The sequence below is a fragment of the Mesorhizobium sp. M1142 genome, assembly GCF_040318565.1.
Classification (GTDB): Bacteria; Pseudomonadota; Alphaproteobacteria; order Rhizobiales; family Rhizobiaceae; genus Mesorhizobium.
The window spans coordinates 283,054-340,724 of sequence record NZ_JAMYMK010000004.1; the positions used below are offsets into that span (position 1 = coordinate 283,054).

49 protein-coding genes (2 of these 49 only partly in view) are annotated in these 57,671 nt (G+C 60.5%); 20 read left to right on the plus strand and 29 right to left on the minus strand.

The features are described 5' to 3' along the window. The 6 genes from NKH42_RS09810 to NKH42_RS09835 form a co-directional block, all read right to left on the minus strand. On the minus strand, positions 1 to 1,970 hold the 5' portion of the coding sequence (locus NKH42_RS09810; RefSeq protein WP_352754317.1) for a mechanosensitive ion channel family protein. 256 nt of this gene lie to the left of the window's left edge; only the first 1,970 of its 2,226 coding nucleotides appear in the window; the start codon lies at positions 1,968 to 1,970; the stop codon falls past the left edge of the window. Positions 1,971 to 2,407: 437 nt separating this feature from the next. After that, positions 2,408 to 3,478, minus strand: coding sequence for an adenylate/guanylate cyclase domain-containing protein (locus NKH42_RS09815; RefSeq protein WP_254818890.1), 1,071 nt, complete (start codon positions 3,476 to 3,478; stop codon positions 2,408 to 2,410). 3 nt (positions 3,479 to 3,481) lie between these two features. After that, the gene (locus NKH42_RS09820) at positions 3,482 to 3,973 is read right to left on the minus strand and encodes a Rab family GTPase (protein ID WP_254818889.1); all 492 of its coding nucleotides are present in this window, start codon (positions 3,971 to 3,973) and stop codon (positions 3,482 to 3,484) included. 15 nt (positions 3,974 to 3,988) lie between these two features. Beyond that, the gene (locus tag NKH42_RS09825; RefSeq protein WP_352506857.1) at positions 3,989 to 6,559 is read right to left on the minus strand and encodes an OmpA family protein; all 2,571 of its coding nucleotides are present in this window, start codon (positions 6,557 to 6,559) and stop codon (positions 3,989 to 3,991) included. A 94-nt stretch (positions 6,560 to 6,653) separates the two neighbouring features. Continuing rightward, positions 6,654 to 7,319: a DUF3450 domain-containing protein gene (locus tag NKH42_RS09830; protein ID WP_352506856.1), complete on the minus strand. Its 666-nt coding sequence runs from the start codon at positions 7,317 to 7,319 to the stop codon at positions 6,654 to 6,656. A gap of 37 nt (positions 7,320 to 7,356) precedes the next feature. Then, positions 7,357 to 7,548, minus strand: coding sequence for a hypothetical protein (locus tag NKH42_RS09835; RefSeq protein WP_352506855.1), 192 nt, complete (start codon positions 7,546 to 7,548; stop codon positions 7,357 to 7,359). Positions 7,549 to 7,935: 387 nt separating this feature from the next. On the opposite strand from NKH42_RS09835, the gene NKH42_RS09840 reads away from it, so the two are divergent. Then, complete coding sequence (locus tag NKH42_RS09840; protein WP_352752078.1) at positions 7,936 to 10,791, plus strand: trifunctional glycosyltransferase/class I SAM-dependent methyltransferase/polysaccharide deacetylase; 2,856 nt, start codon at positions 7,936 to 7,938, stop codon at positions 10,789 to 10,791. Between the two features lie 86 nt (positions 10,792 to 10,877). Here the strand turns inward: NKH42_RS09840 and NKH42_RS09845 are convergent, their stop codons facing one another. The 5 genes from NKH42_RS09845 to NKH42_RS09865 all read right to left on the minus strand — a co-directional run bounded on the left by NKH42_RS09845 (position 10,878) and on the right by NKH42_RS09865 (position 18,019). After that, positions 10,878 to 11,558 carry a redoxin domain-containing protein gene (locus tag NKH42_RS09845; protein WP_254818884.1) on the minus strand — a complete coding sequence of 227 codons (681 nt, stop codon included), beginning with the start codon at positions 11,556 to 11,558 and terminating at the stop codon, positions 10,878 to 10,880. 19 nt (positions 11,559 to 11,577) lie between these two features. Continuing rightward, positions 11,578 to 14,877 (minus strand): ATP-binding protein, encoded by a 3,300-nt coding sequence (locus NKH42_RS09850; RefSeq protein ID WP_352506853.1) that lies wholly within the window; start codon positions 14,875 to 14,877, stop codon positions 11,578 to 11,580. Between the two features lie 210 nt (positions 14,878 to 15,087). After that, entirely contained in the window at positions 15,088 to 16,473 is a 1,386-nt protein-coding gene (locus NKH42_RS09855) for a hypothetical protein (RefSeq protein ID WP_352506852.1), read from the minus strand. A gap of 123 nt (positions 16,474 to 16,596) precedes the next feature. Next, positions 16,597 to 17,121 (minus strand): GNAT family N-acetyltransferase, encoded by a 525-nt coding sequence (locus NKH42_RS09860; protein ID WP_302895874.1) that lies wholly within the window; start codon positions 17,119 to 17,121, stop codon positions 16,597 to 16,599. Between the two features lie 73 nt (positions 17,122 to 17,194). Beyond that, on the minus strand, positions 17,195 to 18,019 hold the full coding sequence (locus tag NKH42_RS09865; RefSeq protein ID WP_352752080.1) for a hypothetical protein: 825 nt from the start codon (positions 18,017 to 18,019) through the stop codon (positions 17,195 to 17,197). 198 nt (positions 18,020 to 18,217) lie between these two features. On the opposite strand from NKH42_RS09865, the gene NKH42_RS09870 reads away from it, so the two are divergent. Continuing rightward, entirely contained in the window at positions 18,218 to 19,633 is a 1,416-nt protein-coding gene (locus tag NKH42_RS09870) for an adenylate/guanylate cyclase domain-containing protein (protein ID WP_352506850.1), read from the plus strand. Positions 19,634 to 19,669: 36 nt separating this feature from the next. Here the strand turns inward: NKH42_RS09870 and NKH42_RS09875 are convergent, their stop codons facing one another. The 8 genes from NKH42_RS09875 to NKH42_RS09910 form a co-directional block, all read right to left on the minus strand. After that, a complete protein-coding gene (locus NKH42_RS09875) occupies positions 19,670 to 20,149 on the minus strand; it encodes a class I SAM-dependent methyltransferase (protein WP_352506849.1) in 480 nt (159 codons plus the stop codon). Between the two features lie 208 nt (positions 20,150 to 20,357). Beyond that, on the minus strand, positions 20,358 to 21,539 hold the full coding sequence (locus NKH42_RS09880) for an ABC transporter permease (protein WP_254818876.1): 1,182 nt from the start codon (positions 21,537 to 21,539) through the stop codon (positions 20,358 to 20,360). Beyond that, positions 21,536 to 22,534, minus strand: a complete 999-nt coding sequence (locus NKH42_RS09885) for an ABC transporter permease (RefSeq protein ID WP_254818875.1) — start codon at positions 22,532 to 22,534, stop codon at positions 21,536 to 21,538. Before NKH42_RS09885 ends, NKH42_RS09880 begins: the two co-directional genes overlap by 4 nt. 2 nt (positions 22,535 to 22,536) lie before the next feature. Next, a complete protein-coding gene (locus NKH42_RS09890; RefSeq protein ID WP_352506848.1) occupies positions 22,537 to 24,435 on the minus strand; it encodes an ABC transporter substrate-binding protein in 1,899 nt (632 codons plus the stop codon). Next, positions 24,432 to 26,327 carry an ABC transporter ATP-binding protein gene (locus NKH42_RS09895; protein WP_352475783.1) on the minus strand — a complete coding sequence of 632 codons (1,896 nt, stop codon included), beginning with the start codon at positions 26,325 to 26,327 and terminating at the stop codon, positions 24,432 to 24,434. The genes NKH42_RS09890 and NKH42_RS09895 overlap by 4 nt, the downstream gene beginning before the upstream one ends. A 150-nt stretch (positions 26,328 to 26,477) precedes the next feature. Then, positions 26,478 to 27,818, minus strand: coding sequence for an adenylate/guanylate cyclase domain-containing protein (locus tag NKH42_RS09900; protein ID WP_352752083.1), 1,341 nt, complete (start codon positions 27,816 to 27,818; stop codon positions 26,478 to 26,480). A gap of 51 nt (positions 27,819 to 27,869) precedes the next feature. After that, positions 27,870 to 29,255: a nucleotide sugar dehydrogenase gene (locus NKH42_RS09905; RefSeq protein WP_352974056.1), complete on the minus strand. Its 1,386-nt coding sequence runs from the start codon at positions 29,253 to 29,255 to the stop codon at positions 27,870 to 27,872. 55 nt (positions 29,256 to 29,310) lie between these two features. Beyond that, entirely contained in the window at positions 29,311 to 30,489 is a 1,179-nt protein-coding gene (locus tag NKH42_RS09910; protein ID WP_352752086.1) for a DUF3095 domain-containing protein, read from the minus strand. Positions 30,490 to 30,563: 74 nt separating this feature from the next. On the opposite strand from NKH42_RS09910, the gene NKH42_RS09915 reads away from it, so the two are divergent. Both NKH42_RS09915 and NKH42_RS09920 read left to right on the plus strand, forming a co-directional pair. Then, complete coding sequence (locus NKH42_RS09915) at positions 30,564 to 31,652, plus strand: glycosyltransferase family 4 protein (protein ID WP_352506844.1); 1,089 nt, start codon at positions 30,564 to 30,566, stop codon at positions 31,650 to 31,652. Then, the gene (locus NKH42_RS09920) at positions 31,649 to 32,425 is read left to right on the plus strand and encodes a polysaccharide deacetylase family protein (RefSeq protein WP_352752088.1); all 777 of its coding nucleotides are present in this window, start codon (positions 31,649 to 31,651) and stop codon (positions 32,423 to 32,425) included. Before NKH42_RS09915 ends, NKH42_RS09920 begins: the two co-directional genes overlap by 4 nt. 51 nt (positions 32,426 to 32,476) lie before the next feature. Here the strand turns inward: NKH42_RS09920 and NKH42_RS09925 are convergent, their stop codons facing one another. The 3 genes from NKH42_RS09925 to NKH42_RS09935 form a co-directional block, all read right to left on the minus strand. Next, complete coding sequence (locus NKH42_RS09925; RefSeq protein ID WP_352701987.1) at positions 32,477 to 33,331, minus strand: MBL fold metallo-hydrolase; 855 nt, start codon at positions 33,329 to 33,331, stop codon at positions 32,477 to 32,479. A gap of 122 nt (positions 33,332 to 33,453) precedes the next feature. Then, positions 33,454 to 33,903, minus strand: coding sequence for a cyclic nucleotide-binding domain-containing protein (locus NKH42_RS09930; protein ID WP_023675957.1), 450 nt, complete (start codon positions 33,901 to 33,903; stop codon positions 33,454 to 33,456). 157 nt (positions 33,904 to 34,060) lie between these two features. Next, a complete protein-coding gene (locus NKH42_RS09935; RefSeq protein WP_352645137.1) occupies positions 34,061 to 36,775 on the minus strand; it encodes an ABC transporter transmembrane domain-containing protein in 2,715 nt (904 codons plus the stop codon). 336 nt (positions 36,776 to 37,111) lie between these two features. Between NKH42_RS09935 and NKH42_RS09940 the strand changes: the two genes are divergently transcribed. Next, a complete protein-coding gene (locus NKH42_RS09940) occupies positions 37,112 to 37,780 on the plus strand; it encodes a class I SAM-dependent methyltransferase (RefSeq protein WP_352702090.1) in 669 nt (222 codons plus the stop codon). A gap of 98 nt (positions 37,781 to 37,878) precedes the next feature. Here NKH42_RS09940 and NKH42_RS09945 read toward each other — a convergent pair whose 3' ends face one another. The 4 genes from NKH42_RS09945 to NKH42_RS09960 all read right to left on the minus strand — a co-directional run bounded on the left by NKH42_RS09945 (position 37,879) and on the right by NKH42_RS09960 (position 44,732). After that, entirely contained in the window at positions 37,879 to 39,075 is a 1,197-nt protein-coding gene (locus tag NKH42_RS09945) for a glycosyltransferase family protein (RefSeq protein WP_352701985.1), read from the minus strand. Then, positions 39,072 to 40,316 carry a glycosyltransferase gene (locus tag NKH42_RS09950; RefSeq protein ID WP_352701983.1) on the minus strand — a complete coding sequence of 415 codons (1,245 nt, stop codon included), beginning with the start codon at positions 40,314 to 40,316 and terminating at the stop codon, positions 39,072 to 39,074. Before NKH42_RS09950 ends, NKH42_RS09945 begins: the two co-directional genes overlap by 4 nt. A 1-nt stretch (position 40,317) precedes the next feature. Continuing rightward, positions 40,318 to 41,532: a glycosyltransferase family protein gene (locus tag NKH42_RS09955; RefSeq protein WP_352752089.1), complete on the minus strand. Its 1,215-nt coding sequence runs from the start codon at positions 41,530 to 41,532 to the stop codon at positions 40,318 to 40,320. 1,139 nt (positions 41,533 to 42,671) lie between these two features. Beyond that, on the minus strand, positions 42,672 to 44,732 hold the full coding sequence (locus tag NKH42_RS09960; protein WP_352506837.1) for a N,N-dimethylformamidase beta subunit family domain-containing protein: 2,061 nt from the start codon (positions 44,730 to 44,732) through the stop codon (positions 42,672 to 42,674). 198 nt (positions 44,733 to 44,930) lie between these two features. Here NKH42_RS09960 and NKH42_RS09965 point away from each other — a divergent pair, with 198 nt between their 5' ends. The 9 genes from NKH42_RS09965 (at position 44,931) to NKH42_RS10005 (ending at position 53,830) form a co-directional block, all read left to right on the plus strand. Beyond that, positions 44,931 to 45,704: an SDR family NAD(P)-dependent oxidoreductase gene (locus NKH42_RS09965; protein WP_352506836.1), complete on the plus strand. Its 774-nt coding sequence runs from the start codon at positions 44,931 to 44,933 to the stop codon at positions 45,702 to 45,704. An 80-nt stretch (positions 45,705 to 45,784) separates the two neighbouring features. Beyond that, positions 45,785 to 47,107 carry a histidinol dehydrogenase gene (gene hisD, locus NKH42_RS09970; RefSeq protein ID WP_352506835.1) on the plus strand — a complete coding sequence of 441 codons (1,323 nt, stop codon included), beginning with the start codon at positions 45,785 to 45,787 and terminating at the stop codon, positions 47,105 to 47,107. Positions 47,108 to 47,122: 15 nt separating this feature from the next. Next, positions 47,123 to 48,145, plus strand: a complete 1,023-nt coding sequence (locus NKH42_RS09975; RefSeq protein WP_352506834.1) for a zinc-dependent alcohol dehydrogenase — start codon at positions 47,123 to 47,125, stop codon at positions 48,143 to 48,145. A 30-nt stretch (positions 48,146 to 48,175) separates the two neighbouring features. Further along, the gene (gene hutC, locus NKH42_RS09980) at positions 48,176 to 48,907 is read left to right on the plus strand and encodes a histidine utilization transcriptional repressor HutC (protein WP_352506833.1); all 732 of its coding nucleotides are present in this window, start codon (positions 48,176 to 48,178) and stop codon (positions 48,905 to 48,907) included. A 224-nt stretch (positions 48,908 to 49,131) separates the two neighbouring features. Then, positions 49,132 to 50,133: an ABC transporter substrate-binding protein gene (locus NKH42_RS09985; protein ID WP_502895563.1), complete on the plus strand. Its 1,002-nt coding sequence runs from the start codon at positions 49,132 to 49,134 to the stop codon at positions 50,131 to 50,133. A 97-nt stretch (positions 50,134 to 50,230) separates the two neighbouring features. Next, positions 50,231 to 51,028, plus strand: coding sequence for an ABC transporter permease (locus tag NKH42_RS09990; protein ID WP_254818910.1), 798 nt, complete (start codon positions 50,231 to 50,233; stop codon positions 51,026 to 51,028). A 10-nt stretch (positions 51,029 to 51,038) separates the two neighbouring features. Further along, positions 51,039 to 51,821: an ABC transporter ATP-binding protein gene (locus NKH42_RS09995; RefSeq protein WP_352506832.1), complete on the plus strand. Its 783-nt coding sequence runs from the start codon at positions 51,039 to 51,041 to the stop codon at positions 51,819 to 51,821. A gap of 265 nt (positions 51,822 to 52,086) precedes the next feature. Further along, positions 52,087 to 52,488, plus strand: coding sequence for a YciI family protein (locus NKH42_RS10000; protein ID WP_352475767.1), 402 nt, complete (start codon positions 52,087 to 52,089; stop codon positions 52,486 to 52,488). Between the two features lie 85 nt (positions 52,489 to 52,573). Further along, a complete protein-coding gene (locus tag NKH42_RS10005) occupies positions 52,574 to 53,830 on the plus strand; it encodes an RNA polymerase sigma factor (RefSeq protein ID WP_352506831.1) in 1,257 nt (418 codons plus the stop codon). Between the two features lie 138 nt (positions 53,831 to 53,968). On the opposite strand, the gene NKH42_RS10010 is transcribed toward NKH42_RS10005, so the two are convergent. Both NKH42_RS10010 and NKH42_RS10015 read right to left on the minus strand, forming a co-directional pair. Next, positions 53,969 to 54,394, minus strand: coding sequence for a type II toxin-antitoxin system VapC family toxin (locus tag NKH42_RS10010; protein ID WP_352506830.1), 426 nt, complete (start codon positions 54,392 to 54,394; stop codon positions 53,969 to 53,971). After that, the gene (locus tag NKH42_RS10015; protein WP_352475764.1) at positions 54,394 to 54,636 is read right to left on the minus strand and encodes a type II toxin-antitoxin system Phd/YefM family antitoxin; all 243 of its coding nucleotides are present in this window, start codon (positions 54,634 to 54,636) and stop codon (positions 54,394 to 54,396) included. The genes NKH42_RS10010 and NKH42_RS10015 overlap by 1 nt, the downstream gene beginning before the upstream one ends. Before the next feature lie 193 nt (positions 54,637 to 54,829). On the opposite strand from NKH42_RS10015, the gene NKH42_RS10020 reads away from it, so the two are divergent. The 6 genes from NKH42_RS10020 to NKH42_RS10045 all read left to right on the plus strand — a co-directional run bounded on the left by NKH42_RS10020 (position 54,830) and on the right by NKH42_RS10045 (position 57,308). Further along, positions 54,830 to 55,102, plus strand: coding sequence for an ArsR/SmtB family transcription factor (locus tag NKH42_RS10020; RefSeq protein WP_352506829.1), 273 nt, complete (start codon positions 54,830 to 54,832; stop codon positions 55,100 to 55,102). A 47-nt stretch (positions 55,103 to 55,149) separates the two neighbouring features. Next, entirely contained in the window at positions 55,150 to 55,560 is a 411-nt protein-coding gene (locus NKH42_RS10025; protein WP_352506828.1) for an SRPBCC family protein, read from the plus strand. Positions 55,561 to 55,634: 74 nt separating this feature from the next. After that, positions 55,635 to 56,027: a VOC family protein gene (locus NKH42_RS10030; RefSeq protein ID WP_352506827.1), complete on the plus strand. Its 393-nt coding sequence runs from the start codon at positions 55,635 to 55,637 to the stop codon at positions 56,025 to 56,027. A gap of 86 nt (positions 56,028 to 56,113) precedes the next feature. Beyond that, positions 56,114 to 56,344: a hypothetical protein gene (locus tag NKH42_RS10035; protein WP_352506826.1), complete on the plus strand. Its 231-nt coding sequence runs from the start codon at positions 56,114 to 56,116 to the stop codon at positions 56,342 to 56,344. Positions 56,345 to 56,348: 4 nt separating this feature from the next. After that, a complete protein-coding gene (locus tag NKH42_RS10040; RefSeq protein ID WP_352506825.1) occupies positions 56,349 to 56,819 on the plus strand; it encodes a DUF1801 domain-containing protein in 471 nt (156 codons plus the stop codon). Positions 56,820 to 56,909: 90 nt separating this feature from the next. Then, on the plus strand, positions 56,910 to 57,308 hold the full coding sequence (locus tag NKH42_RS10045) for a DUF1801 domain-containing protein (RefSeq protein WP_352506910.1): 399 nt from the start codon (positions 56,910 to 56,912) through the stop codon (positions 57,306 to 57,308). Here the strand turns inward: NKH42_RS10045 and NKH42_RS10050 are convergent, their stop codons facing one another. After that, a protein-coding gene (locus NKH42_RS10050; RefSeq protein ID WP_352688536.1) for a dihydrodipicolinate synthase family protein crosses the window boundary here: on the minus strand, positions 57,309 to 57,671 show its end. It continues 546 nt past the right edge of the window; the window shows 363 of its 909 coding nt (coding positions 547-909); its start codon lies off the right edge, out of view; its stop codon occupies positions 57,309 to 57,311.

The following is a 57,671-nucleotide window of genomic DNA, read 5'->3' on the forward strand; positions in this document are numbered from 1 at the left end:
TATTCCCCGAACTCCTGCACGCCCTGCATCTTGATCGGGTCGAGCACCCAGTGTTTGAACTCGGGATCTTCCGCCAGTTCGAGGCCGATCCGCTTGATCAGCTTGCGAGCGAAGTCGATATCGGTGTCATAACCAACGGTGATGTTGAATTTGTCGATAACCCAGTCACGGCTCTGGTTCTGGACTGCCCCGAGTTCACCGAAAGGTATCGTGAACAGCGGACCACGATGGTGGCGCAGCTTCACCGAGCGCAGCGAGAAGCTTTCCACAGTACCCTTGTAATTGCCCGATGAAATGTATTCGCCGACACGGAACGCATCATCGAGCAGGAAAAACACGCCTGAAATGACGTCCTTGACGATGGTTTGTGCGCCAAAGCCCACGGCGACGCCGACGACGCCGGCGCCGGCGATCAATGGGCCGATCTGGATTCCCAGCGAGGCGAGCATCATAAGCACCGCCATCACGATGATCGATGCGAGCAGAATGTTCTGGAGGATCGGCAAGAGCGTGTGCAGCCGCGCCTGCTGCGGATCGAGGACCGGAACGTCCTCGTCGCTGATCACAGGGTGCGGTGTTTCGATGCCGAGCTTTCGTTCAATCAAAGCTTTGATGATCGACCAGCCGAAGTCGGCGGCGAGGGCAATCACCACGACATTGATCAAGCCGCGCAATATGAACGTCGTCGTCGTATCGCTGTCCCGCACGGATTGCATGTCCAGACCCCAGACACGTGCGAGAAGGTAAGCCGCCGCCAGGATGAAAATCATTCGGATTCCGCGATCGATGACAGCGATCGTCACCGCCGGGATCGTGGGCCGGCCGACATCTTCCGAACCTGGCCGCAGAACGAAATTAACCCCGCGCTGCGTCACCACGATCGCCAAAGGCAGGAAGAATGCGGCGAAGGTGAACCAGAAGTATGTATTAAGGCCGGCGATACGCTGCAGGAACAGGACGACGAAATAAGCAGTCAATAGCCATGTCGCTTCCGTGTGACCGATGTGGCTCGCACCGTCTCGCTGCGTTCTTGGCCGACGCCAAATGGCAAGCAGCAGGAGCAACAGCAGCACGAAATCGGCGCCCAGTGACAGGACCATCATTCCGTCCTGATCGATGCCGAGACCTGGCAAGAGGATAAACGCGGCGCCGAAGAAGGCGAAGACGCCGACGATCCGGGGTAGCCAATAGGACCAATGGTCAGCCGCGTCGTTGGTGATCGGCAAAGCACGAACCTCGACGGCGTTCTCGACGTTCATGAAGGAAGGGACGAGCATGGCCATGACGTACATGCGCACACCCCATGTAACGACTGCCGCCATCAGAAATGTCAGTACAATCTCGCGGATAAGCATCGGCCAGTCGAACAACATGAATGCGCCGGCGCTGCCCAGTGCGAAAGAGACTATCAGCAGGCTGGAATAAAGCAGGCGGCCACCAATCTTCTTGGCTCGCCCAACGGGCGTATCCTTCGGTTGCGCGATAATCCAGAGACGAAATGGGCGGGTGAGCTTGTACGTTGCCCAAGTGAGCGCCAGGCCGGCAGCGATGAACATTGCAATCAGCACAAATACGCCGGCAGGCCCCTTGCTGGACATATCCTCCATTGTCTCTGCCCGAACGCGCGCGAACTGGCTTGGCAGCAAGGGCAAAGTTCGCACGATTCTTTCGATATGATGCCTGATCCCATCGAGCGTCGAGGATGCCATCGTATTCATCGGGCCTGGTGCGGCCACGGCGCCGGACGATGCGTCGGTCGGCGAAGCCCCTGGCTCGGCAGGCGCTCCCGTTGACCCGGCGTCCTGATTTCGCTGTTCGGCCACCCAGGCCTTCACTGACGGATCGTCGAGAAGCTCGAACAGCCGTTTGACCCTTTCAGGCGGGACCGTCGCCGGCGCCTGCGCCTGTGCCTGACCAGCCAACAAAAGGGCGATCCCAAAGACGAGCGGCCTGGCAATCAAGGCAAGCATCGCAGTCAGGTCTCCGAGACGCCGTGCCGGGCACGCCAGATTCCTGGCCCCCAATCGTCGAGTGATGCGTGGCATCGTGCTGTAACCTTCCGGTCAAATCGGCAAGCAACGACATCTATGTCCGTTGTTGCCTTACCTTGAAGAAACCGATGTTGCGGTGCAAGACGTCATCGTTCCGAGCCGGACCTTGCGCCGGGTACTTGGCGGTGTTTATTTAGCCGCGGGGGCAGGGCATTCCGACCTCGGCCCAGGTCTCCGGCCGTTCTATAAACTGGGCATCGACGTTAAACCTCAGGAACTGATTTCCTGAACTGACTAGGACAGACCTTTGGCGGTCGCTCGGTGGTCAACTGCTTCGCGCACCGCTGCGGACATTGGAAACCATGATGTTGCTTGAGATGCAATGCGCTTCCGAGTCGGCGCTGCCATGCGGCAAATCAGGCCGGGAGCCGCCACATTCGCACACGACCTGTACCACGCAATTCCGTTTCCTCGAGTGGGTCGCAAGCAAAATTTGGTCCAAGCAGTTGATGAGTTGCATCCGAAATGCGGATTTCATCGGGCTCCGCGGACGTTTGGATACGTGCGGCGAGATTAACGGTGTCGCCCCATAGGTCATAGGCAAACCGCCTTTTGCCTATGACGCCCGCCACGATTGGTCCTGAGTGAATTCCAATTCTGAGTCTTATCGGTTCTCCTGCGAAGCGTTCGCGCTTGACCTCGTTGCGCAGTTCAAGTGCATAGTGCGCAAGGGCTTCCGCATGATCGGATCGCGCGGCGGGCAGGCCAGCGACCACCATTACACAATCGCCGATTGTCTTGATCTTTTCGCAGCCGTATTGCTCCGAGAGCAGATCCGCCGCCTTGAAGAAGTAATTTAAAATAGCGAGCGTCGTTACGGCTCCGACGCTCCGCGCTCTTTCCGTAAAACCGACGATGTCGGCAAAAAGCACACTCACGTCAGCATGGTTGTCTGCAATTTGTTCGTCCGCTTTTAAGCGCTCCGCGATCGACGCCGGAAGAATGTTGAGGAGTAGGGCTTCGGCGCGTTGGTATTCACGCGACAATCCCTCTTGGCTCGCCCTCAACGCCTCGTTCATCGATTGTAATTTCTCGTTGAGTTGACGCTCCCTCTCTTGCAGAAGCGTCATTTCATAAGCCTTCTGTTGAAGCCGCTGCCTATTGTCGCGTTCGGCAGCGGCGTCAAGAAAGAGCAGCCACACGCAGGCATTGTCAGCAAAAAGATGGAGGTCCGCGACACGCCCGCCGGGCAGTTCGACCATGTCCATATCAAATGGAAGCTCCGGGCAGGGCAACAAACCTTCCATGAATTCAAGCTGCTCGGCAACAGGCTTACCTATGCGAACTGACGAGAGTCCGTAATGTTTAACGTTACCGCCCTTCGCAGCTACGCAAAGCTGGGCGTCGATTTTTAGATATGCGACCGAGCGCTCGTTGTAGAAGAAATCGTAAATCCAGCTTCTAACTTCTCTTGGCAAGACATGCATGGTTTATTTGCTGACCATCGAAGCAAGTTGACGAAACGCATCATCAACATGTTCACCCGAAAGCGCACTTGTTAGATAGATTTGCCATCCAAGTTGCCTCAGTTCGTCAATTTCACTATCCGATATTGCCCACCGATCGGCCAGATCGGATTTGTTGAACAGCAATACAAACGGCATAGCGCCGAATTCAGCCTCGGCCCGCTCGCGCAACGTGAGCGCCACGGCAAGAGTAGCAGCGCGTGTTCCATCGACGACAAGCACGAGCCCACTCGCACCTCGCACATAGCTGACGCGGAATGAGCCGATATCGTCTTCGCCGGCCAAGTCCCACAAAATCAGATCCACGGTTTTGTCCGGGAATGCGACACTCTTCTTGTCGATTTTCACTCCCACCGTGGTCAAGTAGGTTTCTGAAAAGATGCTTTGCACAAACCTGCGAACCAGACTCGTCTTTCCGACAGCGAACCCGCCCAACATGCAGATCTTCTTTTGCAATATCCTGGGCTCCGCCTAGTGGAAGTTTACCGTAACCGAAACTCTGCGGTTCGCGGAGCTCCCGGTTCGGCTATTTTCAGTCTCCGCTGGCTCAAAGGTGCCCGCGCCGCGAACCAAGAGCAATTCCGGATCGACGCCGCGTTTCTTGAGAAGCGCACGAACTGTTTCCGCGCGCGCCGCGCTGATCGACAACTTGGCCGTTTCACGGCCCGTCTCGTCCGAATGGCCGGTCAACATGAATTGTGCTGTTACCCCTGCCTTGCGGGCGTCCGTGGCCAATTCCTTCAACTGACTCGCCAATTTGTCGAGAACCGGCAGTTGCTCTGGTCCCGGTACAGCCTTGCCAGAATCGAAGAAAATGCTGACCGTTTGAATAGCCTCCCTCAAATGAGTCAGTTCCGGAGGGGTCAACTCACGCAGCTCGGAGAGTTCTAGAGAGAGTCCGTCCGCGGACAGCTGTTGGGCGGCGACCCGCGCCCGATCTATCCAGGCGGCAGGAGCCTCACCCTGGGCAACGATGCGATCCTTGATGATCGAAAGCCGTACTGAATCCGGCGGAGTCAGCGACGCCATCAGCCGCTTCACCACGAACTTCGGATGAAGGCTTTGATAGAATTGCCATTGCGAATGAACGCGGGCAGGATCGACCCCTGTTCCGGACAGCAGAACCTGCGGGTCGGCGGCCTGCGGGTCTCTCAGGCCGGAAATATAGAAATGTCCGCCCCTCGCCGTTTGCTGGGCGACGATGATTCCCGCTTGGGCCTCCAGTCGTGACACATAGGCCTGCCAGTGCTCCGCCGCGCGTGCTTCGGGGCTCACATCACGAACTTTGGAGATGTCGAATTCCGGTCCGCCTGCCGAAAGCTGTCGGGCCGCTGCGCGCGCCCGATCTATCCAGGTGTCGGGAGCCTCACCCTCGGCAACGATGCGATCCTCGACGATCGAAAGCCGAACCGATTTCGGCGGGTTAAGCGACGCTGTCAGCCGCTTCAGCACGAACTCCGGCTCAAGGCTCTGATAGAATTGCCACTGCGAATGAACGCGGGCGGGATCGACCTGCGTACCGGCCAACAGCGACTGCGGGTCGGCGGCAAGAGGGTCTCTCAGGCCGGCAATATAGAATTGGCCATCGCGCACCTTTTGTTCGGCAACGATAATACCCGGCTGGGCCTCCAGTCGCGACACATAAGTCTGCCAGCGCTCCGCCGCGCGTGCTTCGGGGCTCACATCACGAACCCTGGAGATATCGAATTCCGGTCCACCTGCCGAAAGTTGCTGGGCTGCTGCGCGCGCCCGATCTATCCAGGTGTCGGGAGCCTCCCCCTCGGCAACGATGCGATCATTGACGATCGAAAGTCGTACTGAATCCGGCGGAACCAGCGACGCCGTCAGCCGCTTCAACACGAACTCCGGCTCAAGACTCTGATAGAATTGCCAGTGTGAATGAACGCGGGCGGGATCGACCTGCGTTCCGGCCAACAGCGACTGCGGGTCGGCGGCAAGAGGGTCTCTCAGGCCGGTAATATAGAATTGGCCATCGCGCACCTTTTGGTCGGCAACGATGATGCCCGGCTGGATCCCCAGTCGCGACACATACGCCTGCCAGCGCTGCCCGGATTGCCAGGAAAGAAAGAACCAACCGCCTGCGGGAATCAAAACCAGCAGGACTGCAGCCAGGACCAGCCACGGAAATCCCTGGTTTGATTCCTCCTGCTTCAGATCAACGCAGGTCTGCAACTGCGTCTCGACGCCGGCCAACTGCGAACTGTCGCCGTCAAACTGCTCCAGGGCCTGTGAGCATTCATCATGGATGCGAAGCAATACATCGCGAATTATTTCATGTAATTCCTCCGGCGGATTTCCCCGGATCACCGCAACCAAGGTCGCAAACGGCCCAACTTCCGACCAGAGACGAAGCTCCCCGAAACGGATAGTGTCCAGGCCACTCTGTTCTTTCTCGTTAAATGAGTCTTTTACAAAATCCTGAATTGCACTAAGCATCGAGGAAATCAGTTGAGGATCTTCGCTGGTTGCGTTTTCGGCAGTTACATGCTTGATCAAAAGCCCGGAATTGCGGTGAATGAGAAAGACATGTTCTACACGATAGACAAGAGAATGCCTAAGAACAACTTCTGAGAAGCTTGCCCCCGTTCTCCAAGCTTCAAATCTCCACTTGAGCCCATGCCAAGTAAATATGTGTCTTAAGGTTTCATTCAGCGACTGAAAGGTTTGGTCGATCTTTTCGCCGATCGACTTGCGAATAGCCGGCAGAAACACCGGGTATAATATATCCGTCAGCGTGCGCGGGCTTTTCTGGATGGACCGTTGCACAGCCCTCTCGACAACTGGCGCAAGGGCCTCGCCGAGTTGCGCATGAGACGCGCGTGCGGCTGCACCGGGGAGGACGCCCCCCACTGCCGCCGCAAGCTGCTCAGGTTCGTCGAGCAGGTGGGTAACTCGTGAAAGCTCCGAAATTTCGCGGCCGACCAGCAACTGGCGAAGCGTTTCCATGCGAGGATCGGCGGTTGGGATTCCGTCGAGACGCGCACGATAGTCCGGATCAACGTTCCGGGCAATTTCGATCAAAAGGCGAGCCAGAGCCTCGCGATCAATCTCTGTATCGTTCGAAGCCGCTCTTTTAGGGAGGCTGATTGGGTCGACAGTCGACGTCAAGTTCCCATCAACTCACTTTCCAGGTACGCTCCGAGTTGTTCTTGCTGCCGACGGGATCCTGATTTAGACATTTTGCAACCTCGACAAACAGGCCAGCCAAAAGATTTCGGTCAGTCTTGACATTGCCAAGATCGGAAAACATTTTCTCCATCAGCATCTGAATGCTTTCATTCTTTTGCTTGATTTCCTCACGCAGCAAATGATCGTTTCGATTTATCCGGTCCGCAACTTCCCGCTCAAGCTCGCTCAACTGATCCGACAACGCGCGCACCTGCTTTTCGAGCGCCTGATTTTGCTCGCGAAGATTCCGATCAATCTCTTTATCGGCGTCGGCTCGCGCGTCTTTTTCGTTCCGCAATTGCGCCGCAAGCGAGTCGACCTGCTTCTTTGCATTTGACTCGTACATTTCAAGATTGCGCTTGGCCTCGGATTCGACATCCTTGAAGCGCTGCAAGACCCGTTCTTCAAGCTTGGAAAAGCGGCGGTCATAGTCCTGCATCTGGTTGCCGAACAGCAGATCACGTATCTTGTCGACACCTACAGCGTCGCCGGGAGGCCCGCTCTCGCGAGCCTGGCCCGCCATGAAGTTCAGCCCGCTTCCGTCTGCATTACTTGTCAGATTTGCGTCCGCTTTATTTGCCGAAGAAGCGGTACTCGAAGATTCCTTGGCCATCCCATGCCCCTTCTTTTGACATTGCCACAGCGCTAATTTAGAAACTGATAAACATGTCAGCAAAATAGCCGACCCGCAAGCCGGAATTTTCTCGGCTCAAGTCGGTTCGTGCGTCCCCATTCGGATAGATTTCGACATGCGGCTCGATCCGGATCAGCTTGCGCTCGTGTCTTCGCCCGCGATCATCTTTTTGCCGATGAAATGCGAGAGCGGAGATGCCCTGGCGCATCGACCTCAGCTCCAAGCCGTCGGGCATGCGCGCTGCCATTCAGCCTGTGTTCAAGTCTTTTTTGCCCGCCTCTAATTTGCCCCGATCTTGACAGCGCAGTGCTGCCATCCGATGCCGTCATCCGGTTTTGACATTCGCCGACTCTTGCCGAAGAAAACGAAAGCTCGATGATCCAGGACAATGCTACCGCAAGGCGGTATGGTACCGATTTTCAATGCCGAGCAAACCGTCGGCACAACGCTTGCCGGCAGGCAGACCTACCGGATACTGGATATAGGGGTGATGGACGATGGGTCGACGGACTGATCGGCGTGGATTGTGACGACCTACGCCAAGAAAGATCAACGCGTCTTGTTGTGCGTTCGAACCGGGCGCGGGTAAGACGGCGTGGCGCGTGATCCCTTGGTTTCAATCGTGGTTCCTGCGCACAACGCGGAGGTAACGCTCGCGCGCGCACTCGATTGCCTTCTCGATCAGGAAATAGTGGATTGGGAGGCGATCATCGTCGACGACGCCTCCATGGACCGCACCCCCTCGATCATCGCCGGTTATGTAGAGCACGATGCCCGATTTCGGACGTTGAGGTCTTGCGCGTATAGCGCCGCCGGCGCGCGCAATAGCGGGATTTCGACAGCGCGCGGCCGCTGGCTCATGTTTCTGGATGCCGACGATTGGGTGGATGCCAGCTTCCTCGCAAAAATGCTGGCCGCACTGAAATCCGTTCCCGATGCAGTGGCCGCCTATTGCGGTTCCCGGCGCGAGATGCCCGATGGCGAACTCACCCCGTCGAGCATCGCAACGGAGGTTGCGATTCAGCCCTTCGAGACATTCGCCCGCAGACGTGCCATCGCCATTCACGCGCTGCTGGTCGACCGGGAGACAATTGTCGAGTTGGGCGGTTTCGATGTGTCGCTGCGCACCTGCGAGGACTGGGACCTGTGGCAGCGCCTCGCACGTCTGGGCAAAAATTGGGTGATGGTCGATGAGCCGCTCGCTTTCTATCGGACCAGCCCCAACGCGCTCAGCCGCAGTTCGACGCAGATGCTGGCAGATGCTGAAATCGTGATCGCCCGCGGCTTTTCCGCCGATCCCAGGGTCAAACACCCGGCGTCGGCTCACGCCAATGGAGCGATCGAGGCGAACGGCGGTACCGCCTCCGAGGCACTCGCGTGGTTCGCGTTGTGGAACGCCGCGTCGGATTGCGGCAGCGGCTCGCGCTCGATCAACCCGCAGTCCCTGCGCGCCCTCCCGCCAGGACGCAAAGGGGCGCGAGAGATCGCCAAGGTGATCTTCGATGGCCTAGCGGTCGGAAGCCTGTCGGTGCCAGCGCAATTGGCTGCCAGGTGGGACAGGTTCGGCGGCTCCCTCACCGAGTTGATCATCGAACTCGGCAAGGTCTGGAACAATCCCGACGCGGCTCGCCGCGTCCAGTATCATCTTGAGCAAATGCTGCTCGACGTCGACGATCTCGCCGCGCCGCGCAGGCTGGCGCGGACACTTGGAATTCGTGTCGACGCGCGAAATCCGACCACGGTCGAACTTCCGCAAGGAATCGATCAAATTTATGCCTATCTGATGATGGATGGCCAGATCGAGGCTGTCGTGCAATTCGGCGTACTTGGGACAGTGACAAGGGATTATTGGATCGAATTGATCCTGAATGTCGTGTCCCCCGAGCGGCTTGAAGGCCGGTCCGATCCGGACAGTCACTTCGGCAAACTCGCCCAATTGGCCGAGCAAGCGCGGGAGCTGGTTCGGTCGAGCACCGAACCTGCAGAGCCTCCCCCGGCGCTGCGCCGCGCACGGGCCAGGCACGACAAGGATCGCACGTCGTTCTGGAATGGCTATTTCGCGACCGAGGATCCCTGGAATTACGGTTCGTCCTATGAGCAGGAGAAATATGAGCGGCAGCTCGAAATTCTGCCTGCCGGTCCCATTGGACGGGCGCTTGAGCTGGCCTGTGCGGAAGGCCACTTCACGCGGCAACTGGCGCCGCGCGTGAGCCATTTGACCGCAACTGACATCTCCGCCATAGCCATCGAGCGGGCGCGCGCGCGATGCAGCGATCAGCCGAACGTTGAGTTCGGCGTACTGGATTTCATGGCGGATACGCTGCCGGGTGAGATGGATCTGATCTTCTGTTCGGAAGTGCTCTACTACCTGGATGATCTCGCCGAGTTGCAACGCTTCGCCAAGAAAGTCGTTGAGGCATTGGCGCCTGGCGGCAGCTTCATCAGCGCACACGCATTCGTGCTACGTGACAATCCTGAGAGGACGGGCTTCGACTGGAACACATTCGGTGCACAAGCGATCTCGGAGACGCTGGCAGGGACCGAAGGTCTTGTCCTCGAGCAATCGATCCAGACCGAGCTCTATCGCATAGACCGCTTCCGCCGCCTGTCACCAGGCGACGTGGCGACGGAACCAGTCATTGATCATGTGCCAATCCGCGCGCGCATCGATATGGGGGTCGCGCGAAAAATCGTCTGGGGCGGGGCGCGGGCCTTGCGCCGCGACGTCGCACGTAGCGAGCGGCGGCAGCGTATCCCTGTCCTCATGTATCACAGCGTCTCCGATGAAGGTCCGGCCGCGCTCGCCCGTTTTCGGCTCACGCCCGCCGCATTCGCCAGCCAAATGACATGGCTGCGCGCCAATGGCTTTCACGCGATTAGCTCCGAGCAGCTGGAATGGTTCATCGCCAACCGTCAGCCTTTCGTTGGCCGCCCAGTGCTCATCACCTTCGATGACGGCTTCCAGAACTTTGCCGACCATGCCTGGCCGATCCTGCGCGCGAACGACCTCACCGCGGAAGTGTTCCTGGTGACGGACTTGGTGGGTGAAAGTGCACAGTGGGACGCCTACAGCGGCCCGCCGACGCAGCTTATGGACGCCGGGACGGTGCGACGCCTCGCCGGCGAAGGCGCCTTCTTCGGAAGCCATCTGGCGACGCATCGCGCGATCGATGGTCTGTCGAGCTCTGACTTGGCCGCCGAGCTTCTGCGCTCTCGTATGTTCATCGAACGGTGGACCGGTCGGCCAACCGCGGCGTTCGCGGCACCCTTCTCAGTCACCGACCGACGGCTTGGCAGGCTGGCCAAGGAGTGCGGCTATCGAATCGGCTTCGGCGGCAGACACGGGCCGGCGGACCTCGATTGCGATCCCATCGACCTTCCGCGCATCGAGATTCGTGGGGATCGTTCGCTCGATGACTTTGTTGCGGTTGTCGAGGCCGTGCTCGCATGAACCGTGAACTTGTCAGTGTCTAGATTTGTAACAAGTTGGTTCCGCGTTTTGTTCAGCGTCCCGCTCCGCTTACCTCGTTCGCAAGTCTATTGGGCGACTTGGGACACGGCTGACATCAGCTCCTGCGGGCTTGGCGCCCCAAACATGTATCGCCCGCCCTCTGGAACCTCCGTGAAGCTCCAGCGGACGATCCCTTGCCGGTCCAGCAGGAACTGACCGATCAATTGTCCGTGTCCCGTTGCTATCATCTGCTCGTCGGCTTCGGTCAGTTCGTAATGGTCCTTCTTGTTGAGGATTTCGCTGGCCTCAAGAGGATCCATAGGACCGGGCAACTCGCCTGGTATGTCGACCCGCATATCCTTTGCCGCTGCCATCGAGACCTTGTACGGCCAGTTCGTCTCGTTTTGGGTGAATTCGAGATTGGGCAGTCCAAAAGCACGATGTGAAGCGCGTTCAGGGTCGGAGGCCGCAAGCAGATTCGGCATCGGATGGTAGCGGAAATAGAGACGCGCCCGTTCGATCGGCGTGTTGACCACCGTCAGGCTCTCCACGCCCTTTTCGCGCAGCTCCGGATCAAGCCGCGCCTGGGCGGCGATATGGCGCCGGCAAAACGCACAATGCAGACCTCGAAACAGGCCGACCAGCACCGGTTTTTGTCCGCGAAAGTCGTCAAGCGCGATCTTGCCTTCCTGGGTAATGGCGTCGAGTACCACGTTCGGCGCACGGTCGCCCGGTTGAAGCGGCACCAAGTCACTACGCGCGGACATTTCCAACCTCCAACCCCGGCTAGTCGAGAAAAGGCAGCACCACGAGCGCTTCCGGGTCGAGCCCGTGCTGGGCGCAAATACCCTGCGCCAGGGAAAAGTAGCGTTCGGCCTCGGCCAGGTTGTCGAGGTCGAGATTAAGCGTTGCAAGACCATCATAGCACGGAAACAGCAGTTGGGGTTCGCCCGTTTCGCGGGCTACGTCCAGTGCTTCGTGGAACAAACCAACGGCCAGGTCCGGACGGCCGTTGCACTGGTGGATCTGCCCAAGCACGATCAACGGCACCGGCAGGTGCTCGCGCTGGTCGAGCGCCCTGTCGATCTCGATGGCCTTCTCGGCAGCAGGTATGCCCTCCGTTGGACAGCGATCCGTGAAAGTACAACAAGCGACCGCCAGATTGGCGAGGAGGCGCGCCTGGAAACCCAAATCACCAATACGGCGCGCCACTTCAAGACCGCGCCGACAGACCTCCATCGCCTGTGCCGGATCGATGGTCGTGTATAGCACGCCGAGATTGGTGTAGCCGCGGCAGGCCGCGCCCAGCAGACCGGCGGCTTCGGCCAATTCAATGCTACGCTCAACCTGACGCACGGCCTCACGGTTTCGCCCGAGGCGAGCCAGCGCGACAGCCTTGGTATTGAGTGCCTCGGCGGTCACAAGAGTGGCATCACACCCAACCTCGGAGACATGCTCCGTTGTCAGATTGCGTACGCAATCCAGCGCCGCGTCTGCCCATTTTGCCGCGAGAGCGTGATCTCCGCTACGGAACGCCTGTCGGCCACGTTCTTGCCACAGATGCGCCTGCTCGATCGGGGCATCCGCCCCATCGAGGAGCGCTGCCGCCTCAGCATAGCAGGGTTCTGCCTTGTCCCGCTTGCCGACGTCCCAGAGCAGCCGACCGATCTTACGCAAAACTCGCGCCGAGGCGACGTGATTGGCCGCTTCGCGATATGCCTGCAACACGGTCTCGTAGTGGTGGTGCGCGATCTCGCGGCGGCCTGCCGGGCCGCTCAAATCGGCAATGCGCTCTGCAATTGCCAGTTTGAGCGGTGTTTGCCCGATCGCGTCCAATGCTGTCAGTGCTCGCTCGTAGAAACGAAGGGCGTCGTCGTTGGCGTATATCATGCGAGCGCGATCGCCTGCCGCCCGCAGGTAATGCGCGCCCTTCTCCCGCTCGGCGCTCTGTGCGAAATGATGACCGAGCACGGTCAAATCCTCGAGCCGTTCCGGCTGGTCGCCGCACAGTTGCTCCAAGGCAGCACCGACCCGCCCGTGGATGTCGGTCCGGCGTTGCAGGAGCAGATTCTGGTAGATCACGTCCTGCAGCAATGTTTGCGTAAAGCGGTAGCTTTGCGACAAGACCGAGCCTGATCCGGCAACTTCCTCGATGATTTCCGCATCGCAAAGCAGTTCGCAGCCGGCTTCAAGCCGGCCGGGGTCGGCCGTCACGGATTTCAGAAGTGTGGCATCGAAACGCGGGCCAATTACCGCGGCCTCCTGAGCCAACCGGCGCACCTCTGGGGGCAGCCGGTCGACGCGGGCAAGCAACATCGCCTGGATAGTGGCGGGGATGCCGGTTGCGACTTCGCCGGCCACAGTCCGCCATCGCTGGCCCTCTCGCATCAGTACACCGCGATCGATAAGGCCGCGAACAATCTCCTCTACAAAAAGGGGGTTGCCGCCCGCGCGCTCGAGGATCTGATCGAGAAGCCCTCCTGCGGAGTTTACCCAGCTCTCGCCGAAAAGCGCCGCGAGCAGCCTGCGTCCGTCATCACCATTGAGCGGCGGAAGCCTGAGCGCTGTGTGACTGACCCGACTTGAGTCGAGCTGGTCGTTGTCCGGCGCCGGACGATGCGTGACCAGCAACATCAACCGCGTGCGTTCTAACCTGTCCATCACGAAACGTAGTGCCTCGAGCGACACGGCGTCGGCCCAGTGCAGGTCTTCGACGACGATCAACAGCGGCGACAACGCAAGCCGCCGTTCGATGATTGTGCGGACTGCGTAGAGAATTTGCCGCCGCAACTGCTCAGGCTCGACATGCTGCAAGGTGGCATCGGGGTCGCCAAGGCCGAGCACATGATAGAGCAAAGGCATCAGCCGCTTCGCCTCCTCGCCCTGCAGGCCGAGATCGGCAAGCAAGCCTGCGAGCTTCCCCCGCATTTCGTCCCCATTGTCGTTTTGCATCATCCCGGCAGCGCTGCGCACCACGGCGCCCAAGGCGCCAAAAGATTGTTCGCCCAGCGGTGAGCACGTGGCCTGCCGCACGACGACGTTGCGAAAACGCTCCTCGTCGCCGACGCGGGCGACGAACTCCTTCACCAGCCGCGATTTCCCGATGCCGGCTTCTCCGACGAGGCGGACAAGTTGGGCCGAGCCGCCGCACGCCTGGTCAAGGCTCGCCATCATTCTATTGAGCTCCGCACCACGACCTATTAGTGGCGCACTGAGGCCGAGCGCCTCGAGCCCGCGCGCTGGGCGCGGCACCGCTAGCGGTGCGTCCAGTCGATGGACGAGCACGCTGCCAGCCTTGCCGCGAAACACGACATCACCCAGTGACTCGTAAGAGAAGGCATGCCGGGTCAGCCTGTGAGTGAGCTCGCCTACCAGCACCTCACCCGGTGCGGCCAGCGATTGCAGGCGTTGCGCCGTATTCACTGTGTCGCCGGTCACCGAATAGGATCTGGCGGTGCCGATGCCCAATCCGCCAGTAACGACCGGACCAGTGTTTATGCCGATGTGGAGTAACAGAGGCGAGCCGGAGTGGGGGGTGCTTTCGCCGAGCCGCGCCGTCCGGGCGATCATGTCGAGAGCGGCGCGAAGCGCACGTTCCGGATCGTCCTCATGCGCGACCGGCGCACCGAACAAAGCGAGCAGTGCATCGCCGATGAATTTGTCGACGAAACCACCAAAGTTTCGCACGGCCGCCGTCAATTCCTTGAACAGTTTATTCTGCAGCGCTTGCATGACCTCGGGGTCGAGCTGCTCGCTGAGTGTCGTGAAGCCGCAAAGGTCGGCGAACAGGACCGTTACCGTCCGGCGATCGGCGTCGGAGACGGGATGCAGCCCTTCTTCGCTTTCGATGTTCGGAAGCAGCGACGGAGTTCGAGAAGGCGGCACAATGGTCCGGCTTGGTGCCGGAGCAGGCCGTTCGACGGCTTTTGCGGGCGCACCGACGCTTGCCCCACATTTCGGACAGAACTCGAAATCAGGTGCGCAGGCGTAGCCGCAACTGGCGCATGGCACGGGCTGGCGCCTGCCACACCTCGGACAGAAGGCGTAACCGCCCTCAATCTCGAAACCGCAGCCCGAGCAGTCCATCGAACAAGACCTCACTAGTGGCCGTGACGGCGTGATCTCGCCCGCACTGCACGGCCAGGCTATTCACAAGGATGCACCGATAGCCGTCGACGAGCAAGCGGCAGCGCAAATGGGCATCGAGCCATCCGTGTGGGTCCGGTGGCAGAGCGCTACGCATGACCTCTTGATGCAACGGCTGGCTCGCTGTCAGCTTGCGGTTGTGACTTAGGCTCAGGTCGGCTTGATCTCTGCCTGGCCGATCTTGCGCCATCTGGCGTTTTCGCGAACCAGTTTTAGGTCGTCGGTCGTCTCGGCAAATGTCCGCAATCGGTATTGCCGGAGCAGGTCCGGGAAGAGCGCTCCTTCCGGCAGGCCGGCAAGCTGCTCGCGGACTGAGATCTTTTCATCGATGACCCGCATGCCCCAGGCATTTTCCCGAACCTGCAGCTCCGCAGCCAGATCGCGCTCTTCCGGCGCGTTTTCGTCTAGCGCGGCCAGAAGGATCGAGTGGAAAAGCGCTACATAGCCAATCTGTCTCAGGCCCCCCACGACCCGCGCGCGCGGCAATATGGCAAGGACGAGGAACGTCAGGAACAAGTTCGGCAGCAGCACGCCGTCCAGCAGCGCCTGCCTGAGATACGGCCGCTCGAACGGGATGGAAAGACCTTGCGGCCTGTCGGGCTCGATCAGGTGCCCGTTCTCGAGAACGAGTTTGCGCACGCGCTCCTCGCGAATGCCCCAGAAATAGTCCGTGGCATTGGGCAGGAATCTGCCAAATGGGCTCGATGCGGCCTCTTGCCAGGCACGTTCGAGACGCTGGCGTCTTGCGGGTTCAATGAGCAGTCTGGAAAGAAGGCCGCCGTCATATTCCAGATGCCGCGCCATGGCAGCCGCGGCGGCCCGATCATCGATGAAAACCGGCAGGGCCATGCCGGCACGATCCCAATTGGCGACCAGATCGTGGTTCAGGGCAGTCAGCGCATCGGCGGCGGTTTCAAACACCTTGTCCTGGCTGGCAAGCAGTGTGCCCAGCCAGCGGCTGGCATCCGTTTCATCGCCCACCGCTTCGAGCGCGCGCTTGTTGAGGGAGACGGGACCGGCCACGCAGGCGCTTTTGCGGCACAGTTTGTGGCGCCCCATGCCGAACAGGTTGACCTTGTCGTCGCCGACATCGAGCCATCCCGGCCCCTCCCGGCCAACTGTCTCCATGGTCATCGTCGTTCCCATGAAGCCGACGAAGGCCGACAGCCCGTTTTCGACCGCGCCGAGCCAGGCAAGCAGGAGGGCATCGAAGGTGATCCGGTCCATCAGAAGCAGGCAGTGCAGGCCGGACTGAATCACCGGTCTGTGCTCGAACTCGTCGAGGGCTTTGCCGATCTCCTCAGGCCGCATGATCCTATCGAGGCGCTGATGCAGGACTTCGCGCAGGATCGAGCGGGCAGCGATCGCCGGGCCCGATGCAGGCCTTGCCACCGGCCGCCACAGATGGCGGGCGTAATCGGAAACCGGTGCATTCCAGTTCTGCTCGATGTCGCGCACGACCTCCGGGCAGAGCAGCGACAGCACAGCCAGAATTTCCAGCGGAGGGGTAGGGGTTGGATCAAAGACGGCGGTCATTGGTCCCGTCTAGCCGCTTGCGGTGTAAACGCCAAGCGAGACCAGACTTGCTGGATGCAGCCCTGTTCGCTGACTCGGCACAAATTGTCAGATTGGCTAAACAGCCAAGGCAAACAGCGGATCTTAGAACCGCAGCCGGGCCATGCTCAGGAGGTCGTGGTACTGCCCGTCGGTAAAGCCGGCCTTCACATGCCGGCCTTCGATCTCAAAGCCGTGGCTCTTGTAGAGACGGAGGGCCGGTTCGTTGTCGGCATAGACGGTCAATTCGACTCGCTTCAGGGCGCGCCAGTTGTCGGCCACGTCAAGCAGCGCGCCAAGTATGGCAGAGCCGATACCTTTGCCAACAAAGGCATCGTCAAGGCCGATATTGATCTCGCCGATGTGCGAACGGCGCGGTGAACCCTGCACGACCAGGCTGCCATGGCCGACGACCTTGCCGTCCAGCTCGGCAACGATCCAGGTGGTTTCCGGGCCGGACTTGGCGATGCGCCGCGCCACCTGCTCCACCATCTCGAAAGGCATCCTGAGCGTGCCCTGGCGGAAGCCCGGCATGTTGAAAATAGCGCAAAGCGCCTCCGCATCGCTTGGCCGGACGGACCGGAGCAGCGGCTGGCTTTTCTCGGAGGGTGGCGACGTCGTGCTGGTCATGGCGTTCCCGGCGAAGGCAATCGGACCGGTACGATGCACCGGACGCCACCTGAAAATCCAGCCGTCTCTCAACCTATGATGCCGATTGCGAGCTGAAATACCGGGAGGCGGCGTAGAGTTTGAAGACGCCGCTGATGCCGATCCAGCCGAAAAGCGTGAGCCAGCACAATGTCCCGATCGCCGTCCAGTCGATCCGGTGCACCGCAGCGTCGGTGATGACGACGCCGAGGATGGCAAGCAGGCCAACCAGAAACTGTGCCAACCCGAGCACCAGCAGTTCCTCGCGCGGCGCGCTTCTCCAGACGAGATATATACCGCCCGCACCGGCGAGGAAGATTGCGCTGTAGACCTGAGCGTGGAAGGCATCGATCGGCCATGGCCAGATGCCACTGAATGTCAGGGGAAACAGCAACAGGCCGACGCCATAGAGCCCAAGGATCGCGGATTCCACCGGCATGTAGCCGCGCCATGCGGGATTTAAGGTCACGCCTTTCGCAGAAGGACGGGCTCTGGCCCGCCACAGGAACAGCCCGGATACCGCGACCGAAGCAAGATAGACCAAAAACCACAGCCAGGGCGCTTTGCGCTCGAAGTTGAAATAGCCGAGATTGATGAACGAAGCCACCGACACGATGAAGGTGAAGATGAAGGCCATGACGAGCACGAGCCTGCCGGGCGACCAGCGATTCCAGGCCAGCAGCGCCGCCATCACGACCATTTCGGCGGTGTAGAAGCCGCCGAGAAAGCGCGCATTGAACGGCGTGACGGCCCAAGGCCAGCCCGGTTTGACCAGAACAGGCACGAAAAACAGGCCGGCGCCTACGATCAGGACGATGATGACGACCGCAGAGAAAAGGCGCAGGGTCGCGGGAAATGGCGGATTGTCGGATGTCGGCATGGGAGAAAATCCCAAAGATGAAGGCTCCATGGACCATCATAATGCTGCTTGCGGCCGGTTAAAATCGGCCTAAGTGAACGGTCACCAGGCTTATCCATTCGAATGGCCGCACGGTTCGTTTCGAAGTAAGATGGAGCATTCGGACCAAAGACCGGTTCGGTCAAAACGCCACGGGGTGCATTTTCCGGAGCCTGCACGATGAACGAAGCTCAGGATCTGTTCTCACTTCTGCGACAATCGGCCGATGTCGATCCACAGGCGATCGACGCGATCAAGCGAACCATCGCGGAGGGCGAGGACCGCGAACTTTGCCGCATCAATGCGCCAGCCTTCGCCAGCAAGCATGGCCTCGACGAGGAGCGCGCAATAGGCGCCTTTCTCCATGCCGCGCGGGTGGGCATCTTCGACATTTCCTGGAATGTTCTGTGCCCCGGCTGTGGCGGCGTGCTCGACACCAACGCCACGCTGAAAACCCTGCAAAAGGACGAATACACCTGCGCGCTGTGCTCCGAGGGCTATTCACCGACCCTCGACGAGATGGTCGAGGTGACATTCACCGTCAGTCCCCGCGTGCGCAGGATTGCCGCCCACAATCCACACGAACTGCCGGTGGCGGAATATTTCCGCCAGATCTACTGGGCGTCCGGCGTCGATCTGCCGGAAGAGCATTTCGCGGAAAAGATGGAAGCGTTCTCGCTGGAGGATATCGAGCTTGCGCCCGGTGAAAAGGCGGTTCTGCCCATACAGCTTCCGTCCGAATTCATCATCGTCTTCGAGCCGGTCACCCACTCGGCGCAGTTCATCGACGGGAAGGGCGAACCAACAAAGGAGCGCCGAAGCCTCTCTTTGGCCTTCGACCGCGACCATGTTCAGAACCAGACGCTGGAGATGCAACCCGGCCCGTTGCGCATTTCGCTGGAAAACCGGACCGACACCCGCGTGCTGCCGACGGTCTTCATCGCCGGCCAGGCATTGCATGATTTCCTGGGAAAACGCCGGCCCTTCCTGACCGCCAAGCGCCTGCTCACCAACCAGACGTTCCGCGATCTCTATCGCACGGATACACTCGACATCAACCAGCGCCTGAAGATCACCAGCCTGACGTTCCTGTTCACCGACCTGCGCGGATCGACCGAGCTTTACGAGCGGGTGGGCGACCTTTCAGCCTTCGATCTCGTGCGCGAGCATTTCCAGGTTCTGCACGAGATCGTCACGGCGGAGGCAGGCGCGGTGGTGAAGACGATCGGTGATGCGGTGATGGCGACCTTCGCGACGCCCGATCGTGCGATTGCTGCAGCCCTCAGGATGCGCGATGCCATGCGTACGCTCAACGACAAGAGCGGGCGCGAGGATCTGCTGCTCAAGATCGGAGTCCATGCCGGCCCTTGCATCGCCGTGTCTATGAATGAGCGACAGGACTATTTCGGCCAGACGGTCAACATTGCTTCGCGGGTCCAGAACCTTGCCAACGCACAGGCGATCTTCGCCACTCGATCGGTGGTCGACGACAATCTCACCGCCGATCTCTTACACAGGAACGCGCTGACGCCCGTGCCCCACGAGGTCTCGCTGCGCGGCATTGACCGGGAGATAGCAGTATACACGATCCCCTGAAGGCTTGGCCCTGAAGATTTGGCTCGTCCCGGCCCCTCACACTCGCCTACAGATAAAATAACGATCGGCGGGAACCGAAGGTGGCGGCGGGAGGCGTTGCAACTGCGGGTGATCGAGCGGCGTGCCGCTGACCGCGATGCCGCCGACGCGAAGTAGGCGCGCGGTCAGATCGGGAAGCCAGGTAGAGATCACTGCATCGCGATCTTCATAGCCGGTGCCGATGTCGGCATGAACAAGGGCGGCGTCGATGCCAATGAACCTGCTCGCCGTCTCGCGTATTTCGCCGAGCACGAGGTTTTCAGCTTCGGGAATTGAGCTGGCGTGTGCGGCAAGTGCGCGGTCGAACGCTATGATCCGGCGTCCGGGCAGGCGCTCGCGCAGATGGTGGAACGTCCGGCCATTACCGAGGCCGAGCTCGAGCACGGGGCCCTCTATCTTCGCCACCTCGGCGCAGACATGATCGAGTATGTCGCGCTGTGCGGTCATCCTCCGGATGAAACTGTCGAGGCGACTCATGCGCGATTGTATCTCCTGAACAAGTCCACGAAATCAACTGCCCCCGACCAGAGCGTTTCGCGGCTGAAACCAGAGGCGACGTGTTAAACCCCGATCGAGTCTTGCCGCGTGTAGAGGCGAACGATGAACACTGCAACAAGCGAACAGGCTGCCGACAAGGATCATACCGGGTGGAGTCGGCGGCGCGGCGCGCGGCGGAATAGCGATGTCACTTGTAGGGGTCCGCGGCGTCCCGCAACCCGTCGCCGAGGAAGTTGAACGCCAAGATGACGAGAACGACGGGGAGCATCGGCAAAAGCAGCCATGGATAGAACGCGATCACGCTGACGCTGCGCGCCTCGGTGAGCAGGATGCCCCAGCTGGTTATCGGCGCCCTCAGGCCGAGCCCGAGGAAGCTCAGCGCCGTCTCGCCCAGGATCATGCCGGGTATGGAGATCGTTGCCGTCGCGATCAGATGCGACATAAACCCGGGAATGAGGTGTCGGCGGATAATGCGGCTGCTTCTGGCGCCCATCAATTGCGCGGCCAGAACGTAATCCTCCTCGCGCAAGGCTAGAAGCTTCGAACGCACGGCCCGCGCCAGTCCGGTCCAGTCGAGCAGCCCGAGGATGACGGTGATGCCGAAATAGATCAGGATCGGACTCCAGGTTATCGGCATGATCGCCGCCAGAGCCAGCCATAGCGGAATACTGGGGATCGATTGCAGAACTTCGATTATCCGTTGAACGATCAGATCGAAGATACCGCCGTGATAGCCGGCCAGTCCGCCGATGACAATGCCGAGCAGGAAGCTGAAACTGATGCCGACGAGGCCTATTGTCAGTGAAATGCGTGCGCCATAGATGATGCGCGAGAGCACATCGCGCCCCAGCCTGTCAGTGCCGGCCAGAAAGAGCTGGCCGTTTTCGGCGGGGCAGACAAAATGCCTGTCACCTTCGATCAGGCCCCAGAACCGGTACTTGTCGCCCTTGCAGAAGAAACGGATCCGCTGAACATCATCCTGTTGCTCGATGTAGTTTCGCTTGAGCGTGTCCATATCCAGCGTCATCTGGCGGCCATAGACGAACGGCCCGACGAACTGGCCGTTGTGGAACAGGTGCACCCGCTGCGGCGGCGAATAGATGTAGTCCATGTTGCGCGTGTGCAGATCGTAGGGCGCCAGGAACTCGCAGATCAGTATCCCGAAATAAAGCGTTGCCAGGAATATGCCGGATACAAGGGCAAGCCGGTGCCGGCGGAATTTCCACCACATCAGCCGCAGCTGCGACGCCTGAAAGACCTTCTCCTGCTCCGGCGTCATCGCCTCGACCGACTGCAGGTCAAAGGGCTCGATGGAAACGTAGTGTTGCAGTGGGGCACCCGGAGCGGGCAGCGGCGATTGCGTGTTCATTTGGTGCTGCCGCCTTGCAAACGAATTCGCGGATCAAGTAGCGCCAGCGCTAGGTCGGAAATCAGGACGCCGATGACCGTCAGGAAGGCGAGGAACATCAGGAACGACCCTGCGAGATACATGTCCTGGCTTTGCAGCGCCTTGATCAGCATCGGCCCGGTCGTTTCCAAAGACAGCACGATCGCCGTGATTTCGGCACCGGAGATGATGGCCGGCAGGATAGAGCCGATATCCGAAATGAAGAAATTGAGCGCCATGCGCAGCGGATATTTGACCAGCGCCCTGAAGGGATGAAGGCCTTTGGCGCGCGCGGTCACGACATATTGCTTATGCAATTCATCGAGCAGATTGGCGCGCAGCCGCCGGATCATGCTTGCCGTGCCCCCGGTGCCGATGATCAAGACCGGAATCCAGAGATGGGCGAGGATCGACTTCGCCTTGGCCCAGCTCATCGGCTCGCCGAGATATTGCTGGTCCATGAGATGGCCGATGGACGTGCCGAACCAGATGTTGGCGAAATACATCAGGATCAGCGCCAGCATGAAGTTCGGAATCGCAAGGCCGAGAAGGCCGAAGAAAGTCAGGCCGTAGTCGCCCCAGCTGTATTGATGCGTGGCGGAGTACATGCCGATCGGAAAGGCAATGAGCCAGGTGAAGATGATCGTGACGAAGGAAACCAGCACCGTCAGCCACATTCGGTCCCCCACGACGTCGCGAACCGGCAGCTCATATTCGAAGGAATAGCCGAAATCGCCGTGCAGCATCCCGCCGACCCAGTAGAAGTAGCGAATGACCGGTGGCTTATCGAAACCATATTCCTTGCGCATCATCTCGATGCGATCGGAATCCACCGCTTCGCCCTGAGCCCGAAGCTCGGCAACATAGCTGTCGAAATAGTCGCCTGGGGGAAGTTCGATGATCGTGAACACCAGTGCCGATATGACCAGCAGCGTTGGAACCATCACGGCGATGCGCCAGACCAAATATCGAAGCACGCTCAGGACTCTCCAAGCCAGAATGTATCCGGCATATAGACACCGAAATAGGCGGTCGGGTCGTAGCCGTAAAGCGCCTTGTCGGGCAGATTGCGCAGCCGCGAGGATGCCAGAACCGGCTGATGCGTTCCGTTCACCGTGCCGATCGAAAACACCTGATCGGTATAGATCGACAGCATTGAATTCCAGATCTCGGCGCGCTCCGTGGCTTCAGTCGATGCGTTCCAGCGCTTGAGTAAATCCATCAACTCGACCACGGGCGGAAGATCGGGCGCTTCGCCGACCTTGCCACGGGACAAGTAGTGAGCACCCCAGAGCGGCCATTGCAGCTGGTCGTCGACGGTGGGGGCCAGTTGGTAGGGGTTCATGTCGGCGGTCGGCACGCCATTGTCGATGCCCGACCACATCGACATCATGATCTGGCCACCAAGCGCGCGGCTGCGGAAGATGTCGCGCTGCGAAGTCCGGATGAACAGAGCGATGCCGATCTTGCGCCAGTGATCAGTGATGAGCTCGAGCGCGTCGGTTTCCAGCGTGCTTTCGCCGGCAGTTTCCACTACGAGCTGCGCCGGGCGTCCGTCGGGAAGTATCCGCAGGCCGTCATCGTCACGCGCCTGAAGCCCGACCTCGTCGAGCAGGGCATTAGCCTGGTCGGGATCATGGGCGACCCAGGCTTTCGCGAATTCCGGCCGGTAGAGCGGGCTCTCCGGCAGGACCGTATCGGCACTTTCCTGCGCCAATCCGTAGAACACGGCCAAATTGATCTCGCGCCTGTCCACAGCGAGCGAAAGTGCGCGGCGCACGCGCACGTCACGAAAAAGGCCGCGCCACACCTGGTCGGCACAATTCAGATTGGGCAGCAGCGCCAGCCGCGAACCTTGTGTGCGTTTCCAGAGATGCATCTTCACTGGGTAGCGCTTCTCCGCATCCTTCAGGAAGGCGTAATCGGTGAAGTCAATTCCCATGCCTTGCAGGTCGCTCTCGCCCGCACCGGTCTTGGCGGAAATGATCGCCGACGAGCTGACGTTCATGACTATCCGGTCGACATAGGGCAGTTGCCGGCCATTCTCGTCTATTCGATGAAAGAACGGGTTCCGCTCGAAGACGAACTGCTCAGCCGGCGGCTTGGTCCGGTTCTGCCAGGGATCGAGCGTCGGCAGTTCCGGGTTCTCCGGGCGATATTGCCGCGACATGCGGATATGCAAGAGCGTCCATTTCTTGGCCCGGTTCTCCTTCATTAGGCCGGCGAGCCGGAATGGATCCTGGTATTTCTTGTGGAACTGCTTGAGATAGGCGGCCGGCAGAACAAGCGATAGGGGCGAAGCAGCGGCGAGCTTGGGCAGGAAGTCGGGATTGGGCGCATCCCAACTGTAGCGGACCGTCAACGGATCGACGATCTCGAAGCGTGGCGGCTTGCCATCCGCCAGCAGGGCCGGGGCGAGCCCGCCTTGCGAAAGCTCATCGTTCAGCCAGACATCTTCCCAGCAATAGCGAAAATCCTCCGACGTCAGCAGGCTACCGTCAGACCATTTATGTCCTTCTCGTATCTTGAAAGTGAAGACACGATCATCCGCTACATCGAAACTTTCGAGAATGTCGGCTTGCAGGTTAAGCTTTTCGTCATAGCCGACCAGGCGAGCATACCCGTAGATCGTCATCATCCGGATATCTTTCTGGCTGCCGATGATCGTGCGCAGCGTGCCGCCATATTGGCCGGGCTGCCGGCCCATCGCAGCGAGATTCAACGCGCGCGGACGCTTGGGCAGGCGTTCGGCCAGGGCCGGCAGCGCCCTGGCCTTCATCTGCGGCTGAAGAAATTCCGGCTCCAGGTCGCCGGCGCGCAACGTGCCCGGCAGAAATGCCGAAGCCATGAGTCCAAGGACGGTGCGCCGGCTGATCAATGGCGTAGCTCGCTGACATCGGCCGAACGTCGCGCCAGCACGAGGTGGCCGCCGCCAAGGTCGAGCGGCGACAGCATGTCCTCGTCGCCCTCGTCACGGAATTGCGGTCCCCATGCGCTGGTGTCGGAAGCGCCGCTGAGCTTCAGAGTCTTGAAATCCATCGGCCTGTCGAGATCGGGGAAAGGGACTGCGGCGACCAGTGAGCGCGTGTAGGGGTGGACCGGTTTCCTAAGCAGAATTTCGCGCGGCGCTAGCTCGACGATACGCCCGCCGCACATCACCGCGATGCGGTCGGCCATGTAGTCCACCACCGCCAGGTTGTGGGATATGAACAGGTAGGTCAGGCCCAGTTCCTTCTGCAGGTCCTTCAGAAGATTCAGGATCTGCGCCTGGACAGAGACATCGAGTGCCGAAACTGGCTCGTCGCAGATCAGGAGTTCAGGCCCCAGTGCCAACGCGCGCGCGATGCCGATACGCTGACGCTGTCCGCCGGAGAAACTGTGCGGATAACGCTTTATGAAACGCGGGTCGAGTCCGATTGCCTGCATCAGGTTCTTGACCGTGGCGAGTCGGGACGCGGCATTGCCACGTTGATGGATTTCCAGCGGCTCGCTCAAAATGTTCTCCACCGTCATGCGAGGTGAAAGCGACGAAACCGGATCCTGGAAGACCATCTGGATTTTCGCGCGCAGCATGCGCAGAGCGTCTCCCTCGGCTTTCAAGACGTCGATCGGACCATCGCGGCCGTTGAAGATCACAGAGCCGCCGCTAGGGGTGACAGCCCGCATGAGGACCTTGCTGACGGTGGTTTTGCCGGAGCCGCTTTCGCCGACAAGACCCAGGCACTCGCCCCGCCTGATATCAAAGCTCACGCCGTCCACGGCGCGAACAGAGGTTTGATGACCTCCGCCGAACCATCCGGACTTGCGGATCGTGAAGGTCTTTGTCATATCCCTGACCGACAGCAGGAGGTCGTCCGGCCCCTTCGATGCTGGCGCCGTCTGCTTGCCGAGCAGGTTCCCGACATTCACCGGCACCTCGCGGAGCGCTTTTAGCCTTTCGCCGGGCTTCAGGTCGAAATGCGGAACGGCTGCCATCAGGCCCTTCAGGTAAGGGTGGCCCGGCCGGCGGAATATCGCCTCCACAGGTCCCGCTTCCATGATCTCGCCATGGTACATGACCACCACCTCGTCGGCGACATTGGCGACTACGCCAAGGTCGTGCGTGATCAGCAGCATCGCCATGTTCAGCTTCGTCTGAAGCTCGCGCAGCAATTGCAGGATTTGCGCCTGGATGGTGACGTCCAACGCCGTTGTCGGCTCGTCGGCGATCAACAGGGCGGGCCGGCAGATAAGCGCCATGGCGATCATGGCGCGTTGACGCAATCCTCCCGAAAGTTCAAAGGGATACATGTCATAGGCGCGCTTGGGGTTGGGAAAGCCGACAAGTCCGAGCATTTCCTCGGTCCGCGCCTTGCGCTCCACCCGAGCCGTGGGCGTATGAATCTGCAGGGATTCGCTGACCTGATTGCCGATCGTATGCAGCGGCGACAGTGATGTCATCGGCTCTTGAAATATTTTGCCGATGCGGCTGCCTCTCAACGCCCGGATTTCGGGTCCGTCACGCGGCATCTGCAGGATATCCTGCGTCGTGCCGGGCTTTTCAGGATCGGAAAACAGGATACGGCCGCGAACATGGGCTGTGTTCGGCAAAATGCCCATCACAGCCTGGCTGAGAACCGATTTTCCGGAACCGGACTCGCCCACAAGCGCGGTAACCTTGCCGGGCAAGACGCGAAGATTCGCACGCCTGACGGCATGCAACGGTCCCCCTATAATGGCAAAAGAGATGCCAACATCCTCGATCCGCAGCAGATCAACGCCCAAATTCATTCTCACACCAGCCCCCACTCTGGCCGCTCCAGAAGGCGAGACTAGCGCATTGCCAGCCTAGAGCAACTTGGATTCGAACAGTCGCCAGTTCCCTGGCGGAACCGGGGATCGGACTGCATACCAAACGCGTTCGGATCAGATCGTGGCGGTTTACTGGAGCTTCCTCGGGTCGCCCGCGGACGGCCGCGCGGCATTGCGATGAAGCAGCATGACCTGCTCGGCGTCCGATATTCGGTCGTAAATCGGCTCCACCGCACCGTCTTCGTCGAACGAGAGAGCACCCGACAAATCGGGTGAAAGCACCGTTAGCTTCTGCCTGATGCCCGCCAGTTCCTCCATACCGAGCGCCAGCCAGTTGTTGGCGCCGCAATAGCTCGCGAAGTCTTTGCTGGCGAGAACGCTGTGCGGATATTTCTTGGTCAGGGTCTGGAGGCGCTGGACCTCGTTTACAGCCGAGCCGAAGACGGAGAATGTGAGCCGGTCGGTAAGCCCGACATTGCCGAACATCACATTGCCGACATGCAGGCCGATACCATAGTTTATGTCGCTCAATCCCTGCTGCTTTCTGCGCAGATTGAGATCCATCATGCGCGCGGTGGCCTTGTGCGCTGCTGCAAGAGCGGCCTGGCAGGCGATCTCGGACTGTGAACGGTGCCTTGCGCAAGGGTAAACGGCAATGAAGCCATCCCCTATGAAACTCATGATCTGCCCGCCCTTGCGATTGAAAGGCGCAGCAGCGGCGTCGAAAAACTGGTTCAGCGTATCGATATAGACTTCGCGGCCGGAGGTTTCGGCAAGTCTTGACGACCCGCGCATGTCGCCCATGACCAGTGCCGCCCGGATTGTATCACCCTCGCCGCGCTTGATCTGACCGTCGAGCACGCGCCTGCCGGCGTCGCCGCCGAGATAAGTGGTCATCATGTTGTCGGCAAGCTTGGTGAGCACGGCCATCTTGGTTGCGATAGCGAGATGGTTCTGGATGCGCAGCAGCGCCGCAATCATGCTGTCGCTGAAGCCTGCGGCACTGTCGGTGGACCAAGACCCGATCATGCCCTGACTGGTGTTGCCGCTGAAGGGATGGACGAAAGCCATGTAATCGGTGACGCCCATCAGCTTGAGGTCATCGAAGACAGGAAATTCCGACGGCACCGACGGGTCGAGCCGGCGCCGCAGATGGTCGAGCTTGTGGCTGAGCAGATGGTAGTATGGGCTGGTCAGGAATCTGTCGGAATGAACGCCGTTCTCCTTGCGGAAGCCTTCCACTTCCAGGCCCTGGCCGCGGAGCCAGGTGAAGCCGAGCGCGTCATAAAGCGGATGAAGCATCGAAAAGCTCAAATGCACCCGCTTCAACGGCAGGCCGGCAGCAGCCAGCCGTTCACAAAAGCCCCTTACCAATGTTTCCAGGTCGTCGCCCGCCAACGCCGATTGCGTCAGCCAATCGGCAACCTTATCCATGAGAATGGCAGAAATTTCTGCTTGCGCTGTGCTCATGCTATCTCGAAATCTCCTTGATCCGCCACAAATTCGCCGGCTCGGACGCCGTCAGGCCTTCACCACCGTCTCTCGGGCTAGCCCGAGGCGGCCAAAAATATTGCGTGTGTCAACGATCAGTAGAGCGTGATCCGCGATCGCCTGATAGTCGATCGCGTCGTGGTCGGTTGCAACGACGACAGCGTCGAAATCCTTCAGGGCCACCTCGGTCAATTCGACCGAGCGACGCCCCTTGATCGCCATATGCTCCCGTGTGGTCGGGATTTCGGTAACATGCGGATCGTGGAATTCCGCCTTGCCGCCCCATTCCTCGATGAGTTCAATGAGCCGCAATGAGGGGCTTTCGCGGATGTCGGGCACATTCTTCTTATAGGCGAGCCCGATGATGAGAATGCGCGAGCGGCTGAGCGCCTTGCCGCAGCGCCGGTCCAGCGCCTTCGCCAGTTCATCGACCACATGACGCGGCATGGCCGTGTTGATCTCTGCCGCCAGCTCGATGAAGCGGGTCGGCAGTTCGTATTCGCGCGCCTTCCACGTCAGGTAGAAAGGATCGATCGGAACGCAGTGCCCGCCAAGTCCAGGGCCAGGATAGAAAGGCATATAGCCGAACGGCTTGGTCTTTGCCGCCTCGATCACCTCCCAGATGTCGATTCCCATCGCACCGAGCACGACCTTCAACTCGTTGACGAGGGCTATGTTGACCGAGCGGAAGATGTTTTCCGTCAGCTTGACCGCCTCGGCGGTTGCCGTGGTGGAAACCGGAACGACGGTCTCGACCACGCCATGGTAGAAAGCCTGCACGAGCATCGCCGCTTCAGTGCCGTCACCTGCCACGACCTTGGGGATCGTCGCGACTTCAAAGCTGCGGTTGCCGGGATCCTCGCGTTCGGGCGAGAAGCCGAGGAAGAAATCTATCCTCGACCGCAAGCCGGTTTTTTCCAGGATGGGCTTGATCACGTCGTCGGTGGTGCCGGGATAGGTGGTCGATTCCAGCACGATCAGCTGGCCGAGACGCAGATGCTTCGCGATGGTGCCTGCCGTGTTCCTGACAAAGGAGAGATCCGGCTCGCGGTGTTTCGTCAGTGGTGTCGGAACGCAGATGATGATGACATCGCAGACGGCCAGTTCGGCAAAATCCGCAGTGGCGCGGAACCGTCCGCTCGCCACCTGGCCGGCAAGGGCTGTCGACGTCACCGCCTCGATGTAGGATTGGCCGTTGTTCAGGCTCTCGACCTTTTGGGCTTCGATGTCGAAGCCGGAAACGGGGAAGCCGGCGCGTGCGATCGCAACCGCCAGCGGCAACCCGACATAGCCCAGTCCGATCACGCCGACTTGCGCGGCACGCGTCGAAATCCGGTTCAGAAGACGGTCATATGTCGATCGTGAGGCGTCCAAAAATGTGCTTCCCGTCAATTCGGACAGGCCGTCCGCTTCCATGGTGAGGCTCACCGGTCACCGAGGCATATTGCGGAAAATCGATGTCCGCAAGCCGTCAGACCGGCACCTTCGCCTTAAGGCTTGCGGCAGCCATCGCATAGCCGCCGGCGGCGCCATCGATGAAATGAACGTGATCGCGCTGCAGCGGCGATGCGACGAGGCATGTCATCAAGGCCGATTTCTGGCGGTGCAGGCCATAGTTGCAGATGCCCGCCTCTTCCGCCTGTTTCAGCCGGTTCTCGATCCGTTGCAACACATCCGCGTCAACGTCGATGGTCATCTTCAAGCCATCGTCAAACTTCCGGAAATCCGAATTGCTGGCCACTTCGCGTTTGTAGATCTTCGGATCGAATCTGCCGATCGTCCAGCCATATCTATCCGTAACAGCCGTAAGCGTCATCAGGAACACTATCCACAGCTTCGACAGCCACCGCCGTCCTGCCGGCGCCATGGCCCGCGCCTCGATATCGAGGCCGGCGGGCAGCAAACTGTAGTTCGGCCCGTTCACTGGCACCGGGTGGCCATCGCGTTCCTGCCTGCCGGCTAGGGCGATAATGTCGGAAACCAGAAACTGAAAACCGCGCAAGTCGCGCGACGCCCCCGGTATGGCTATGATCGAGACAATTTCGCCATGCCGGGCTTCGATTGGGTTCCAGCGGCAGGAGAGGCCGGTCAGATCCGGCCGCGCGCCGGCCGGCGCAGGATCGATGCGGTAGCGCCCCGCTTTCATCTCGGCTTCCGCCCAACTGCCGCCACCTCCGGCGAACATGGCATAGAAGACTGCATCGGAGGCCTGGAACCTCGCCACGCGAACGTCGAGGCCTTGCGCTCTTATATCCTTTATCGGCACGATTGCGGCACGCAAGGTCAGATCCAGTTCGTCCGCCACCCATCTCTGGACAGCCGCCAGCGCGTTGCGGGTGATCTCCAGCGCCGAGCCGGGAAACGCCACGAGCGCGCCGTCGCCGCCGAAGACAAAGGGAAGATCTTGCCTACCCAGCGCATTGAGCAGCGCCGAAATGACGCTGGCACCGGCCATATTGACGGTTTTATAGCGCCCCGCCTCGATCGCCTTGGTAGAGCCGACGATATCTGCGGTGGCCAGCGCCCAGCCATCGGGGAGAGGCCGATAGTTATCGATATCGGCAACGCTTTCGAACCTGGCGAAGACCGGTAGGGAAGCGACAAACGGGTCGGACGCGGCAGCTGTTTCCATGAGCATCAGATAGCACATTCCAGTGCTTGAGGGTGAAGTCGATCATGCTTCGAAATTGACTTGCGCAGGCTTTCCGATGATAGGGTCCGGCGATGCGAATTGCCTTCTACGCGCCGCTGAAGTCGCCCAATCATCCCGTTGCCTCAGGCGACCGTCAGATGGCACGGATGCTGGTCAAGGCGCTGGAGCATGGAGGGCACAGCGTCGAACTGGCATCTGAATTGCGCTTCTATCTACGCGAACCGGATTCGAAAAGTTTCGATGCGCTCAAGGTCGAGGCCCGGGAGGAAGCCGCGCGGCTGGCAGGGCTTTGGGATCGTGACGGCAAGCCCGATCTGTGGTTCACCTATCATCCCTATTACAAGGCGCCCGACCTGATCGGGCCCGAACTGGCGTTGGCCTTTGGTGTTCCCTATGTGACAGCGGAAGCCTCCTATTCGAGGCGGCGCAACACCGGTTTGTGGGCCGATACGCAAGCGTTGGTGGCGCGAGCCGTCGAACAGGCGGCGCTGAACATCTGCTTCACGCAAAGGGATCTTCAGGGACTGGCAGATGCGATACCCGACGCCGCTTTCGGCATGCTTTCGCCCTTCATCGACACATCGCTATTCCGGGAAACACCGGCACGGGGTTGTCCGACGCGCCTCGTTACCGTCGCCATGATGCGCCCGGGCGACAAAGTCGAAAGCTATCGCATGCTGGCGCAGGCGCTCGGTTCGATCGGTCATCTGACCTGGACCATGTCGATCGTCGGGGACGGACCTGCCCGCGAGGAGATCAAAGCGCAATTCGCCGGCTTGCCCGCCGAGCGTATCGAATGGCTTGGCGCGCTTGAGCCAGCCGCCGTGCCGGATGTCCTCTACAGTGGGGGAATTTACGTCTGGCCGGGTTTCGGCGAGGCCTATGGCGTTGCCTATCTTGAAGCACAGGCCGCCGGCCTTCCGGTTGTGGCTCAGGATGTCGCCGGCGTGCCGGAGGTCGTGCGGGATGGCCAGGCCGGGTTTCTCACCCCGCCGGACGATGTGGCGGCGTTCGCTTCTGCCATTGAAAGGCTTCTGACCCGTAACGACGAAAGATCCATCATGGCCGCAGAAGCCAGACGTTTCATCCTCGAAGAACGTTGTCTCGGTGCTGCGGCGGCGCGTCTGGCCGAACTTCTTGCGAAGATCCCGGTCTCATGACATCCGATCAAATCTGGCAACCCTTGGTGGAGGAGCTGGCGAACTGGCAACGGGCGGACCGTAAGGCAGAGTTCTGGCTGCGCGACGATGACGGCGTTGATCCGACGCCTGCGCTTGATCGGTTGCTCGACCTCACTGGTGAATTCGCGGTTCCGGTGACTCTGGCCGTCATTCCCGCCCTGACTGACGAGAAGCTTGTCGTTCGGCTTGACGAGGCGCCGCATGCCACGGTCGCCATCCATGGCTGGGCGCACCGAAATCATGCTCCGGAGGGCCAGAAGAAGCAGGAGCTCGGCGCGCATCGGCCACGCGAGGCGGTGCTCGATGATCTGGCCCGCGGGCTGTCGCACATGACCGGCCTGCACGGCGCACGTGCCGTTCCGATGCTGGTGCCACCCTGGAACAGGATCGACGCCGGCTTGGTATCCGACCTTGGATCGATAGGATTTTCGGCATTGTCGGTCTATGGGCCGCCAAGACCGGCTTCACTTGCGGTCATCAACAGCAATGTCGACATCATGGATTGGCATGGCACGCGCGGCTGCCGCGATCATGGCCTGTTGGTTCAAGCCATCATCGCGCAGTTGCAGCATGCATTCGATGGAGGCGAACCGGCCGGCCTGCTCACCCACCATCTCGTGCATGATGAATCGGCCTGGCTCTTCCTCGAACGGCTGTTCACAGTCACCGCACAGACTGAAGCCTGCGTATGGCTTCCGATCAGGACATTGATCGGGCGCAGCGCCGGTAAAGCAATTCCAGGAAAAGTGTGAATGGTTTTCCGTCCGGAATTGCGTCAAAACAAAGAGATAGAGGAAAACAGCTCAGCGCTTTTTGCGCAATGAGACTGGAAATTTGAGCGTCTGGCCATCCCGCGCGGCAAAAGCGCCGGTAAACCTGTCTTTGGCCAGTTTCTCGATCTCGTCCAGTTCCTCGTCGGTCCGTGTCGGATCGTGGTGAAACAGGGCAAGCCTGCGCGCACCGGCCGCCTCACAGAGCTTGACACCCTCTTGCCATGTCGAGTGCCCGTAACCGCGGCGGCGTTCCATTTCCTCCTCGGTGTAGGTGCAATCGTAAATGACGAGGTCGGCATCTTCGATCAGGCCGAGCACCGCCTGATCGAGTTTGTCCGGCTCGTGCTCAGTGTCTGTGATCATCGCCACGACGCGGCCGCCCCATTCGACCCGGTAGCCTATGCAGCCGCCCGGATGGATAAGACTGCCGGTTCGGACCACCACCCCTTCGCGCGGGCGAAGCACGTCTCCGGATACGAAATCGCGATAGTCGAGGCTTGCCTTGCAGGCTTCCAGTTTCACCGGAAACCACGGCGGCTGCATGAACTCATCGACCATCTGCCGGGTCGTCATGTGTCCTGCAAGATGCCCGGACCAAAGCGTAACCTTGGCGCCCCGATCATAGATCGGCGCAAAAGACGGCAACCCGATGATGTGATCGTAATGGCAATGGGTGAAAAGCAGGTCGAAATCGGTCACGCCCAACGCCTGAAGTGCCGCGCCGGCAGGCCGTAGGCCAGAGCCTGCGTCGAACAGAAGCGTATGCTTACCGCATCGCATTTCGACGCAGATTGAGTTGCCGCCATAGCGAGAGAATTCTGGCCCTGATACCGAAATGCTGCCGCGGACACCCCAAAACCCGACCAGGAAAACGTTGTCGTCCATGCTACCCCTTCGCCCATCATATCCAAACAACTGCTGCTAGGCGAGACAGGCTTTCTCCGGGTGATCTTCTCAGCGAGAGGACAGTGCCGTCACGACGGCGAGGATCGGGCGCCCGTCCTTCGTTATTTGGCGCTTCGTGCGTCGATCAGATCCGCGGTCGTATGGCTTAGGCGATCGGCAAGAACCCGCAATATCTCGATGGTCATTTCCGGGAACTCCCTCATAAGCCTCAGGAAATGATCCTTGCGGATTCTCAAGGCTTCCAGCGGACTTGCCGCTCTGACGGTGGCAGTGCGGGAGCTGTTGCACAATATGGCGATCTCGCCAACGATCGAATTTGGCTCCAGTTCGGCAACTTTTATCGGTCCGCTATCGGAATCGACAAGAATATCCGCTCTGCCTGAAAGGATGACATAGGCGGCGTCTCCCTCGTCGCCCTGCCTGAAAAGGATCTGGCCCGCGCTGTAGCTCACACGATCGGATGTGAACGCAAGCAGCTTGAGCTTTGTCGGCTCGATGGCAGAGAACAAGGGAACGCGTTGCAGCATTCCAACTTCATCCTTGAGCAGCATTGTCGCAAACCTTCCAAAATTCGCGTTTGCCAGACTAGAGCAAGGGACGCCCAGATGGAATCAATTCTCTTTCCGGGATGGCGAGGCAAACCCACGCGAAAGGTGGCGAGCCCGATGTCGTGCACCGGCAGAATGATCCATCTGAATGTCCGTTGCTCTATGACAACAGTTCCTTGAAGATACCGTTCCCCGCCAAGAGTGTCTCGTGTGTTCCGTCTTCCGCCAATTGACCCGAGTCGAAGACGACAACGCGATCGAACATCATCGCCATTGCCGGATTCGTCACGACCCACACAATTGCCGGCGAATGGCCGTCGCGCCTGGCTTCCTCGAGCACGTTTCGCAGCACCTTATCCTGCATGCGCTGGTCGAGCGCCGACAGCGGCCGGTTGAGAATGAGAAAATCGGGACGCTTGAGCAAGGCCCGGGCAACATCGAGCTTCTGTCGCTGTCCACCGGTCAGCCGCCTCCCGCCGGAGCCGACGTTGAAGTCCAGGCCGACATCCAGAAGTTCGCCATAAAGCCCGAGTTCGTCAAGAATGTCATAGACGATGGAGCGTATGCGGTCGGGCGCGTCGGGATGATTGTTGCCCACACGCCCGAACAGGACATTATCCATGACCGTGGCCGCGGCAATGTATTTGGCAGGATCATACCGTTCGATCGCATTGTGCAACTCGGGCGGCAGGTCTTCATAGAACCGGTTGCGTGCAGCGACGATCTTGCTCATCAGCTCGTCGCTCAGCAGGCCGAAGCGGTGCCGGGGCTCGATGTAGGCAAAGCTCAAGGTGACGATCATGGCGCGATCGTTCTCCGAAACCGCCTCGTAGGGACGGTTCTTGAGCCGTTGCAGCAAGGTTTCGTAGGCGGGTATCTCCTCCGCGCTCATGAAGGCGAGCTGCTGGAAGAACTGGTGATCGGGCGGCAGGTCGGCAAACAACTCTATCGCCTGTTTGGCGATCTCCAAGCCCATTTCGTAGAGCGTGCGGTCGAGGCCGGCTTGCCTCAGCACGGAAGCAAAATAGGGATTGGCCGCCAGCGCCCTGTCGGCCAGTTCGGGGCCGGCGGCAGCGCCGAAGAGCAGGTTTTGGCCGATCGTTGCTTCCTTGTTGTAGGCGCCCGGTTCGAAAGGAACCACCAGCCCGCTCAGCCCCTCTTGTTCCAGCCGGGTCCGCAGCGCCGCACGCAGTTCAACGATCCGCCTGGCAAGCTCCGTGTGACGCTTGAGGTCAGCTGAAGAGCGCAAGCCAAGATCCAGAATGTCACGCGACAGAACAACCGCGTCGAGCACCCGGCGCACGGCTTCAAAGAGGTCGTGCGGGCCGGTAGCGCCAGCGGAAGCATAGTTGATCCAGTCGCCGTGGATATCAAGATCCGGATTGCCCGACCGGCGCGCCTCGTGAATGTTCCAGCGGTGCTGATCTGCCGCAGCACCGTCATAAGGCACCGATGTCAGCGGCGCATGCTTCAACCCGTAGAGCAGGTTGTCGCGGAGGCTTGCCTGGAACAGGAAAACATCCGACGAGGCGTACGATATGCGCCGGCCGGTTACTGCTTCCGGGAGTTCAAGCAGGTCGTCGGTGCCCGAAGCGACCTTTCCGCTGTCCGGCCAGATCAGCCGCGCGAAGGCTTCTGCAAGCGCCTCCGCTCCACCTGTTGCGGTACTGACCAGTGCCACCGTCTCACCCGGCTTGACCTGGAGGGAGATACGGTTGAGGAGCATCGCACCGCCATCGTCTGCTATGGACAGATTGATCGCCGACAGCGGTTTGGTCATCGGATCGGGATCGTCGATCGTCAATGCCATGATACTCGGCGCGATGAGACCTTCGACGGTGAACTGTTCAACGACCTGTTGATATTTGACCTGGACATCCTGCCGATCCTGATCCCAGTCGATCAGTTCCTTCATCGGTCCGGGCAGGTCCTTGTAGGCGCCGATCACGGCCACGAGCTGGCCGACGTCCAGCCGCCCCTGGAGGACCAGATACCCGCCGATCATGTAGAACAGAAAGGGCGTGAGCTGCGCGAGAAAATTGTTGAGGAACTTTACCATGAATTTCCATTGGTAAAGATCGAAGCGGATCTTGAAGATGAGCCCGAGCCGGGCAGCTATGTCGGCGCGCTCGTAGTTTGATGTATCGTGGACGTGAACCGCGCCGATGCCGTCGACGATTTCGCCAACCCGGCCCGAAAGCGCGCGCGCCGTCAACTGCCGTTGGCGCCCGAGCACGATCAGCCGCCGCCGCATTCGCGGGATGAGCACGATCTGGATCGCCACGATCACGACCGCTATCATTCCGAGCCAGACGTTCTGGATCATGATGAACAGCATGGCCGTCAGCGCTTGGCCGCCGAGCAGTACCGGCTGCAGGAAGGCGTCGCCGATGAAGCCGCCCAGCGGCTCCACCTCGTCCTTCACCATGGTCGCCACTTCGGCGGATTTCACCCGCTTGAAGTAAACCGGCGGAAACCGCAGCACACGGTCGACCAGATCGAAGCGGATACGCCGCAGCATGCGTTCGCCGAGGCGGCCCTTGTAGGTGTTGATGTAGAATTTGAACAGGCCGTTGATGACGACTAGCAAGAGGAACACAAGGCTCAGGGCAAACAGGGTCTCCTCGCGGTCGAGCTGAAAACCGGAGAAGAACTGGACCTCTCCAATGAACGGCAGGTTATAGTGTAGCCTCATGAATGGCTGGGTCGCGCCCGGTTGCTCGAAGCCGCGACCTTGGATCGGTCCGTTGACGATCAGCTTCGGCAGGTCGAAAGACATGAAATATGGGATCATCGAAAGCACGACGATCATCAATATCCAGAGCTGCTGCTTCTTGGTGTGCGTCCAGATATAGCGGGCTAGGCTGGCTTCCATATGCGACTGTGGATCCTTCAGTTGGAAGCGTGCAGGATGTAAAAGCACCTGCTGGCGAATGGCGTATCGGCAATTTCTTCATCGCCAACGAGCTGGCCAAACGGTCCGCGGCTTTCGTAGGGCTTTGGCGAACAGCTGAGCAGCACGAGGCCGCAGCTGCGCGGCTGGTGCTGGCGGATGGACGCCGATGATCCGGACAGATGCAATAGGCTCTCTCCGGCACCGGGCAATAGCCAAGCGGCTTGCAGCATGATCACGTCCGCGGAATCAAACAGTCTTGCGGGAGGCAAGATTGCGTTGTGTCGCCCAGAATCCCAACATACAAGACGAATTATGATGGATGTCACGCAACCACGCAATGCCATGGACTGGCATGAGCAAGCCTTGGACCTCACACGGGGAATTGCTGCTTATGTCAACTGCCCTCTCGTGGCAGGGCTGGCGCGCGTCATCGCCAAGCATCCGAAGGCCGATATTGCCAACGCCTTCAACCACAAGCAGGTCGCCTGCAAGATGTGGGCGCTCGACAGGCTGTTCGAAAGCGGCGGCGGCCGCTTCGGGCGCATATGGGTTCTGGGTGGATGGTACGGCGTATTACCGGCAATGCTTTTCAACGATGCCCGCTTCGACATCGCGGCGATCGATAGCATCGACATCGATCCTGAAGTCGCGCCGGTCGCCCGGACCCTCAACCGGGAAGCCGGCGACCGGTTCCGGGCGCTGACGGCAGATATGTACGCACTCGACTATGCGGCCGGGCGGCCCGACCTGATGGTCAATACGAGCTGCGAACACATAGCCGATCTGCGCGCCTGGCTTGCTCTGCTTCCGCCGGGCACGAATGTACTGCTGCAATCGAACGATTATTTCAGCGAGCCGACGCACATCAACTGCGTGGCTTCGCTTGCAGCCTTCGAGGCAATGGCGGCGCTACGGGAGGTGCGGTTCTCCGGCGAACTGCCGACAAAAAATTATACGCGCTTCATGCTGATTGGAACTGTTTAATGCATTTCGCCCAAAAGTGCGTAGCGGTTTTGGGACAACGATACGCATAAAAACAGGACTTGAAGCGCGTCGTACGAATCTCACGGACGCTACGCGCGTTAGGATCTATCGTCTGTTTGATCATGAACTTTTCCGAAACCGGGCCCCACATTTAGGGACCATGTTCGATACCGCTCGCGGAGGATTTGCGCCGAGCGACGCGCGCCTTCCAGATCGAGACGATGCGCGGATGGCGTCCGTCCCACAAGCGCCTGTTCGATAGCTTGCGCCAAACCTTCAGGCGTCAGGTCCTTTTCCGTCAGCACCGTTGCAAGACCGAGTTCTTCGAGCATCAGGGCGCGAACCGTCTGTTCGGTTTCCCCGCCGGCTGCAAATGGGACGAGCAGGGAGCGACAACCCGCGCGCAGTACATCGCAGACCGTGTTGTAACCCGCCTGCGAGACTGACAGGCGGGCGCCGGTCAGCAGGCTGGCGAAATCCTCGCGGAACCGGAAGATGGACAGGCCCGGCGTGGCATCGCCTGCGATCGCGTCAAACTCGTCTTTCGGCAGGTTCGGGCCGGTGATCAAACACCATTTCCAAGCGTTGTTCGCATCCCGCGCCGCTGCGATGGTGGAGCTGACAAGGCTCTTTCCGGCAGCCCCGCCGCCAACCGACACCAGAACGTCGAAGCGCTCGGAGGCCGCGGGCGATGGCGGCGCGGCAACGAGCCCGGTGTAGGTGACCTCGGCCCTGATCGCCCCAGCCAATGGAAATGTCTTGTCGATGGTTGCGAAAGCCGGATCGCCGTGGACCATAACAAGGTCGAAATGCCTGTTGATGAGATCGACCGTTTCCTCGTTTCGGCCCGGCTTGACGCGCTCCTGGAGGATATCGCGGACGGACGTCGCCAGCAACGGTCTGGGCGACGTCGCGTCGATGGCCTCGATCAACGGCAAGAGTTCGAAACGCATCTGCCGGCGTCCAAATGGAAACGCCTCGACAATGACGATATCAGGCCTGCAATCCCGGAATGCCTGCAGCAGCATCTCTGAACGCCATTTCTTGAAATCCTCGTCGATCGGGTTGCCTTGCAGGTCGACAAGTCCCGAAAATCCTTCATCACCGGAGGTGACAGGTGGCAGGGTTACAGATTTTACCCCCAGTCCCGGAAACCCGGCGATCGGCGCTCCACCGGTCACGACGGTTACGTCAAACCCGTCATCGACCAGAGCCGCTGCAATGCGGCTGGCGCGCGCGAGATGGCCGATGCCGAGCAGGTGCTGGACATAGAAGAAAGCGCGCAGCCGCTTCATTCGGCGGCCCGCCACTCCCGCTCAAACAGTTCCTTGAGCTGTCCAATGCTTGCCATATGATCGAAATTGCCGCGCACGCGCCGCTCTGCGGCGTCGCCGAGGCGGCCGCGGAGCACGGGATCACGGATCAGGCGTTCCAGCGCCTGTGCCAGGGCAATCGGGTTTTCCGTCGGAACCAGCAAGCCGGTTTCATCCGGCGATAAAAGCTCTGGCACGCCGGAAATATCGGTCGACACGCAGGCAAGCCGCTGGCTAGCCGCCTCCACCAGAACATTCGGCAGACCGTCGCGGTCGCCATTTGCGGTGATCCTGCAGGCCAGGGCGAAGATGTCGGCGCGGCGGTAGTGCTCAAGCACCTCCTCCTGCGCAAGCGCGCCTTTCCAAGAGACGCGATCATCCACACCGAGCTTTTGCGCCAGCGCCTTGAACCGTTCCAGTTCTTCGCCGCCGCCGATATGCTCGAAACGCCACGCCAAATCGCCGGGCAACAGGGCAAGGGCCTCCAGCAACGTATCGTAACCTTTCTTTTCAACGGCGCGCCCGACACTCAGAACGACAACCGGTTCGTCCGGAGCCGAGCCGTCATGCTGCTTTCGCGCCTCATCGAAACTGCCAAAGCGATCAAGGTCGAGCCCATGATAGCTCAGATGCACACACGAGTTGCCGTTAGCGAGTTTTTTCAGACGGTCGAAGCCGGTTTTCGTGCAAGTGACCGTCCAGCGCGCCGAGGAAAGCTTGCCGGCCAGATCCCAGTCCGCCGAAGTCCAGATGTCCTTGGCATGGGCCGAGCAGGTCCAGGGCAGGCCACGAAGCTGGCTGGCATAGCGCGTCACCGATGCAGGCGTGTGCGCGAAATGGGCATGCAGCCAGCCCGCGTTTTCCGGCCATTCGGCCGCCAGCACGAGCGCTTGCCCGAAGCGGCGCGCGCGATTGCGCGTAAAGTCGCGGGGCATATCGGCAGCCAGCGATCCGAGCGCGCGCCAGAAGCCCGGACGCAGCAGATAGGCAAACAGCGAGCGAAACACGCGCAGCGGCTCTTCATGCAGATATTCCGGCAGATAATGGACGGGCGCTTTGATCTCGTCATGCACGGGGTGGCGTTTTTCGTCGGTCGGCCGCCTGAGCGCGACAAGTATCAGGTCGAACCCCGCACGCTCAAGGCCGAGCAGTTCCTGCGCGATGAAGGTTTCGGACAGCCGCGGATAACCCTTCAGAACCACGACGATCTTGCGATGTTGCAACTCAGGTCATTCCTTCAATGACTGAAAGGTGATGGCCGGCCCGCCGGTCGAGCAGTTCCGCGACGATTTCGGAAATATGAGGCAGCCCTTCCAGCGTCAGATGCGGATTGCTCTGCGATGGGCGGGGCCGGTCCGGCAGCGCCTTCAGTGCGTCGGCAAACCGCGGGGAATCCTCGGCTTCTTCCGGCAAAAGCATCTCGATGAGGCCGAGTTCGGCCGCGCGCCGTGCGCGGATCAGTTGTTCCTTTCGGGGCTCGACGCGCGGCACGATCAGCGCCGGCTTGTCGAAAGACAGTATCTCGCAATAGGTGTTGTAGCCGCCCATCGCCACTACCGCCTTGGCGCCGGCAATCAGGTCTTCCATGCGGTTGTCGAACTCGATGATCCTGATATAGGGGATCTTGGACCCCTTCTTGAGCAGCTTGTTGCGCTTGCGCGCCGGCATGTAAGGCCCAAGCACGATCAGGGCCCTATGCTGCAATTGCGGATCCTGCTGATAGGCATCGATGACGTCGTGAATCAGATCGGCGCCGTCACCGCCGCCACCGGTGGTAACGAGGATATAGTCGCCCTCGGGCCGATGGCCGGGCAACTCGTTCCGCTGCAGGCTCCGTTGCAGGAAACCGACGAACCTCATCTTTGCCCTGACAGCCGGCGGCACATCCAAGCCGGTCAACGGATCGTAGAAATCCGGCGGGCCATAGGCCCAGACCTTGTCGTAGAACAGGCCTATCTTGCGCATCACGTCCCGGCGTGCCCACTCTGCTTCGAGCAGATGCGGCGCATCCATCACCTCGCGCAGGCCAAGCACCAGCGTAGTGCCCCGCGTCTTGAGGTAGGACAGCGTGTCCTCAATCTCACCGCGCAGGCCGAGCGGTTCCTTGTCGACGATGAAGATATCCGGCCGGAAGGTCTCGGCCGTGTGGCGGATGATCGACTGGCGCATCCTTAGCGTCTCATGCAGATCGATGTCCTTTTCCAGCGAGGTGTATTCGCCGTTGCGCAGCTTGATGACGCTGGGGATCTTCACGAAGTCGACACGGGCACGGTAGTCGAAGGCGCCAGCGATAGTCGCACCCGAAATGATAAGCACCTGAAGTCCGCGGAAATCCTCAACCAGCGAATGCGCGATAGTTCGGCAGCGCTGCAAGTGGCCGAGCCCGAACGTGTCGTGGCTGTACATGAGAATTCGAGCGTTTTCTGCGTGCTGGGTCATTGTTGAACGTCTCTTAGAATTCTCGCTTTGAGGACCGTGAGCGACCCGCCGGCTTCGAAACCATCCTGGTTTTGAAACATGAGGCCGCGATTTTGAATTTGCATTACTTCTGTGGAATGCCTGTCAGATAGGGCTTTCTGATTGCCTGAGCCCGAAACTAGATGGAGTGGCGAATATCGCCTCGGCGGGAGCGGGCCGAGACTCCCCGTTGTTGTTTTGGGATGAATCGAAGGGGAAAGCGGTGTCCAAAAGATCGGCAGAAGTCATCCCTCTTGATTCCAATAAGCTCCGGTCTCTCCGAACTCGATGGTTTCGGAGCGGTGAAAGCGATTCCGCGATCCTGCCCATATAGTCAATTGCTTGATCGGTATACGAAAGGACAGGGTCGCCGGGCGTCGCACGGCACATGTTGTTGCAGAACTCGTTTCGCGCGCCATCGCTCTCGGTCTTGGGAGACCAAAGGTGCTGCCCATCAATCTCTTGACGGGCGGTCTGATTATGATTCACCGACCAGAACTGAGCCATCTATCGCCCAAGCTAGCCTGAATTTCGCCAGGAATCGAGTGGATGCCAGCGCTCACAACACACCGCCCGCAGCGGGGTGTGTGCAACACCGGTTGCTTGTCGATCGCTATGGCCTCTGGCTAATGCCTTAGCTGGGGCGGTGACGGTACTTTTTGAGACGACCTGAGCGGGCCATCGAACGTCGCGAGGTGCAAAAACCGCTCGATTGGTCCCGACAGTTGGCGAAACCTCAAAATATTTTTGCGACGACTTTAGCCTTTAGAATCAAGAGCGTAATTTTTTGACGGCGTTGAAGTCGCCGCGATCGGGGAAAAAATGCGGCATTTCTCTCCTCCCAGTCCGCCCATTGCTGCAAGCCGACGGCATCAATCGCATCCTGCTCGGCTTAGGCAGGCTGCGAAAGCGAGCGAGGTCTTCGGGCTCCATGGTGTAGACGGCAAGAAAGCGGGGTATGCGGCGGTTTTTCCTTCGTGCTGTCAGAAGCATGCTGGCTGCTTAGACTCTTGGAGGGCCCAAGTCACTGCGCAGTACCACTCTCTAAATGCCCGCCCGCTATCGGGGACGCCGCGCTCCTCAAGGTCCCGCAGTCCGCTGGTCAGTACCTTCGCCGAAGGTTATTGATTTTCTCGGCCGGGTTCTCCTTTCGTGGTGCCGAGGCGGTTAAGCAGATTGAGCGTGATCCTGCCGACATCGTTCATGGCGCCTGCGGCTGGCAGCGCGCCGCACCAGGCAACCGAGCTTGCCGAAAAGATCAAGCCGCCTGCTGCGAGCTTTCGCAGGGTCATTTCGGCGCAGCGGCGGGCGATGCGTTGCGTATCGCCGCCCTCATACCAGCGCGTCGGATCCTGGAAGAAGCTGTCCGGAAATCCCGTCGCCCGCGCGATCACGACGGTGTCAGCGGAAGTGCCGAGGGCTGGATCTGTCGCATCCACTTCGTAGCCCGCGGCACCACCCAGCACGATGCCGTCCGTGCCGAAGGTCGCATTTTCAACGCCTTCGAACAGCCATGCGAATCCTGCTTCACGGCTTTCCTCAGTGCGCGTGAAGGGGCGCGCGCCTTCGAATCCCATCAGTGAGATCGCGCCACCGATCAGCGAGAATTCGCCTCGGCCGCGCGAGCGGAGATAGCCGCCTGGTTCGTTGGTGATCGACAGCGCCTGTTCGGCGACCGGGCCCTCCCAGGTGCGGCCTGCCTCCAGCGGCGAGCGCCGCAGCTCCATCAGGTCGTCCTTGAAAGCCACAGTGGCAGCGAAGCCGTTTCCGCCGAGATAGGCGATGCTGCCGCCTTCGGCCACAAACTGCCGCAGCGCCTGCTCCATCTCGATCGACATATATTCGGGGTGACTGCCGGTGACGACGGCTTGATGTCGACGCAGACCGTCTATGCCGCATTCGTGCAAGTCGTGATCGGTCAGGACGTCAAACATGATTCCATTTCCGTGGCAGAATCGGAGGAAGTGCAGATCGACCGGCAAATTGTGTGGGCAGCCGCAGAGCGGATAGTCGTAATCGTCCCTGAGCGTCACTTTCGGCTTTTTGTAGGAACAGATGGAAACACCGCTAAGGTCGGAATGGTAGTCGTAAAGAGATTTCAGATTGTTGGCGATCGCGAAGCGATGTCCCCGGTCGTCGCCTTTCCATTCATAAAGATGATCCGGGAGATATTCGTCGGCATAAGCGAGATAGGTGGCCGTCGGCACGAGATACAACAGCGGCGACGAGACCTGTGACGAGGTGACGAAGAACACCACGCGTTCGTCGCCACCCTCCCATTCGACCTGGAACGCGTAGACGCCTGGGTGTGCGTTTTCAGGGATCGTCACGCGGTGTGATGCCGGCCACTCAAGCGGGCCGATGTCGTCGTCGTGGCAATGGATAGCGTCGTAGTGCGACGGCACCAAGCGAGGCTCGAAGCTCGATCCGTCCCAGCGTGCCGAAGTCACGCAGAAGGCTGGCTGATTGATCACATCTAGGAGCAGCGGATCTGCTCCGCCCGACGACAGGATCGGTTGCGTTGGTAACAGCGTCGGGAAATCCCAGGCAACAGTCCCCTGTGGGGTGTCGAGCCGGATCGCAGCAAATTTCGCGTTGAGGGTAGGTTCGTGGTTGGTGGCACTTGCGCCGAAATGGATGCCGTGCCCTTGGAGGTTCCACGCCGGGCTGCCAAAACCTTCACGGAGTTCGTAAGGCGCGAGAAGATCATGGGATTTGATGCGCAGACGCGATTGTTCCTGCCGCAGATCCAACTCGACAGTGAGCCACACACCGGTTGGCGCCTTCTTCTCGACAAGGGTTTCGTCACCGATTTCCACGACTAATGCGCCGTCGCGGAGGCGCAGCCCGACGGCGCCTGCCTCCAGGATCGTGCGCGCACCTTCGTTGCGCGTGAGGAACAGCTCAAAACGTATACCGTGGAGGGCTTGTACTTTGGCCAGTTCGCCGGGCCGCACGAACAGGAACGACCCCTGGTCGAAATGCCGACGCCGTGCTTCACCTATTGTTTCGATGGCCCAGGTGAGAAATTCCGGAGCCGGCTTGTCGAGCCGGCAAATTCGTGTGGCCTTTATCGGCCGATCGCATGACAGGCTGAGCTTGATCCGCTGGCCTGCTTTGGCACTCCAGGGGGTGGTATAGCCAACCACGCTCATCGCGTCGTGGTCTACTGCGCGCTTCATATATCCCTCCCGATGAACTCCAGATGGGCTGGGGCGAACCGCGTAGACCGGTCCGATGTCGGCCAATGCGCTGCCGCTCTGACAAGCAGAGTTTCGCATGGCGCACTACAGCCATGATGTACATGCTTGTATAGATAAGCTGCATTCGGATAGTCTCGACGTGATCGGTCCAAGCGCGACATTACCAAGGAGGATGACATGCGCAACGCATCTCTCTTCGATCTGTCAGGCAGGAAGGCGCTTGTAACCGGCGCAAGCCGTGGCATCGGGCGCAGCATCGCCGAGGCGCTCAGCGCGGCCGGCGCCGACGTCGCCGTCACGGCGCGCAGCGTGACCTCGCTCGAGAAGACGATGGCCGCTATCCGCACCGCCGGCGGGGTCGCGCACGCCGTCGCCCTGGACGTCACTGACGTCGACCGGTGCCGGGCGGCGACAGCCGAGGCCGGCAGCCTGCTCGGAGGTCTCGATATTCTCGTCAACAATGCAGGTACGGAAGAGGTCCGGCCTTCACTCGATGTCGACGAGGCCTTGTGGGACAGGATTGTCGATACGAATCTCAAAGGCGCCTTCTTCTGCGCCCAGGCCGCTGCGCGGCAGATGAGAGACGCCGGACGGCCCGGCGTCATTATCAATCTCTGTTCGTTAACTTCCGAGGTTGGGGTTCCCACGGCGGTGCCGTACGGCTCGTCGAAATCAGGCCTCCTCGGCATGACGCGGGCGCTTGCGGCGGAGTGGGCCGATCTTGGGATCCGGGTCAACGCCATTGCGCCTGGCTATTTCAGGACAGCGATGACAGACGTGTTGTACAGCAACCAGGCATGGCAGCAATCGATGCTCGCCAAGATTCCGCAGCGCCGTTTTGGTGATCTCCCGGACCTGCACGGAATCGCGGTGTTCCTCGCTTCGGATGCGGCAGCCTACATAACCGGCCAGTCCATTCCCGTGGATGGAGGCTTTCTCGCATCGATTTGAAGGCTTCAGGGGCTGGAGATGTGTCCCAGAAGTGATCGACAAGCGCTAACCGTAATTGCGTCCTAAGAAAAGGAGCCGCCATGTCTGACGTCAGCTTCCACCGCCTGTCATCCCTCAGTGTCGATCAGCGGTCCAGTTTACTGAAACGCGCAGAAGGAGATCTGTCTTCCTTCATCGAAAAGGTCCGTCCAATCATCAAGGCCGTCAAGGATGAAGGTGACACGGCCTTGCTCCGGTTTGCGCGCGAACTCGACAAAGCCGATGTTGCCGAGGGTGGGCTGAAAGTTTCGGAAGCGGAGTTCGACGCGGCATTCGACAAGGTCGACAAGGATGTCGTGGAGAGTATCCGGTTCGGCATTGAGAACATAAGGCATTTCCACGAGGAGCAGCGCCCGGAAACGATGTGGCTCAAGGAAGTTCGGCCGGGCGCCTATGCGGGTGACCGATACACACCGATTGCTTCCGTTGCGCTTTATGTTCCGCGCGGCAAAGGCGCCTTCCCCTCGGTGACGATGATGACCTCGGTTCCGGCGGTGATTGCCGGGGTTCCCCAGATCGCGATCGTGACGCCTGCGACTTCGGATGGTTCCGTCGACGCCGCGACGCTGGTTGCTGCCCGCATTGCCGGCGTGGAGACCGTGTACAAGTGCGGCGGCGCCCATGCGGTCGCCGCCGTCGCCTATGGAACCGAGACCGTGAAGCCTGCCGTGAAGATCGTCGGGCCGGGGAGCCCGTGGGTGGTGGCGGCAAAGAGCGTGTTGTCCCCGATCATCAACACAGGCCTGCCTGCCGGCCCGTCCGAAGCGATCATCTTTGCCGATGACAGCGTCGACGGCGGCCTGGCCGCTCTTGACCTGTTGATAGAGGCCGAGCACGGCCCGGATTCGTCGGCCTATCTGGTGACGCATAGCCGCAAGGTCGCCGAAGCCGCGTTGATTGCGATACCGGAACACTGGTCCCGAATGAGCGAACAGCGTGTGGAGTTCTCGCGCGCGGTGCTGACTGGAAAGCGCGGCGGCATCGTGCTGACCGAGTCGCTGGAGGACAGCTACCGTTTCATCAACGATTATGCCCCGGAGCACCTCGAGATTCTGTCAACGGAGCCATTTGCGCACCTTGGACGTATCACAGAAGCCGCCGAGATCCTAATGGGACCGCACACGCCGGTGACCCTCGCTAACTTCGTCCTGGGACCCAATGCGGTGCTGCCGACCAGCCGGTGGGCGCGAACCTTTGGACCGCTTTCGGTGACGGATTTCGTCAAGAGATCGTCGGTCGGCTATGTGACCTCGGCGGCCTATCCGGAACTCGCGTTGCATGCCCGCAGGCTCGCCCGCTACGAAGGGTTCAGCTCGCATGAGAACGCGGTTTCGGAGATCCGCGATCGCTATCTCGCCGGCTGAGCGGAAACGATGACGATGAGGGCGGCGCGACTCCATGGACCCGGCGACCTGCGCGTCGAGGATATCGCCGCGCCAGCCGCTCCCGAGCCAGGCTGGGTGAAGCTGAGGGTCGATGCCGCAGGCATTTGCGGTTCCGATCTTCACAACTTTCGCACGGGCCAATGGATAAGCCGGGCGCCCTCGACGGCTGGCCATGAGCTGACAGGCACGGTGATCGCTATCGGCGAGGGCGTGGACATCGTCGCTGTTGGCGACCGCGTGGTCGCCGATTCCCGTTTCTGGTGTGGAGAATGCGCGCAATGCCATGCAGGCAGGCGGCACCTTTGCACGTCGCTGGGCTTTGTCGGCGAGATATGCGACGGCGGATTTGCCGAACAGGCGGTCCTGCCCGCACGCCTGCTGCACGTCGTCGATGCCGCGCTTGACGAACGGGTCGCTGCGATGGCCGAGCCGCTGGCTGTAGCGTTGCACGCAGTGCGGCGTCTGCCGAAAACGGCCGGCTCCGTTCTTGTGGTCGGCTGCGGGACTATTGGCGGGCTTGCCGCACTGCTGCTTTCCCGGACATTCGCAGGTACCGTGCTCGTCGCCGATCGCAACCCTGGCCGATGCGCCCGGGTGGCGCGGGTGACCGGCGCCAGCATCGTCGACTTGAACCGGGACGCCATTGCCGCCGCCACCGCGGATGCCCCCCTGCTTGCTGCCGTCGAAGCGACCGGCAGCATCGCAGCACTCAGCCAGTTGCTCGGCGTTCTCGATGCCGGTGGCACCGTTGCGATGGTCGGCATATTCCATGGGCGCCTCGACATCGATCCCAACATCCTGGTTGAACGCGAAATCGCATTGCTGGGATGCCACGCCTTTGCCGATGAGCTTCCCGACGCCATTCGGATGCTCGGCGAATTGACCGAGCCCATGGTCGAACTGATCGACCGCGAGATCGGCCTGGATGATGTTCCCGCAGCCTATGAGCGGCTGTTGGCGGGGCAGGGCGATGGTTTGAAAACAATCATCCGGATGCGGTCTTCCGGGCGCGTGTGATTTCCGAACGTTGCCGGAAAGGATTTTGAAATGATCACTTTGCCCGATACCGCCAGCCCTCTTTACGAGAAGGTCAAGGACTACATCCTGACGAACATCGGAATGGGCCAATGGAGCAAGGACCGGAAGCTGCCGTCCGAAAATGAATTCGTGGCGACACTCGGCGTGTCTCGTATGACGGTCCATCGTGCCTTGCGGGAGTTGACCTCTGCGGGTTTTCTGATCCGGCTCCAGGGCGTCGGCACATTCATCGCGCCACCTCGACCGCAATCAGCACTGATCGAGATCAACAACATCGCGGCGGAAATTGTCGCGCGGGGAAACAGGCATCGCTCCGAGGTTATCGTGCTCGAAAAGATCACGCCGACAAAGGAGCTCGCGCTTTCCTTCGAGTTCGCAAAACGCGCGCCGGTCTATCATTCCATCGTCGTCAACTTCGAGAACGACCTGCCTGTGCAACTGGAAGAGCGTTTCGTGAACCCGGGCCTGATACCCGACTATGACAAGCAGGACTTTTCCAAGACAGCAACCTACGACTACCTCATGCAGAAAACCCCGGTGACGGAGGTCGAGCACATCATCTCGGCGACCCCTGCCGATGCCGAGACGGCGCGGCATCTGGGCATCGATGTCGGCAGCTGCTGCCTGTTTCTGCATCGCCGGACATGGACGGGCGCCATCGTTGCCACGATCAGCAAGCTGACTTACGTTGGCAGCCGCTACTCGCTTGGCAGCCGGTATTCTCCGTCTAAAAAAACTTGATCGCAGTGAAGCGAATCAGACTCGGAAGGAGGGGTCTAACTTGTATATGCATGTATGTATTTAGCCTTGACATCCGCTATTGCTAACGTTGAAGTGTCGTCGCACTTTCGTTGAACGGGCAGCTAAGATGCCGAGGCACGGTGCCGCAAGAGCAGACGCCGGCATTCTCACCAGGCCGGAGTTTGGTTCAAAAAAGCGGCGTGATCATCAAGGGGAACAAGATGATGCGTAATCTAGCAGGACAATTTCGGGCGCTCGTTATGGCTGCTGCTGTCGGGTTTGCCCCGGCGGCCTACGCGGCCGACACGACAATTCCGGCGACGCCTGAGGCAGGAACGTTCAAGATCGGCATCGAGCCATGGCTGGGCTACGGCCAGTGGCACGTCGCCGAGGCCAAGGGCCTGTTCAAGGCAAGCGGGCTGTCCGACGTGCAGATCGTGAACTTCGCGGAGGACAAGGATATCAACGCCGCCCTGGCGAGCGGCCAGCTCGATGCCGCCAACATCGCGACGCACACGGCTATGGGAATGGTTGCGGCCGGCCTGCCGGTGAAGATCGTGCTTCTGCTCGACGTCAGCATGACGGCAGACGCCATGATCGCCGGCAAGGACATCGCCACCGTCGCCGACCTCAAGGGCAAACAGGTTGCTTTTGAGGAAGGCACGACGAGCGACATCCTGCTCAAATACGCGCTCGCCAAGAACGGCATGTCGATCGCCGATGTCCAGCCGGTTCCAATGCCGGCGGCGGATGCCGGCAGCGCCTTGATCGCCGGCCAGGTTCCAGTCGCAGTCACCTATGAGCCTTATCTGACCGCGGCAAGAGCGCAGAACAAAGACCTCAAGCTGCTCTTCACCGCGGGCGAAGATCCCGGCCTGATCAGTGACGTATTCGTGGTGCGCGACGAGGTGATCAAGTCGCGTCCCGGCCAGGTGCTTGCCATGATCAAGACCTGGGATGCGGCCCTGAAGGCCTACAACGCCGACACGCCCGACGGCCGGGCGATCATCTCCAAGGCGGTCGGGTCGAGCGTCGAAGACCTCAACACCGCCTTTGATGGCGTGCGTTACTATACTCTCGCCGAAAACAAGGATGCGCTGACCGGGGAGTTCTCCACCAAGACATTTGCGGATGTAGAGGCGGCCGCCAAGAACGCCGGGCTGCTGCAGGCGGACGTGACGCCGGAACAGATGATCGACCCGTCATTCGTCAAGGCCGCGAAATGACGAGGGCCGGCTCGCGGTGGTGACGCAAATGTCCGAGCAGCGTGCGACCGAGCCAAGCCCGTCTCACGCAGCGCCGGGGCCGGCGATCAAACAGCCGATGCGCCGTCGCCGATCCTCCGGGATCGGCGCGCCCATCGCACGCTCGCGCTTCCTGATGATAGCAGTGGCCGTCTTTGCCGGCCTCGGCCTCGCCTGGTGGGCGGCAACGGGGCTGGGACTGGTAAAGCCAATTTTCCTGCCGTCGCCGGGAAGCGTGGTGACCCAGCTCGGCAAGCTCTCGGGTGACGGCACGCTATGGCTGGATCTCAGGACCTCGATATACCGTATTTCTGTTGGCTTTCTCATCGCCTCCGCATTGGCGATTCCGATCGGCGTGCTGATCGGCAGCTTCAGAACCTGGGAAGCGGCGATCGAGCCACTTGTGGATTTCATCCGCTACATGCCGGTGGTCGCTTTCGTGCCTCTCTCCATCCTGTGGTCGGGGACGGGCGATGCCCAGAAATTCCTGATCATCTTCATAGGCACCTTCTTCCAGCAGGTGCTGATGATCATGGACAATGTGAAGCGGGTTCCCGCTGATTTCATCGGCCTTGGCAGGACGCTCGGCCTGCCGGATCGCAAGATCCTGACGCGCATCGTCGTTCCCAGCGCCTTGCCAGGCATCTGGGATACGTTGCGCATAAGTCTCGGCTGGGCATGGACCTGGCTGGTGTTGGCGGAACTTGTCGCGGCGACATCAGGCCTCGGCTACCGCATCACCGTGTCCCAGCGCTATTTCCAGACAAACACCATCATCGGCTACATCCTGCTGCTGGGCGTGCTTGGCCTCATTACCGACCAGGTCATGAAGGCACTGGGAAAAGTGCTGTTCCGGCAGGAGGGCCACGTGCAATGAGGCCGGGCCGATGAGTTTGCCCAAACTGCGGATCGAAGGCCTCCACAAAAGCTTCGGCACGGGCGCACGGCGCACGGAAGTGCTGCGCGATATCAATCTCGATCTTGCCGACAACGAGTTCGTCTCGCTGGTGGGCACGTCGGGTTGCGGCAAGAGCACGCTGCTGTCGATCGTTGCCGGACTGCAGGATTTCGACGCGGGAGATCTTGCTATCGATGGTGCGCCCATCCTGCGGCCGGGCCTCGACCGCGGCGTCGTCTTTCAGTCCTACACCCTGCTTCCCTGGCTGACGGCGCAGCAGAACATCGAGTTCGCGCTCAAGGCCGCGGGTCATGACCGCGCGACCTGCCGCAGGATAGCGCGCGAGCATCTCGATCTGGTCAAGCTCCCTCATAGCGCCAATCGCTATCCATCTGAGCTTTCTGGCGGCATGAAGCAGCGCGTGGCCATAGCGCGTGCCCTTTCCTATCGACCCAAAATGCTTCTGATGGACGAGCCCTTTGGCGCGCTCGATGCCTTGACCAGGCATCAGATGCAGGAACTCCTGACGCAGATCTGGGAGGAGCACAGGCTCACCGTGCTCTTCGTCACCCATGATGTGGAAGAAGCCGTCTACCTGTCGGACCGCATCGTCGTGATGGGGATCGGGCCGGGACGCATCATGCAGACCTTCAATGTCGATATCGAGCGCCCGCGCCGGGAAGAGGTCATGGAAACTCCGGCCTTCATGGATTTGCAGCGCCGCGTGCACAAGGCGATCCGCGAGGCTTCTAAACGTCCCGAAATGGTTTAGGCAGGCCACTCATGCGTGTCGGGTCCAAGAGCGGAACCAACGCGGCTGGACGCGGAGGACTTTAGCGTAGAATTACTTACAATCCGCGACCAGCGTAGCGCCCAATCTCGATATCGCGCCATCGCGACCCCTGACCAGGGGAGCAGCCATCGGCATCTTTCTCTTCAAGCTCGAAAAAAAATCTGCAGGACAATGTCGATTTCCTAAACTCCGTTCGTCGTTTCGCTGCCGGTCGGTGAGGCCGGCTCAAACAAGGAGACAGACGATGCGTGTGATGGTGCTCGTGAAGGCTACCGAGGACAGCGAAAAGGGCTTTCTCCCGACGCCCGAGGCGAAAGAGGCGATGGAGGCGATGGGCAGATTTAACGACGAGCTGCGCAATGCCGGCATCTTGCTCGACGCCGACGGCCTCAAGCCCTCCTCGCAGGGCAAGCGCGTTGCGTTCGATGGTCCCCGCCGGACGGTCATCGACGGGCCTTTCGCCGAGACCCGCGAACTGGTCGCCGGTTTTTGGCTCTGGGAAGTCAAGGACATGGACGAGGCGGTCGCCTGGGTGAAGCGCTGCCCCAATCCCATGCCGGGACCGAGCGAGATCGAAATCCGGCCGCTGTACGAGATGGCTGATTGGCAATGGGAATCTGACGCCGGAGGTCACGGAAATCCGTGACCGGACGCGCGAGAAGCGCAGCGGCAACTGAACCTGTCGGCCGCAACCTGCTTGCCTCCATTGTGGCTTTGGCCGACAAGGCGGCATGACCGCAGGCGAGACGCACCAGGCGATCGAGGCGATTTTTCGCATTGAACGGGCCCGGCTCATTGCGGGCCTGGCCCGCCTCGTGCGCAATGTCGACCTTGCAGAGGAACTGGTGCAGGACGCCCTGGTCATAGCCCTCTCCGAATGGTCCAGGACCGGCGTTCCGGCCAATCCCGGCGCTTGGCTGATGACGGTCGCCAAACGCCGCGCCATCGACGCGATCCGTCGCGACAAGATGCGCGAGCGCAAGCATGAGGAGATCGCCCGGGAGCTGGACGGCGAGTGCGACCGTACGGCCGAGGGAAACGAAATGGCCATGAACGACGATCTTGGCGACGAGCTGCTGGGCCTCATCTTCACAGCCTGCCACCCGATACTTTCGGCCGACGCTCGCGCAGCGCTCACGCTGCGTGTCATCGGCGGCCTGACGACGGACGAGATCGCCCGTGCTTTCCTGTCGAGCGAGGTGACGATCGCCCAGCGCATCGTCCGCGCGAAGAGGACGATCGGAAAGGCGGGGCTTAGCTTCGAGGTGCCGCGCGGTGCCGAGCGTGCAGTGCGTCTTTCCTCGGTGCTGGAGGTCATCTACCTCATCTTCAATGAAGGCTATGCTGCCACGGCCGGCGACGACCTTGTCCGGCCGGGCCTGTGCCTGGAGGCACAACGGCTGGGCCGCATGCTGGCGGGTCTGATGGCCGAGGATGCCGAGGTGTTCGGTCTGCTGGCTCTGATGGAAATCCAGGCATCGCGCCTGCCCGCACGCATCGGGCCGGACGGCGCCCTCTCGACCCTGACTGAGCAAAACCGCGCACGCTGGGACCAACTGTTGATCCGCCGGGGCCTTGACGCGCTGGCCCGTGCCGAAGCTCTCGGGGGCGATGGCCCCTATGTGTTGCAGGCCGCGCTTGCAGCCTGTCACGCGCGGGCGCGCAGTCTGGCCGATACCGACTGGCCCCGCATCGCAGCGCTCTACGACCGGCTACGAGCAGTGATGCCCTCGCCGGTGGTCGATCTCAATCGAGCGGTCGCCCACAGCATGGCCTTCGGGCCTGAAGCGGGCCTGCGGCTGGTGGACGAGATTGCCGACGCCGCCGCCTTGCGCAATTATGCGCCATTGCCGGCGGCGAGGGGCGATTTTCTGTTTCGGGCCGGCCGGCTGGCCGAGGCCCGCGCCGAGTTCGAGGCTGCGGCCAAGCTCACCCGCAACGCGCGCGAAGCGGCCTTTCTCCTCGCCCGTGCAGACGCTTGTGGTTGACAGCATCGCTCTGCGTGCCCGACGCGCCGCTAGGGCAACATCGAAAGCCGCCAGTTCGCTCCCGGCCAGCTCCCTTCAATGAGCGTGATCAACTCGCAACGCAGCTTGGGTATATTCATTTTGGAGGAGAGGCCCTGATCATGCCAGCAACTGCGTCGGTACGCCGAGAATCGGTCCTGCCTCGGCGAGCCGCTGGTCGAGGGTCCACACTGTGGCGCCATGCTCCGATGCCGTCGCGAGGTGCAGGGCGTCGCCAGCACGAAGCCCGAGCATATGCTGATCGGCGAATTTCGCGGCGACCTGAAAATGCCCGCCCGTCACCGGCAGCACGGTGAAGCTCTCAGCGACCAGCTTATTGAACATCGCGAGCGCAGCCGCGCGCTGCTCCAAGTCGATCTGTCCGGTCCGAAGCTTGATCGCCATGGCGGAGGACATCTCGGTGATGGTCCAGTCGCTGATCACAAGTTGCGCTGGGTCCTGCTCCGCCAGCCAGCCCTGAACGCGCGCGGTCATGGCTTCGTTGGATAGCGCCGCGACGATCAGCGAAGTATCGAGATAGGACATCAATAGCGATCGCCATCTCGCATCGATCGCACCAGATCGGCGGCAGCCTGAGCCTGCAGAGGCATGGTTGCGGTCAGGGATTGGAGCAGGACGGCGTCGATCCGTTTGCGAGGGCGGGCCACGGCCGTGAGCCTGGCGACCGGCTTGCCACGCCGGGTTATGTCGATCGAGTCTCCAGCCTCGACCCGGTCGATGAGCTCACTCAGATGTGCCTTGGCGTCCGCCAGATTGACCGCGCCCATGTCAGCTCCTGACCATGTAGATGGTCATATAGCGCATTACGTGTGACAATTCCAGTGCACGGCGAATGAGCAACTGGCTGCGTGAGCGAAGCAAGTGACCGCTCCTGCAACGAGAATTATGCCGCTTCCCGCTTGACTCACACATATCCCGGTGGTTATGCATCGATCAATAGCCGAAGGGTTATCTATCCCAATGCCAAACGCTCACGATGTGCTCTTCAGAACGCTTGCCGATCCGACTCGGCGCGCTATTTTTGAGCGACTGTGTCGCGAGGGAGAGCAGACAGTCGGCGCGCTGACGGCTCAGGCCGGGATCTCGCAACCGGCCGTGTCGAAACATCTCGGGGTTTTGCGGCGGGCGGGGCTGGTGCGCGACCGCCATGCGGGACGGCAGACCCATTATAGCGCGCAGCTTGCGGCGCTTGCCCCCTTGATCGACTGGACAAGTCAGATGACCGGGTTCTAGCAGAGCCGGTTCGACGACCTCGAGGACCTGCTCAAAAGGATGGACCAGTGAACGAAATAGCGACCGAAACGCTCTCCGTCATTGTCGAACGGGAAATCGCTTATCCGCCCGAGAAGATCTGGCGCGCGCTCACGCAACCACACTTGATCGAGGAGTGGCTCATGAAAAACGACTTCAAACCTGTCGCGGACCACCGTTTCAACCTTCACGCGGCCTGGGGCTCTGTCGAATGTCAGGTCCAGACGGTCGAGCCTAACAGAACGCTGACTTACACGTGGGATACCAAGGATCTCAAGAGTGTCGTCTCCTGGACGATCACCCCCACGAGCATCGGCGCCCGCTTGCGTATGGAACAGTCGGGCTTCCGGCCGGATCAGCAGCCTTACTTCCGGGGTGCCAAAGTCGGCTGGCCGAGGTTCTTTGACGATCTGGAGCAGGTTCTTGCGCGAACGGACTGAGATCCGCCTGCGCTATTCAAGCAAGGGCTCTGTTACAGGGCGGCAGATGGCGGAGCGATAATGGAGGCAAGCCAATGAAGATCAAGTTGACCAAAGTATACGTGGATGACCAGGAAAAGGCTCTGGGTTTCTACACCGAAACGCTCGGCTTTACCAAGAAGGCCGATTTCAGCAATGGGCCGTTTCGCTGGCTGACCGTCGCATCACCCGACGAGCCGGACGGTGCCGAGCTGCAACTCGCGCTCAATGACAACCCCGCTGCAAAGACCTACCAGCAAGCTATTTTCCAGCAGGGCCAGCCCGCGGTCATGTTCTTCACCGATAACGTCAAGGAGGACTACGAGCGCATCAAAGCGCGCGGCGCCAAGTTCACCATGCCGCCGACCGAAGTAACCGGCTCGATCATAGCCCAGCTGAACGACAACTGCGGCAATCTCATTCAAATCACACAGCTGGCGCGCTGGTAAGGCACGCATTCAGTGGCGTGGCTGCCCGGCGGGAGCCGCCAAACGGGCCGCCCGATCCGCTCGGTTCGTCTTCAGAGGAGGTCTCAATGGATTGGAACAAATGGGTTCGGCAGATCCACCGCTGGCTGTCGATCATCTTTGCGGCGGTCGTCGCCGCCATCTTCATCAGCCTGGGAGTAGGCAAGGAACCCTCCTACTGGGTATACCTCATGCCGCTGTTTCCACTCGGCTTGCTCCTGCTTACCGGACTGTACATGTTCGTGCTGCCTTACGCGCCCAAGCGGCGCAGCGCGGGGGGCACCGGCGCATTGGAGTGAATGCATGGCCAACAAGACGTCCATCAAGTCATCGGCGGTCGCGAAGAAGTCCGCCGCCAAGCCTGCAGCCGCCAAGCCGGTCCTCCTCGCAGGCGGCAACCCGCAGATCCCGAAGGGTGATGGTGACGCTCCTGTGCAGGCCTACATCGCGGCCATGCCGGGCTGGAAACGCGACGTCGGGCGTCGCCTCGACGCGCTCATCGTGCGCAACGTCCCTGACGTGCGCAAGGCCGTCAAATGGAACTCGCCCTTCTACGGCGTAGAGGGTCAGGGGTGGTTCCTCAACTTCCATTGCTTCACAAAGTACATCAAGCTGGCTTTCTTCCGCGGCGCGTCGCTGCGTCCCGTCCCACCCGGTGAGTCCAAGCACAAGGACGTGCGCTACCTCGATATCTACGAGGACGACCTGCTCGACGAAGCTCAACTCGCCGACTGGATAAAGCAAGCCAGCCAATTGCCAGGCGAGCGAATGTGAGTGGAATGCCAGTCATCCCGGCAAATCCGGTGCCGACTAGCGGTATTCATGTGACGGGCGAGCGGCAACAACCAAGGGAAAGCGACAATGATGATGAAGAGTGACTCAATGGAAAGAAGTGCAGACAACTCTCCCTCTCAGCTGATCGATGCGAGGATCAGCGAGCTGGGCGATTGGCGAGGCAAGACGCTTTCCCATGTCCGCGCCCTCATCAAGCAGGCCGACCCGGAAGTGGTCGAGGAGTGGAAGTGGCGAGGCGTTCCGGTGTGGTCGCACGCCGGAATAATCTGCACTGGCGAGACCTACAAGAACGTCGTGAAAGTGACCTTCGCAAAGGGCGCCTCGCTGCAGGACCCTTCCGGCCTGTTCAACTCCAGCCTCGAAGGCAACACCAGGCGCGCCATCGATATCCGTGAGGGCGAAGACATAGATGAGAATGCGTTCAAGGCGCTGATACGCGCTGCTGCCGCCCTGAACACGGCCCGATAGTCAGCTCCGGCCGATATGGTCGGCTAGCGGGCCGAGAGCGGCGAGCACGGCTTCGCCGGTGGCTTGCGTCGCGTTCTCATGCGGCGCGCGCAGATTCAGCCAGCGTCTGTCGCCGGACCGTACCGCCAGCACTGCCTTCATCGCAGTGATGAGGCCGGCGTCCTGGATGATTTTGCGGAACGCCCTGATGGCGGCATCCGCGTCCGTAGTGTCCTCTCCCGCCAGCACTGCGTCGTAGAGGGCCCGGATCGCTGCGGCATTCAGATTGACTGTCGCCGAGATGCAGCCGGCAGCACCGTTGGCGAGGCCTTTCGTCAGCTGTGCTTCCGAACTCGGGAACACCGCGACCCTTGGGGCTGCCGC

Coding starts and splice junctions, on each gene's coding strand:
- NKH42_RS09815 (WP_254818890.1), bottom strand. CDS start 3,478: ATGCATGTCTTGCCAAGAGAAGTTAGAAGCTGGATTTACGATTTCTTC.
- NKH42_RS09830 (WP_352506856.1), bottom strand. CDS start 7,319: ATGGCCAAGGAATCTTCGAGTACCGCTTCTTCGGCAAATAAAGCGGAC.
- NKH42_RS09835 (WP_352506855.1), bottom strand. CDS start 7,548: ATGCGCCAGGGCATCTCCGCTCTCGCATTTCATCGGCAAAAAGATGAT.
- NKH42_RS09845 (WP_254818884.1), bottom strand. CDS start 11,558: ATGTCCGCGCGTAGTGACTTGGTGCCGCTTCAACCGGGCGACCGTGCG.
- NKH42_RS09850 (WP_352506853.1), bottom strand. CDS start 14,877: ATGGACTGCTCGGGCTGCGGTTTCGAGATTGAGGGCGGTTACGCCTTC.
- NKH42_RS09855 (WP_352506852.1), bottom strand. CDS start 16,473: ATGACCGCCGTCTTTGATCCAACCCCTACCCCTCCGCTGGAAATTCTG.
- NKH42_RS09860 (WP_302895874.1), bottom strand. CDS start 17,121: ATGACCAGCACGACGTCGCCACCCTCCGAGAAAAGCCAGCCGCTGCTC.
- NKH42_RS09865 (WP_352752080.1), bottom strand. CDS start 18,019: ATGCCGACATCCGACAATCCGCCATTTCCCGCGACCCTGCGCCTTTTC.
- NKH42_RS09870 (WP_352506850.1), top strand. CDS start 18,218: ATGAACGAAGCTCAGGATCTGTTCTCACTTCTGCGACAATCGGCCGAT.
- NKH42_RS09875 (WP_352506849.1), bottom strand. CDS start 20,149: ATGAGTCGCCTCGACAGTTTCATCCGGAGGATGACCGCACAGCGCGAC.
- NKH42_RS09880 (WP_254818876.1), bottom strand. CDS start 21,539: ATGAACACGCAATCGCCGCTGCCCGCTCCGGGTGCCCCACTGCAACAC.
- NKH42_RS09895 (WP_352475783.1), bottom strand. CDS start 26,327: ATGAATTTGGGCGTTGATCTGCTGCGGATCGAGGATGTTGGCATCTCT.
- NKH42_RS09900 (WP_352752083.1), bottom strand. CDS start 27,818: ATGAGCACAGCGCAAGCAGAAATTTCTGCCATTCTCATGGATAAGGTT.
- NKH42_RS09905 (WP_352974056.1), bottom strand. CDS start 29,255: ATGGAAGCGGACGGCCTGTCCGAATTGACGGGAAGCACATTTTTGGAC.
- NKH42_RS09910 (WP_352752086.1), bottom strand. CDS start 30,489: ATGTGCTATCTGATGCTCATGGAAACAGCTGCCGCGTCCGACCCGTTT.
- NKH42_RS09915 (WP_352506844.1), top strand. CDS start 30,564: ATGCGAATTGCCTTCTACGCGCCGCTGAAGTCGCCCAATCATCCCGTT.
- NKH42_RS09920 (WP_352752088.1), top strand. CDS start 31,649: ATGACATCCGATCAAATCTGGCAACCCTTGGTGGAGGAGCTGGCGAAC.
- NKH42_RS09925 (WP_352701987.1), bottom strand. CDS start 33,331: ATGGACGACAACGTTTTCCTGGTCGGGTTTTGGGGTGTCCGCGGCAGC.
- NKH42_RS09930 (WP_023675957.1), bottom strand. CDS start 33,903: ATGCTGCTCAAGGATGAAGTTGGAATGCTGCAACGCGTTCCCTTGTTC.
- NKH42_RS09935 (WP_352645137.1), bottom strand. CDS start 36,775: ATGGAAGCCAGCCTAGCCCGCTATATCTGGACGCACACCAAGAAGCAG.
- NKH42_RS09940 (WP_352702090.1), top strand. CDS start 37,112: ATGGATGTCACGCAACCACGCAATGCCATGGACTGGCATGAGCAAGCC.
- NKH42_RS09945 (WP_352701985.1), bottom strand. CDS start 39,075: ATGAAGCGGCTGCGCGCTTTCTTCTATGTCCAGCACCTGCTCGGCATC.
- NKH42_RS09955 (WP_352752089.1), bottom strand. CDS start 41,532: ATGACCCAGCACGCAGAAAACGCTCGAATTCTCATGTACAGCCACGAC.
- NKH42_RS09960 (WP_352506837.1), bottom strand. CDS start 44,732: ATGAAGCGCGCAGTAGACCACGACGCGATGAGCGTGGTTGGCTATACC.
- NKH42_RS09965 (WP_352506836.1), top strand. CDS start 44,931: ATGCGCAACGCATCTCTCTTCGATCTGTCAGGCAGGAAGGCGCTTGTA.
- hisD (WP_352506835.1), top strand. CDS start 45,785: ATGTCTGACGTCAGCTTCCACCGCCTGTCATCCCTCAGTGTCGATCAG.
- NKH42_RS09975 (WP_352506834.1), top strand. CDS start 47,123: ATGAGGGCGGCGCGACTCCATGGACCCGGCGACCTGCGCGTCGAGGAT.
- hutC (WP_352506833.1), top strand. CDS start 48,176: ATGATCACTTTGCCCGATACCGCCAGCCCTCTTTACGAGAAGGTCAAG.
- NKH42_RS09985 (WP_502895563.1), top strand. CDS start 49,132: ATGCGTAATCTAGCAGGACAATTTCGGGCGCTCGTTATGGCTGCTGCT.
- NKH42_RS09990 (WP_254818910.1), top strand. CDS start 50,231: ATGCGCCGTCGCCGATCCTCCGGGATCGGCGCGCCCATCGCACGCTCG.
- NKH42_RS09995 (WP_352506832.1), top strand. CDS start 51,039: ATGAGTTTGCCCAAACTGCGGATCGAAGGCCTCCACAAAAGCTTCGGC.
- NKH42_RS10000 (WP_352475767.1), top strand. CDS start 52,087: ATGCGTGTGATGGTGCTCGTGAAGGCTACCGAGGACAGCGAAAAGGGC.
- NKH42_RS10005 (WP_352506831.1), top strand. CDS start 52,574: ATGACCGCAGGCGAGACGCACCAGGCGATCGAGGCGATTTTTCGCATT.
- NKH42_RS10010 (WP_352506830.1), bottom strand. CDS start 54,394: ATGTCCTATCTCGATACTTCGCTGATCGTCGCGGCGCTATCCAACGAA.
- NKH42_RS10015 (WP_352475764.1), bottom strand. CDS start 54,636: ATGGGCGCGGTCAATCTGGCGGACGCCAAGGCACATCTGAGTGAGCTC.
- NKH42_RS10020 (WP_352506829.1), top strand. CDS start 54,830: ATGCCAAACGCTCACGATGTGCTCTTCAGAACGCTTGCCGATCCGACT.
- NKH42_RS10030 (WP_352506827.1), top strand. CDS start 55,635: ATGAAGATCAAGTTGACCAAAGTATACGTGGATGACCAGGAAAAGGCT.
- NKH42_RS10035 (WP_352506826.1), top strand. CDS start 56,114: ATGGATTGGAACAAATGGGTTCGGCAGATCCACCGCTGGCTGTCGATC.
- NKH42_RS10040 (WP_352506825.1), top strand. CDS start 56,349: ATGGCCAACAAGACGTCCATCAAGTCATCGGCGGTCGCGAAGAAGTCC.
- NKH42_RS10045 (WP_352506910.1), top strand. CDS start 56,910: ATGATGAAGAGTGACTCAATGGAAAGAAGTGCAGACAACTCTCCCTCT.